57 protein-coding genes, 1 pseudogene and 1 riboswitch (2 of these 59 cut by a window edge) are annotated in these 55,916 nt (G+C 61.5%); of the genes and pseudogenes, 47 read left to right on the forward strand and 11 right to left on the reverse strand.

The features are described from left to right. The 14 genes and pseudogenes from AAAX77_RS03220 to rplX all read left to right on the forward strand — a co-directional run. Window positions 1–563, forward strand: partial view of a hypothetical protein gene (locus AAAX77_RS03220; protein WP_117647577.1) — the 3' portion only. The gene continues 49 nt to the left of window position 1, outside the view; only the last 563 of its 612 coding nucleotides appear in the window; the start codon falls outside the window, past its left edge; its stop codon occupies window positions 561–563. Between the two features lie 501 nt (window positions 564–1,064). Beyond that, the gene (locus tag AAAX77_RS03225) at window positions 1,065–1,862 is read left to right on the forward strand and encodes a sulfite exporter TauE/SafE family protein (RefSeq protein ID WP_117647575.1); all 798 of its coding nucleotides are present in this window, start codon (window positions 1,065–1,067) and stop codon (window positions 1,860–1,862) included. 599 nt (window positions 1,863–2,461) lie between these two features. Next, complete coding sequence (gene rplC, locus AAAX77_RS03230) at window positions 2,462–3,082, forward strand: 50S ribosomal protein L3 (protein WP_035137484.1); 621 nt, start codon at window positions 2,462–2,464, stop codon at window positions 3,080–3,082. Window positions 3,083–3,128: 46 nt separating this feature from the next. Continuing rightward, complete coding sequence (rplD, locus tag AAAX77_RS03235) at window positions 3,129–3,755, forward strand: 50S ribosomal protein L4 (protein ID WP_006235032.1); 627 nt, start codon at window positions 3,129–3,131, stop codon at window positions 3,753–3,755. Next, entirely contained in the window at window positions 3,756–4,043 is a 288-nt protein-coding gene (gene rplW, locus AAAX77_RS03240; RefSeq protein WP_022094197.1) for a 50S ribosomal protein L23, read from the forward strand. Between the two features lie 179 nt (window positions 4,044–4,222). Further along, on the forward strand, window positions 4,223–5,053 hold the full coding sequence (gene rplB, locus AAAX77_RS03245; RefSeq protein ID WP_022094198.1) for a 50S ribosomal protein L2: 831 nt from the start codon (window positions 4,223–4,225) through the stop codon (window positions 5,051–5,053). 32 nt (window positions 5,054–5,085) lie between these two features. Continuing rightward, on the forward strand, window positions 5,086–5,346 hold the full coding sequence (gene rpsS / locus AAAX77_RS03250; RefSeq protein WP_006235035.1) for a 30S ribosomal protein S19: 261 nt from the start codon (window positions 5,086–5,088) through the stop codon (window positions 5,344–5,346). 14 nt (window positions 5,347–5,360) lie between these two features. After that, window positions 5,361–5,732 carry a 50S ribosomal protein L22 gene (gene rplV / locus AAAX77_RS03255; protein ID WP_006235036.1) on the forward strand — a complete coding sequence of 124 codons (372 nt, stop codon included), beginning with the start codon at window positions 5,361–5,363 and terminating at the stop codon, window positions 5,730–5,732. Window positions 5,733–5,738: 6 nt separating this feature from the next. Beyond that, on the forward strand, window positions 5,739–6,449 hold the full coding sequence (gene rpsC / locus AAAX77_RS03260) for a 30S ribosomal protein S3 (protein ID WP_006235037.1): 711 nt from the start codon (window positions 5,739–5,741) through the stop codon (window positions 6,447–6,449). Continuing rightward, window positions 6,449–6,844 (forward strand): annotated as a pseudogene (gene rplP, locus AAAX77_RS03265) (50S ribosomal protein L16); the annotation flags it as partial. The gene rpsC and the pseudogene rplP, both read left to right, overlap by 1 nt. A gap of 107 nt (window positions 6,845–6,951) precedes the next feature. Next, window positions 6,952–7,167 (forward strand): 50S ribosomal protein L29, encoded by a 216-nt coding sequence (rpmC, locus tag AAAX77_RS03270; RefSeq protein ID WP_006235039.1) that lies wholly within the window; start codon window positions 6,952–6,954, stop codon window positions 7,165–7,167. 16 nt (window positions 7,168–7,183) lie between these two features. Further along, a complete protein-coding gene (rpsQ, locus tag AAAX77_RS03275; protein ID WP_006235040.1) occupies window positions 7,184–7,444 on the forward strand; it encodes a 30S ribosomal protein S17 in 261 nt (86 codons plus the stop codon). 118 nt (window positions 7,445–7,562) lie between these two features. Then, entirely contained in the window at window positions 7,563–7,931 is a 369-nt protein-coding gene (rplN, locus tag AAAX77_RS03280; RefSeq protein ID WP_006235041.1) for a 50S ribosomal protein L14, read from the forward strand. Between the two features lie 13 nt (window positions 7,932–7,944). Continuing rightward, window positions 7,945–8,250 (forward strand): 50S ribosomal protein L24, encoded by a 306-nt coding sequence (gene rplX / locus AAAX77_RS03285; protein ID WP_006235043.1) that lies wholly within the window; start codon window positions 7,945–7,947, stop codon window positions 8,248–8,250. 625 nt (window positions 8,251–8,875) lie between these two features. Here the strand turns inward: rplX and AAAX77_RS03290 are convergent. Next, window positions 8,876–9,121 (reverse strand): IS3 family transposase, encoded by a 246-nt coding sequence (locus AAAX77_RS03290; RefSeq protein WP_226812402.1) that lies wholly within the window; start codon window positions 9,119–9,121, stop codon window positions 8,876–8,878. After that, window positions 9,003–9,521, reverse strand: coding sequence for an IS3 family transposase (locus tag AAAX77_RS03295; RefSeq protein WP_349104767.1), 519 nt, complete (start codon window positions 9,519–9,521; stop codon window positions 9,003–9,005). The genes AAAX77_RS03290 and AAAX77_RS03295 overlap by 119 nt, the downstream gene beginning before the upstream one ends. On the opposite strand from AAAX77_RS03295, the gene AAAX77_RS03300 reads away from it, so the two are divergent. From AAAX77_RS03300 to AAAX77_RS03335, 8 genes are all read left to right on the forward strand, one after another. Continuing rightward, entirely contained in the window at window positions 9,451–9,795 is a 345-nt protein-coding gene (locus tag AAAX77_RS03300) for a 5'-methylthioadenosine/S-adenosylhomocysteine nucleosidase (RefSeq protein ID WP_226812404.1), read from the forward strand. The genes AAAX77_RS03295 and AAAX77_RS03300 overlap by 71 nt on opposite strands. A 226-nt stretch (window positions 9,796–10,021) precedes the next feature. Then, window positions 10,022–12,763 carry a PRD domain-containing protein gene (locus tag AAAX77_RS03305; protein WP_349104769.1) on the forward strand — a complete coding sequence of 914 codons (2,742 nt, stop codon included), beginning with the start codon at window positions 10,022–10,024 and terminating at the stop codon, window positions 12,761–12,763. Window positions 12,764–12,884: 121 nt separating this feature from the next. Then, window positions 12,885–13,358, forward strand: coding sequence for a PTS sugar transporter subunit IIB (locus tag AAAX77_RS03310; RefSeq protein WP_152067440.1), 474 nt, complete (start codon window positions 12,885–12,887; stop codon window positions 13,356–13,358). Between the two features lie 9 nt (window positions 13,359–13,367). Further along, a complete protein-coding gene (locus AAAX77_RS03315) occupies window positions 13,368–14,153 on the forward strand; it encodes a PTS sugar transporter subunit IIC (RefSeq protein WP_152067441.1) in 786 nt (261 codons plus the stop codon). Window positions 14,154–14,155: 2 nt separating this feature from the next. Then, window positions 14,156–14,986, forward strand: coding sequence for a PTS system mannose/fructose/sorbose family transporter subunit IID (locus AAAX77_RS03320; RefSeq protein WP_260698762.1), 831 nt, complete (start codon window positions 14,156–14,158; stop codon window positions 14,984–14,986). Between the two features lie 26 nt (window positions 14,987–15,012). Then, window positions 15,013–15,411, forward strand: a complete 399-nt coding sequence (locus AAAX77_RS03325; RefSeq protein ID WP_055287011.1) for a PTS fructose transporter subunit IIA — start codon at window positions 15,013–15,015, stop codon at window positions 15,409–15,411. 12 nt (window positions 15,412–15,423) lie between these two features. Next, a complete protein-coding gene (locus AAAX77_RS03330; protein ID WP_172676343.1) occupies window positions 15,424–16,548 on the forward strand; it encodes a glycoside hydrolase family 172 protein in 1,125 nt (374 codons plus the stop codon). 79 nt (window positions 16,549–16,627) lie between these two features. Next, entirely contained in the window at window positions 16,628–17,512 is an 885-nt protein-coding gene (locus AAAX77_RS03335) for an ROK family protein (protein ID WP_271748763.1), read from the forward strand. Window positions 17,513–17,628: 116 nt separating this feature from the next. On the opposite strand, the gene AAAX77_RS03340 is transcribed toward AAAX77_RS03335, so the two are convergent. Continuing rightward, a complete protein-coding gene (locus AAAX77_RS03340) occupies window positions 17,629–17,865 on the reverse strand; it encodes a hypothetical protein (protein ID WP_349104771.1) in 237 nt (78 codons plus the stop codon). Between the two features lie 637 nt (window positions 17,866–18,502). Here AAAX77_RS03340 and AAAX77_RS03345 point away from each other — a divergent pair. Both AAAX77_RS03345 and AAAX77_RS03350 read left to right on the forward strand, forming a co-directional pair. Then, complete coding sequence (locus AAAX77_RS03345; RefSeq protein WP_349104772.1) at window positions 18,503–19,582, forward strand: Gfo/Idh/MocA family oxidoreductase; 1,080 nt, start codon at window positions 18,503–18,505, stop codon at window positions 19,580–19,582. A 3-nt stretch (window positions 19,583–19,585) separates the two neighbouring features. Beyond that, window positions 19,586–20,332 carry a DeoR/GlpR family DNA-binding transcription regulator gene (locus AAAX77_RS03350; protein WP_349104773.1) on the forward strand — a complete coding sequence of 249 codons (747 nt, stop codon included), beginning with the start codon at window positions 19,586–19,588 and terminating at the stop codon, window positions 20,330–20,332. A 342-nt stretch (window positions 20,333–20,674) separates the two neighbouring features. Here AAAX77_RS03350 and AAAX77_RS03355 read toward each other — a convergent pair whose 3' ends face one another. Together AAAX77_RS03355 and AAAX77_RS03360 are read right to left on the reverse strand one after the other, a co-directional pair. Beyond that, complete coding sequence (locus AAAX77_RS03355; protein WP_349104775.1) at window positions 20,675–21,334, reverse strand: RluA family pseudouridine synthase; 660 nt, start codon at window positions 21,332–21,334, stop codon at window positions 20,675–20,677. Window positions 21,335–21,349: 15 nt separating this feature from the next. After that, window positions 21,350–23,842, reverse strand: a complete 2,493-nt coding sequence (locus tag AAAX77_RS03360) for a U32 family peptidase (protein ID WP_349104776.1) — start codon at window positions 23,840–23,842, stop codon at window positions 21,350–21,352. Between the two features lie 300 nt (window positions 23,843–24,142). On the opposite strand from AAAX77_RS03360, the gene AAAX77_RS03365 reads away from it, so the two are divergent. Then, window positions 24,143–24,520 (forward strand): Rid family detoxifying hydrolase, encoded by a 378-nt coding sequence (locus AAAX77_RS03365; protein ID WP_349104778.1) that lies wholly within the window; start codon window positions 24,143–24,145, stop codon window positions 24,518–24,520. Window positions 24,521–24,632: 112 nt separating this feature from the next. Here AAAX77_RS03365 and AAAX77_RS03370 read toward each other — a convergent pair whose 3' ends face one another. Next, entirely contained in the window at window positions 24,633–25,289 is a 657-nt protein-coding gene (locus tag AAAX77_RS03370) for a PAS domain-containing protein (protein ID WP_233506175.1), read from the reverse strand. A gap of 352 nt (window positions 25,290–25,641) precedes the next feature. Between AAAX77_RS03370 and AAAX77_RS03375 the strand changes: the two genes are divergently transcribed. The 5 genes from AAAX77_RS03375 (at window position 25,642) to xdh (ending at window position 35,017) form a co-directional block, all read left to right on the forward strand. Further along, entirely contained in the window at window positions 25,642–27,036 is a 1,395-nt protein-coding gene (locus AAAX77_RS03375; protein ID WP_055285183.1) for a solute carrier family 23 protein, read from the forward strand. Window positions 27,037–27,231: 195 nt separating this feature from the next. Beyond that, the gene (ssnA, locus tag AAAX77_RS03380) at window positions 27,232–28,587 is read left to right on the forward strand and encodes a putative aminohydrolase SsnA (protein WP_195239335.1); all 1,356 of its coding nucleotides are present in this window, start codon (window positions 27,232–27,234) and stop codon (window positions 28,585–28,587) included. Window positions 28,588–28,736: 149 nt separating this feature from the next. Further along, window positions 28,737–31,736 carry a putative selenate reductase subunit YgfK gene (ygfK, locus tag AAAX77_RS03385; RefSeq protein WP_349104780.1) on the forward strand — a complete coding sequence of 1,000 codons (3,000 nt, stop codon included), beginning with the start codon at window positions 28,737–28,739 and terminating at the stop codon, window positions 31,734–31,736. Between the two features lie 11 nt (window positions 31,737–31,747). Further along, complete coding sequence (locus AAAX77_RS03390; RefSeq protein ID WP_349104782.1) at window positions 31,748–32,227, forward strand: 4Fe-4S binding protein; 480 nt, start codon at window positions 31,748–31,750, stop codon at window positions 32,225–32,227. 12 nt (window positions 32,228–32,239) lie between these two features. Continuing rightward, entirely contained in the window at window positions 32,240–35,017 is a 2,778-nt protein-coding gene (xdh, locus tag AAAX77_RS03395; RefSeq protein ID WP_349104783.1) for a selenium-dependent xanthine dehydrogenase, read from the forward strand. Window positions 35,018–35,563: 546 nt separating this feature from the next. On the opposite strand, the gene AAAX77_RS03400 is transcribed toward xdh, so the two are convergent. After that, window positions 35,564–36,562 carry a hypothetical protein gene (locus tag AAAX77_RS03400; protein ID WP_349104785.1) on the reverse strand — a complete coding sequence of 333 codons (999 nt, stop codon included), beginning with the start codon at window positions 36,560–36,562 and terminating at the stop codon, window positions 35,564–35,566. A 652-nt stretch (window positions 36,563–37,214) separates the two neighbouring features. Between AAAX77_RS03400 and AAAX77_RS03405 the strand changes: the two genes are divergently transcribed. Further along, complete coding sequence (locus AAAX77_RS03405; protein ID WP_346979508.1) at window positions 37,215–38,594, forward strand: ATP-binding protein; 1,380 nt, start codon at window positions 37,215–37,217, stop codon at window positions 38,592–38,594. 943 nt (window positions 38,595–39,537) lie between these two features. Next, complete coding sequence (locus AAAX77_RS03410) at window positions 39,538–40,272, forward strand: 3'-5' exonuclease (RefSeq protein WP_349104787.1); 735 nt, start codon at window positions 39,538–39,540, stop codon at window positions 40,270–40,272. A gap of 110 nt (window positions 40,273–40,382) precedes the next feature. Here AAAX77_RS03410 and AAAX77_RS03415 read toward each other — a convergent pair whose 3' ends face one another. From AAAX77_RS03415 to AAAX77_RS03425, 3 genes are all read right to left on the reverse strand, one after another. After that, complete coding sequence (locus AAAX77_RS03415; RefSeq protein WP_349104788.1) at window positions 40,383–40,805, reverse strand: hypothetical protein; 423 nt, start codon at window positions 40,803–40,805, stop codon at window positions 40,383–40,385. A gap of 8 nt (window positions 40,806–40,813) precedes the next feature. Next, window positions 40,814–40,904, reverse strand: a riboswitch (SAM riboswitch). 281 nt (window positions 40,905–41,185) lie between these two features. Next, the gene (locus AAAX77_RS03420; protein ID WP_349104789.1) at window positions 41,186–42,172 is read right to left on the reverse strand and encodes a hypothetical protein; all 987 of its coding nucleotides are present in this window, start codon (window positions 42,170–42,172) and stop codon (window positions 41,186–41,188) included. A gap of 123 nt (window positions 42,173–42,295) precedes the next feature. Further along, window positions 42,296–42,949 (reverse strand): helix-turn-helix transcriptional regulator, encoded by a 654-nt coding sequence (locus AAAX77_RS03425; RefSeq protein WP_022094290.1) that lies wholly within the window; start codon window positions 42,947–42,949, stop codon window positions 42,296–42,298. Between the two features lie 277 nt (window positions 42,950–43,226). On the opposite strand from AAAX77_RS03425, the gene dpaL reads away from it, so the two are divergent. The 5 genes from dpaL to hydA all read left to right on the forward strand — a co-directional run bounded on the left by dpaL (window position 43,227) and on the right by hydA (window position 49,446). After that, window positions 43,227–44,441, forward strand: coding sequence for a diaminopropionate ammonia-lyase (gene dpaL, locus AAAX77_RS03430; RefSeq protein ID WP_217750831.1), 1,215 nt, complete (start codon window positions 43,227–43,229; stop codon window positions 44,439–44,441). Window positions 44,442–44,515: 74 nt separating this feature from the next. Beyond that, window positions 44,516–45,901 carry a YgeY family selenium metabolism-linked hydrolase gene (locus AAAX77_RS03435; RefSeq protein WP_349104791.1) on the forward strand — a complete coding sequence of 462 codons (1,386 nt, stop codon included), beginning with the start codon at window positions 44,516–44,518 and terminating at the stop codon, window positions 45,899–45,901. A 200-nt stretch (window positions 45,902–46,101) separates the two neighbouring features. Next, window positions 46,102–47,304, forward strand: coding sequence for a knotted carbamoyltransferase YgeW (gene ygeW, locus AAAX77_RS03440; protein WP_055252229.1), 1,203 nt, complete (start codon window positions 46,102–46,104; stop codon window positions 47,302–47,304). Between the two features lie 151 nt (window positions 47,305–47,455). Further along, window positions 47,456–48,070, forward strand: a complete 615-nt coding sequence (locus tag AAAX77_RS03445; protein WP_349104792.1) for a nucleotidyltransferase family protein — start codon at window positions 47,456–47,458, stop codon at window positions 48,068–48,070. 8 nt (window positions 48,071–48,078) lie between these two features. Then, window positions 48,079–49,446: a dihydropyrimidinase gene (gene hydA / locus AAAX77_RS03450; protein ID WP_349104794.1), complete on the forward strand. Its 1,368-nt coding sequence runs from the start codon at window positions 48,079–48,081 to the stop codon at window positions 49,444–49,446. 109 nt (window positions 49,447–49,555) lie between these two features. Here the strand turns inward: hydA and yqeC are convergent, their stop codons facing one another. Beyond that, the gene (gene yqeC, locus AAAX77_RS03455; RefSeq protein WP_349104795.1) at window positions 49,556–50,290 is read right to left on the reverse strand and encodes a selenium cofactor biosynthesis protein YqeC; all 735 of its coding nucleotides are present in this window, start codon (window positions 50,288–50,290) and stop codon (window positions 49,556–49,558) included. 102 nt (window positions 50,291–50,392) lie between these two features. On the opposite strand from yqeC, the gene yqeB reads away from it, so the two are divergent. From yqeB to rplO, 10 genes are all read left to right on the forward strand, one after another. Then, a complete protein-coding gene (gene yqeB / locus AAAX77_RS03460) occupies window positions 50,393–51,187 on the forward strand; it encodes a selenium-dependent molybdenum cofactor biosynthesis protein YqeB (RefSeq protein WP_035137452.1) in 795 nt (264 codons plus the stop codon). A gap of 9 nt (window positions 51,188–51,196) precedes the next feature. After that, window positions 51,197–52,240, forward strand: coding sequence for an XdhC family protein (locus AAAX77_RS03465; protein WP_349104797.1), 1,044 nt, complete (start codon window positions 51,197–51,199; stop codon window positions 52,238–52,240). 311 nt (window positions 52,241–52,551) lie between these two features. Further along, on the forward strand, window positions 52,552–53,109 hold the full coding sequence (rplE, locus tag AAAX77_RS03470) for a 50S ribosomal protein L5 (protein ID WP_006235260.1): 558 nt from the start codon (window positions 52,552–52,554) through the stop codon (window positions 53,107–53,109). A gap of 79 nt (window positions 53,110–53,188) precedes the next feature. Further along, window positions 53,189–53,374, forward strand: coding sequence for a type Z 30S ribosomal protein S14 (locus AAAX77_RS03475; protein ID WP_022094280.1), 186 nt, complete (start codon window positions 53,189–53,191; stop codon window positions 53,372–53,374). Between the two features lie 119 nt (window positions 53,375–53,493). Beyond that, window positions 53,494–53,892: a 30S ribosomal protein S8 gene (rpsH, locus tag AAAX77_RS03480; protein ID WP_006235262.1), complete on the forward strand. Its 399-nt coding sequence runs from the start codon at window positions 53,494–53,496 to the stop codon at window positions 53,890–53,892. Window positions 53,893–53,925: 33 nt separating this feature from the next. Beyond that, entirely contained in the window at window positions 53,926–54,462 is a 537-nt protein-coding gene (gene rplF / locus AAAX77_RS03485; protein ID WP_006235263.1) for a 50S ribosomal protein L6, read from the forward strand. 75 nt (window positions 54,463–54,537) lie between these two features. Further along, a complete protein-coding gene (gene rplR, locus AAAX77_RS03490) occupies window positions 54,538–54,906 on the forward strand; it encodes a 50S ribosomal protein L18 (RefSeq protein WP_006235264.1) in 369 nt (122 codons plus the stop codon). A 14-nt stretch (window positions 54,907–54,920) separates the two neighbouring features. Further along, complete coding sequence (gene rpsE / locus AAAX77_RS03495) at window positions 54,921–55,445, forward strand: 30S ribosomal protein S5 (protein WP_006235265.1); 525 nt, start codon at window positions 54,921–54,923, stop codon at window positions 55,443–55,445. A gap of 2 nt (window positions 55,446–55,447) precedes the next feature. Beyond that, window positions 55,448–55,630: a 50S ribosomal protein L30 gene (gene rpmD / locus AAAX77_RS03500; RefSeq protein ID WP_006235266.1), complete on the forward strand. Its 183-nt coding sequence runs from the start codon at window positions 55,448–55,450 to the stop codon at window positions 55,628–55,630. Window positions 55,631–55,633: 3 nt separating this feature from the next. Next, window positions 55,634–55,916 carry the 5' portion of a 50S ribosomal protein L15 gene (gene rplO / locus AAAX77_RS03505; protein WP_006235267.1) on the forward strand. 167 nt of this gene lie beyond the right edge of the window, so 283 of the gene's 450 nt are visible here — the first part of the coding sequence; the start codon lies at window positions 55,634–55,636; its stop codon lies off the right edge, out of view.

A 55,916-nucleotide genomic window follows, 5' to 3' on the forward strand; every position in this document is an offset into this window, starting at 1 on the left:
TCACCATTTACATGGAGGTCCAAAAGCGCACAACCTTCGCCAAGCTCGAGGCGTACTTGCGCGAGGGCGACCTCAACAACTACCTCAAGGTCCTGAACCGCCCGCTCACTAGCGTGCTGTACCCCAAGTACAACGTGCTTTTCATGCGCTTGAACGCAGCTCTTGCCATGGATGACGTCGAGGCATCCGAGCGCATCATCCGCGAGATGGGTTCGCTCAAGATGAGCGAGGAGCAGACACTCGCGCTGGCGGCAAAGGCGTTCTCCTTCTACGTGGAGATCGGGGATGAGCCCCACGCACGCGAGGTGCTCTCCTACCTCGAGGAGCACGGTGATCGCGAGGCTGCGCGTGCCGACCGTCGCACCTATGACGTCTTCCTCAAGGGCTCGTATGCCTATATCGACGAGATGGAGCGCGCGTTGTCGGAGGCGGCTGGCATGGAAGAGGCCCTGCTCTGCCAGATGCTCTCGGTTCAGTACGAGAACAAGGGTGACGAGGGGCGCGCCGCGTCCTATTGCGAGCGCGCTGAGCGGACGCTCGCAGCAGCCATGCCTGACAAGTAGGGAAGAGTCTAGGCGCTTCATATGCTAGCAATCGTATTCGCCATTGCGTTTTTCGCCTCTACCATCAGTGCCATCTGCGGTGTCGGCGGGGCATCATCATTAAGCCCGTGATGGACGCCGTGGGTGTCGCCGACGTGGCGACCATCAACTTCCTGTCCGGATGCACCGCGAGGACAACATCGGGCACTTCGCCATGAGCGTTTCCACCGCGCTGCTGCTCGACGTCGTCTACGCGTGCATCTTCAACCAGGATTACTTCGCTAACTACTAGCGGCGTGTCGAGACGGTGCGCGGGCCATTGATGGACTCGGCAGGCAGATTGGCGGGGACGCCTAGCCCTTGGCGCAACGGTGCTCCGCATGAGCGGCGTAAATAGGGACATATCGCGCAGCAGCGTTCGAGATATGTAAAAGTCCACAACCATACGCTGCGGTTTTGAATGATACGAACGCTTGCAATTCGTTGCATAGGGTGTTGCTCGATCGATAGGAGCTTGTTCGGATGGGTCCTCAATACATCTTGGTCTTCGCGGTATGCTTCCTGGCGTCGCTTCTGGGGCCGCTCTGTGGCATCGGCGGCGGCGTGATCATCAAGCCCGTGGTCGACGCGATGAACGTCATGAGCGTGAGCACGGTGAGCTTCCTCTCGAGCATGTCGGTGCTCATCATGTCGCTCTCCACGCTCGCGCAGAACGCGGCGAGCGGGCAGTCTGATATCGACGCGCGGGCGATGTCGCCCATCGCCGTCAGCTCCGCGGTGGGCGGCGTGATCGGCAAGATGTTGTTCAACCGGCTGGGGTCCGTGTTCCCCGACGCCGAGCTCGTCGGCGCGGTCCAGGCCGCCGTGCTCATCGTGCTCGCCGTCCTCGTGCTGGCCTACACGCTCAACAAGGCGCGCATCAAGGGCCTCAAGCTCGAGAATGCGTGGGCGCAGGCGCTCATAGGGTTCTGCGCCGGGGCGTGCTGGTCCTTCCTCGGCATCGGCGGCGGCCCCTTCAACCTGGCCATCCTCGTCTTCTTCTTCGCCATGGAGAGCAAGCCCGCCGCGCAGGCGTCGCTGTTCATCATCGCGTTCTCGCAGACGGCGAGCCTCATCTACACGCTGGCCACGGGCAGCGTGCCCGCGTTCCTCCCCGTGGTCCTGCTGGGCATGGCGGCGATGGCGGTGCTTGGGTCGGTCGTGGGGCGCCGCCTGCTGCGCCGGATGGACTCGGCGGCGGTCGATAAGCTCTACGTGTTCGCCCTCGTGCTCATCATCGTGATCTGCACGTACAATTTCATCCGGTTCTCGGTGCTCTAGTTCTTCGCCCCGAAACGGGATGCCGCGATAATGGAGCTGGAGCGCGGGCCTTCCTCTTCTGCCTTGAGGAGGTCGCCGTGTCCCGCTCGTCTCATGAGCGCCGATGGTGTTGAAGTCCTCTTGGCAATAAGTCGCGGCAGCGTCAGCCGCCAATTCAAAAAAGCCACAGGCGGAAGGCAAACCGCTTCAAAGCAAATTCACCCTCCAACAAATAGTGGATCCCCAACAAAGTCTTTAGCCTGAGCGAGCAGAGTTAAGCAGGCGTCAACGTGTCGTCTCCCAAGCCCGGCAGAGCAGCAACCTTAATATATTTCGCCGCCGCTCTGCCGGCCCCAGGCGACTCCGCGCACTTTACCTGCGTAAACAATGTGAGTGAAATATGAATCTCGATGGATACGCCCGCAGCCGTGTATACTAGACAGCTGTGTGTAACCAGGGGAGTATTCTGGCTGGACAAAACGCCTGCTTAATAGGGTTGTCAGGTAGTTCGGACGCAATACAAGGCTGGAGAGCACGTCGTGTAAGTAGTGGTCCTCTAGGGGCGTACGCTCGGTGGTGTACGCATTGTCCCAAGACCACGCGAGAGTTGGGATCATATCTTGATCAGCATGATTCTCGGCCGCAAGATTGGCATGACCCAGGTTTGGGACGAGGACGACAACGTCGTTCCCGTCACGGTCATCCAGGCTGGCCCCTGCGCTGTCTCGCAGGTTAAAACTCAGGCAACCGACGGCTATGACGCCGTCCAGATCGGTTTCGGCGACATCAAGGCCAAGAACGTGAACAAGCCCATGGCTGGTCACTTCGCCAAGGCTGGCGTCGAGCCTGTCCGCTTCCTTCGTGAGGTCCGCGTCGAGAACGGCGAGGAGCACAAGGTCGGCGAGGTCGTCACCGTCGCTGATTTCGCTGATGTCGAGAAGGTCGACGTCATCGGTACCTCCAAGGGTAAGGGCTTCCAGGGTCGCATCAAGCGCTGGGGTCAGCGCCGCGGTCCTATGACGCATGGTTCTCACTTCCAGCGTCACCCCGGTTCTATCGGTCAGTGCGCCTATCCTGCGCGCGTCCTCAAGGGCGTCAAGATGGCCGGTCACATGGGTAACGAGCGCGTTACCGTCAAGAACCTTTCCGTTGTCCGCATCGATGCCGAGCAGAACCTCATCTTGGTCAAGGGCGCTGTCCCGGGTGCCAAGAATGGTCTCGTCGCCATCCGTATGGCCTAAGGGCCCAGCCCATTTAGCCCAGCGTCATACCAAGGAGAACACTTAAATGGCAAAGTTTGAAGTAAAGAACAGCGAGGGCAAGAAGGTCGCCGAGGCCGAGCTCGCCGCTGAGGTGTACGGCATCGAGCCGAACATCCACGTTATGCACCACATCGTCAAGTGCCAGATGGCCTCTTGGCGTCAGGGCACCCAGTCTGCTAAGGGTCGCTCTGAGGTTTCCGGTGGCGGCAAGAAGCCTTGGCGTCAGAAGGGCACCGGCCGTGCCCGCCAGGGTTCCATCCGTGCTGCCCAGTGGCGTCACGGTGGCGTTGTCTTCGCCCCCAAGCCCCGTTCCTACGCTAAGCGTATGAACAACAAGGAGGTCAAGCTGGCTATGCGCTCCGCGCTGTCCGCCAAGCTGGCCGATGGCGAGCTCGTGCTCGTCGACGACTACGGCTTCGAGAAGCCTTCCACCAAGGCTGCCGTCGCCATGCTCAAGGCCCTCGGTCTTGAGGGCAAGCGTCTGACCATCATCGTTCGCGATGAGGACGTCAACGCCTACCTGTCGTTCCGCAACATTCCCAAGACGTTCATCATCACCGCTGACGAGGCCAACACCTACGATCTCGTCAACAACAACGCCGTGCTGATGCCCGCCGACATCGCCGCTCACTTCGGGGAGGTGCTTGCATAAATGACCGCCCACGAGATCATCATCCGTCCGATCGTGTCCGAGCGTTCCTTCTCCGGCATGGAGCTGAACAAGTACACGTTCGAGGTCGCCAAGGATGCTAACAAGTATCAGATCAAGGACGCTGTCGAGGAGATCTTCGGCGTCAAGGTCGTTCGCGTGAACACCCTGACGGTCAAGCCCAAGACCAAGCGCGTGCGCTATGTCGCCGGCAAGACCCGTTCTTGGAAGAAGGCCATCGTCACGCTGGCCGAGGGCGACACCATCGAGGTCTTTGGCAACCAGGCCTAAGACTCGCTGCTGTTGAGTGAGCTCATGCCTCCCAAATAGGGGAGGCGAGAGCTCAAGGTTTTGGGCGTATTAAATGGACACGCCCGGAACCGTGTATACGTCCGGTGTCATCGCACCCGAGGCAGAACCTCGAATCCCTGTCTGCGATGGCTAACGGATTCCTATTGAAAGGGATTGTAATGGCTGTAAAGCACCTTAAGCCGACCTCCGCTGGTAGGCGTTGGCAGACGATCTCCGACTTCTCCGAGATCACCTGCACCAAGCCCGAGAAGTCTCTTCTCGAGCCCCTGCCCAAGAAGGCCGGTCGTAACAACAACGGCCGCATCACCACCCGCCACCAGGGCGGCGGCGTGAAGCGTCGTTACCGCGTGATCGACTTCAAGCGCAACAAGGACGGCGTGCCCGCCAAGGTTGCCACGATCGAGTACGATCCGAACCGTTCCGCTCGCATCGCTCTGCTGCACTACGCTGACGGTGAGAAGCGCTACATCCTGGCCCCCAAGGGCCTCGAGGTCGGTCAGACCATCATGTCCGGTTCTGACGCCGACATCAAGCCGGGCAACGCTCTGCCCCTCGCCGACATCCCCGTCGGTACGCTCATCCACGCCGTCGAGTTCCAGCCGGGCAAGGGAGCTGCTATCGCCCGTTCCGCCGGTAACTCCTGCCAGCTGATGGGTAAGGAGGGCAAGTACGCTATCGTCCGTATGCCTTCCTCCGAGATGCGCCGCATCCTCGTTACCTGCCGCGCCACCGTCGGTGAGGTCGGCAACGCCGATCACTCCAACATCGTCATCGGCAAGGCCGGCCGTAAGCGTCACATGAACGTGCGCCCGACCGTCCGCGGTACCGTCATGAACCCTGTCGACCACCCGCACGGCGGTGGCGAGGGCAAGAACCACACCTCTGGTCGTCCCTCTGTTACCCCCTGGGGTAAGCCGACGAAGGGCCTTCGTACGCGCAAGAAGAAGAAGGTCTCGAACCAGCACATCATTCGTCGCCGTAAGAAGTAATTTCGGATACCGAGTTTTAGGAGAAAGCACTTATGAGCAGAAGTCTCAAAAAGGGCCCGTTCGTGGAGACTCGCCTTCTCTCGCGTATCACCGCGATGAACGAGGCTGGCAAGAAGGACGTCGTGAAGACCTGGTCCCGCGCGTCCACCATCTTCCCCGAGATGGTTGGTCACACCATCGCCGTCCACGACGGCCGCAAGCATGTGCCCGTGTATGTTACCGAGTCCATGGTTGGTCACAAGCTCGGCGAGTTCGCGCCGACTCGTACGTTCCGTGGCCACAAGGCCAAATAGGGGGTTAACCGTAAATGGCAACTAAGTCTATTGAAACTGAGGCCACCGAGGTTCGCGCCGTCGCTAAGTACGTGCGTGTTTCCCCCAGCAAGGCCCGCCTGGTGGTCGATCTGATCCGCCGCAAGCCTGTCGCTCAGGCCTTCGACATCCTCCACTTCTGCGACCGCGCCGTCGCCGTGGATGTCGAGAAGGTTCTCCGTTCCGCCGTTGCGAACGCCGAGAACAACAACGGTCTGCGTGCCGACAACCTGGTTGTCGCCGCTGCCTATGTTGACGAGGGTCCGACGCTTAAGCGCATCCGTCCCCGCGCCAAGGGTTCCGCTTCTCGCATTCTGAAGCGTACTTCCCACATCACCGTCGTCGTTGCTCCTCGAAAGGAGGCGTAAAGCTGTATGGGTCAGAAAGTCTACCCCACCGGCTTCCGTCTTGGCATCACCGAGAACTGGCGCTCCCGCTGGTTCGCAGAGAAGGATTACGCTAAGACCCTCGGTAACGATCTCGAGATCCGCAAGTACCTCGAGAAGCGTCTTTCCCGCGCAGCTGTCTCCCGCGTCGAGATCGAGCGCGCTGGCGACAAGGTGAAGGTCATCATCCTCACCGCTCGCCCCGGCGTTGTCATCGGTAAGAAGGGTGCCGAGATCGATACCCTCCGCACCGAGCTCGAGAAGGTCGCTGGCGTCTCCAAGGGTCAACTCTCCGTCGACGTTGTCGAGATCAAGCGCCCCGAGCTCGACGCCAACCTCGTTGCTCAGTCTATCGCCGAGCAGCTCGAGGGCCGCGTTGCCTTCCGTCGCGCTATGCGCAAGGCTGTCCAGTCCGCCCGCAAGGCCGGCGCTAAGGGCATCCGTATCCAGTGCTCCGGTCGTCTCGGCGGTGCTGAGATGGGCCGTCGTGAGTGGTACCGCGAGGGTCGCGTGCCTCTGCACACCCTCCGTGCCAAGATCGACTACGGCACGGCTGTCGCCAGCACCACCATGGGCGCTTGCGGCGTGAAGGTCTGGATCTACCTGGGCGAGAAGCTCCCGGGCCAGCCTGTTCCCAACCCTGCACTCGAGGGCTCTTCCCGTCCTCGTCGTCGTAACTCCGAGAGGAGGGGTCAGTAGTGCTTGCCCCTAAGCGTATTCTTCACCGCAAGGTGCAGCGTGGCTCCATGAAGGGCCAGGCCAAGGGTAATACCGAGCTGCATTTCGGCGAGTTTGGTATCCAGGCTCTCGAGGCCCATTGGATCACCAACCGTCAGATCGAGGCCGCTCGTATTGCCATGACCCGCTACATGAAGCGTGGCGGTCGTGTCTACATCACGATCTTCCCCGATAAGCCCATCACCAAGAAGCCTGCTGAGACTCGCATGGGTTCTGGTAAGGGTAACCCCGAGGAGTGGGTGGCCGTCGTCAAGCCCGGCCGCATCATGTTCGAGGTCAAGGGCGTGCCCGAGGAGGTCGCTCGCGAGGCTCTGCGTCTTGCACAGCACAAGCTTCCCATCAAGACCAAGATTGTTGCTGCCAAGAACGCTGAGCAGCGCATCGAGAAGGAGATGGCTGAGGAGGCCGCTCTCGAGGCCAAGTGGGCTGCTGAGGACGCCGCCGCCGCCAAGGAGGAGAACTAATGAAGCCCGCAGAGATTCGTGAGCTCTCGGACGCTCAGCTCGTTGAGAAGCTGAAGGAAATGCGCGCCGAGCTCTTTAACCTTCGTTTCCAGATGGCCACCAGCCAGCTGGACAACACCGCTCGCGTCAACACCGTGAAGAAGGACATCGCTCGCGTCCTCACGGAGCAGCGCGCCCGCGAGATCGCAGCGGAGAAGTCCGCTGTCGCCGAGTAGGACCTAAGGAGAGAACATGACTGATTCGCGTAACTCGCGTAAGGTCCGTACGGGTGTCGTTACCTCCGTCTCCGGTGCCAAGACCATTGTTGTCACCATCACCGAGCGCAAGCGTCACCCCAAGTACGGCAAGATGATGACCAGCTCCAAGAAGCTGCACGCTCACGACGAGGAGTGCACGGCTGGCGTGGGCGACACCGTCCGCGTTATGGAGACCCGTCCTATGTCCAAGATGAAGCGTTGGCGCCTCATCGAGGTCGTCGAGCGCGCTAAATAAGCAGTCGCTCTTACGACTTGTACGTTTCCGAAGATGTGCGTATGCCTGGTTTGCATACCACAGGCCGCCTAAAGGCTGCGCACCTCTCTTCGGTTCTTAGTTCGGAGGAACATCTACCATGATTCAGATGCAAACCATGCTGAACGTCGCCGACAACTCCGGCGCTCGCAAGATTCGCTGCATCAAGGTGCTTGGCGGTTCCAAGCGTCGTTATGCAGGCATCGGCGATGTGTTCATCGGTGCTGTCCAGGAGGCTACCCCTGGCGCCAACGTCAAGAAGAAGGACGTTGTCCGTTGCGTCGTCGTTCGCACCGTTAAGGAGATCCGCCGCAAGGATGGCTCCTACATTCGCTTTGATGAGAACGCCTGCGTTGTCATCAACAACGATGGTTCGCCCGTCGGCACCCGTATCTTCGGGCCCGTCGCTCGCGAGCTTCGTGACAAGAAGTACATGAAGATCGTCTCGCTCGCTCCCGAGACCCTGTAGTTAGGGGAGATATATGTATATCAAGAAGGGCGATAAGGTCCAGGTTCTCTCTGGTAAGGATCGCGGCAAGCAGGGCGTTGTCCTGCGTGCTCTCCCCGCCGAGAACAAGGTCGTTGTCGAGGGCGTTTCGGTCGTCAAGAAGGCCGTCAAGCCCAACGCTGCCAACCAGCAGGGCGGCATCGTTTCGCAGGAGGCTCCCATCGACGCCTCCAACGTCAATCTCGTTTGCCCCGAGTGCGGTAAGGTTACCCGCGTCGGTCACGAGAAGGACGGCAAGAACAAGCTGCGCGTCTGCAAGAAGTGCGGCCACAAGTTCTAAGCTGCCCGCAACATCAAGTTGCTAGCAAAGGCCCGGATGCCCCCACGGCACCCGGGCTTTTTTCTATCGCTACTCGATGGCTTCGGTTCTGCCGTCCCGTCATTCCGGTTGCATCCAGTTTTCGGTGCCGTCTCGAATCGAGTGCCGCCAGGTGACACCCTGTCGCGTTTCGTCGGCTTCGGTGACAAAAGTCGGGACAACTCCAAAAACTATTTTCGAACTCAGGGCTTTGAGTTTTTGTTTTAGTCCCAAAGGGCGCGGCGGGATGCCTTTGAAGGCTCGATAGCGCCGAAACGCCCGTTTTGAAACTCAAATGCCTTTTCGCGTGCAAGACGCCAGCTGCAATAGGAAGTGAATCAACGCAGGTGGCTTTCAAACAGTTTGCAAAACTGCAGGTCGCAGGTCATCATTGCCAGTAGGAGAAATGAGTAGTCTCAGGTGGCTTGCTCATGAGTTGACTAACGGGATTTGAGATTACGCTGACGTCCGGAAACGCTTCGAGCACGGCGTTAAGTTTTTGGGGTTTGGGCGCAGCCCCTGCACCCGCGAGCGCGGGCCTTAAGCCCGCCGAGAGAGTGACGCGTCGAAAACGAAAGGGAAAGAGAGAAGGGGCCGTTCCTATCATTCAGGTTGCGACCGAAGAAGACAAGGAGACCCCCTGAGCCTGAATGATGCCCCACAGACCGCGTCCGACCGAGCTCAAGCCGAGCTTTTCCTGACGTCCGCCTTCGCGGAGATGATGGCTGGATTGGCTATGGATTGGCAACACCAATTTGGACGATTCCGGGAGGGACGGTCCCGCCTCCCTGAACTCGACCGGCGACATGTAGCCCAGTGTCGAGTGGATCCTGAAGTTGTTGTACCAGTGCACGTAATCCGAGAGCTTGGCTCGGAGCTCGCGCGCCCCTCCTCGGTCCTGCGGAGTGGCCGACGATCTCCCCGTTGCAGAGGTCGACGAGCAGGCAGACGTAGTTCCACGATGGCCCGACGCGCACGCAGGCCAGGTCGCTGCATATTTGGGTGCGCGGCGCCCTGCCGCCGAAGCCGCGCGCGACGACGTTCGGCACGTCGGCCTCGTTGACCGCCCCGGGGTGCACCTTGAACCTCTTCCTGCCGTATGTGCCGGCCAGGCCGTTCTCCCTCATGATGCGGCAGACGCGGCGCCGGCTGACGGTAACGCCCGACCTCCTGGGCGACGCCTTGATCTTGCGCGATCCGTTCCGGCCCTTGCTGGCGGCATGCGCCGCCGCGGCCGCCGTCGCCCCCGACATTAAGGTCCTCGAGGGCCGCGTCGTCTCCGGCGACCAGTTCGTCTCGCCCGCGGAACAGAAGGAGCGCATCCTCGCGACCTTCGGCGACCTGTGCTGCGAGATGGAGGGCTGCACCATCGCGCAGGCCGCCTATCTCAACGGCGTGCCCCTCGTCGTCGTGCGCGCCATCAGCGACAAGCCCTGCGCCGAGGGCCAGGTCGTCGACTACAACACCTTCGAGAAGAAGGCCGCCTGCGACTGCGCCCGCATCGCCGCGCGCATGGTTAAGCTTTAGGCCCTGCGCGCCGGGGCCCTTCTTTATGTTGGGACCCCGGCGCGCAGGGCCCTTTCCAAAGCGAAGTGTCGAGCCGAAGTGTTGAGCGTCGGCCCTGAATGTTCAATGGCCGTTGTTTTCTGCCCCTCAAGTGGTGGACTTCTCCTCGGGGCTGTTGATTCCCCCACGCGCCCCCTTCCGTTCTCTGTGCTCCCCTTATACTCCTTGTACGAGGAGGTAAGAAGTCATGGACAAGACCGCACAGGACAGCTTGGCAAAGAAGCCCGTCGACATGAGGGACAGGATTCTCGAGCATCTCGAGGCCCTCACCTCTGCCGTCTCGCTCGACGACCTTGCCCGTCTGTCCACCTCCGACATCGCCGAGACGCTCATCATCTCCAGGAGTCTGGCGAGCCAGTACCTCAACGACCTTGTTCGCGCCGGCCTTGTGGTTAAGGTGGCGGGCAGGCCTGTCCGTTATTTTCATCGCCGCGCGTTCCAGAAGCGTTTTCAGGTAAAGCTCTCTGCAAGCGAGTACGCCTCGCTCGCCGACCTCATCCAGGCGACGGGAATCGCCGATCACCGCGACTTCGCGCGTGCCGTGGGCTTCGACCTTAGCCTCAGCTCCGTTGTCGAGCAGTGCAAGGCTGCGGTTCAGTACCCTCCGTTCGGCCTGCCCATCCTCTTGAGCGGCGGCGTGGGTGTCGGCAAGTCTTTCCTTTCTCGCCTTGTGTACGAGTACGGCAAGAACCAGGGCTTGCTGTCCCGCGACTCCTCCTATGTGCGCATCGACTGCGCCGGGGTCCCGGACGCCGCCTCGTTCAACGGGCTTCTTGACGAGTCGATCGCGAAATCGCGCGGGGGTGTGGTCTTTGTCAACGGCATCGAGGCACTCTCTCCCTCTGCGATGGAGCACTGCCTTGCGACGGCCCTCGGGCTCGATGCCTCCCAGGATGCGCCGCGCGCTCGCCTCGTTCTTTCGACGACGCTTTCCGCCGATGACCCGAAGGTTTCCTCGGCCTACAGCAAAATGCCCATCTGTGCCCGCGTCCCCTCACTCAAGGAGCGGACCCCCGAGGAGCGCGAGGATCTCATCTTGAGCTTCCTGCGCAGCGAGGGGTGCCGAATCGGTTCTGATGTGAAGATCAGCCGCGGCGCATACCGTTGCCTCGTGAACGCGGACTTTTCCGATAACATCGCCGGCTTGCGCGCCTGCGTGACGAACTGCTGCGCCAAAGCGTTCCTCAATCGCGAGGGCGACTACGTCGTCGTTCGCCCGTATCTTCTTCCCAGCGGGCTCCTCTCCTCCGCGCAGATCGATCAACAGCCCGACGATGGCGTTCTGATCGACGCGTCCCTGGATGCCGCCGAGAGCACAGGGCCGGTCGAGCAGGCGCTCGATGCCCTGTGCTCTCTCGATGAGCGATTCTGCGCCGGGGAGCTCTCTGTCTCCGAGCTTGTCTCGCAAGCTGTCTCCGCTGTGCGCGGCGTTGAGGATCACTTGATCTTCGGCCACGGCGTCGCCTCATCGAGGTCGCGCGCCTTCGAGCGCGTCGTGGGCGCGGTCCTTGCCGACGCAGGCTCTTCTTATGGCATCGAGCTTTCGAGGAAGGTCACTTTTCTACTGGCCCAGGAGATTTGCCTGCAGTTGTGGCCGGGCATCGGCCTGGCTAAGCGAAAGTCTGCCTGTGCGGAGCAAATTTCCCATCTCCTCGGTGCCGTGACCTCCGAATTGCCGTTTGCCTCGAGCGTCTCCGATCAGGTCGCCGCAGACATGGAAGGGGCGCTCGGAATCTCGCTCGATCACTTCACGAAGACGCTTCTGACGCTGTGCGTCGCATCGGAGTCTCGCGACGCGAAGGCCCTTCGGACGCTCTGCGTCATCTTGTCACACGGCTACTCGACGGCGACGAGCATCGCCGACGCGGCGAACCGTATGCTCGGCGTGCATGTGTACGAGGCGGTCGACATGCCCTACGACCAGCAGCTGAAGGACATCGTCGGTCCGCTCCAGCGCCTCGTCGACCGCCATTCCTACTGCACCGGGGTCGTGTTTCTTGTTGACATGGGCTCTTTGGAGGAGGCCTATAAGGCCCTCGAGAACGTTACCGACTCCACCATCGGGGTGGTGAACAACGTCTCCACCGGGCTCGCGCTCGAGATCGGGTCCGGGCTGCTCGGCGGCAAGTCCATCGCCGAGGTTCTTGGCGATGCGACCGCCGTGTGCGTGACGCACTGCAAGGTAATCGAGCGCGTCAACCGTGAGGACGCCATCGTCTTCTGCTCCGAGTCCGGGGTCGACGCGGCCGAGAGGATACGTCAGCTCGTCTCGCAGAGCCTCCCGCGCACCATAGGCGCGCGCCTGCTCACGAGGCCCTTCAAGCAGCTTGCCGCGAACGGGTCGAACGACGCCGTTTTCTCCGAGCACCGCGTCTGCGCCGTCATCGGCACGGGAGACCCCAGGATTGCCTCCGTTCCCTTCGTCGCCCTCGAAGACATTATGTCGACGGCGTCCGCCTCGAAGGTCGATGCCGTGTTCGGCAGGTGGCTCGACGTCTCCGAGCTCGCTTCTTTCCACGAGAAGCTGCTTTCGAATATGACGCTGCAGAACGTTATCCGCTCCATCACCATCCTCGACCCGGAGCGGCTGTTCCACGAGATCGAGAGCGCCGTGCACGAGCTTCAGCGCAGAACGGGCGAGAAGATCAGCAGCAACGCCATCATCGGGCTGTACGTTCACCTCTGTTGCCTCGTCGAGCGCCTCGTCACCCGCAACCCCATCGAGACCTACGTCGGCCAGGATCGCTTCGAGGAAGAGCACACCGACTTCATCGAGTCCTTCAGGCAGAGTTTCTCGAGCATCTCGACGCGCTATCGCGTGGAGGTTCCTGTAAGCGAGATCGCCTACGTCTTCGACTACATCAGCGTGAGCGCCGCCCCGGCGCGAGAGGAGCGTCTCGGCTCCTCGAGCCTCCTGTTCGACGAGTGACCCCCCGCGCCGTCACGAGCTGACCGCGCGTCTTCAATAATCCGATAACCCCTCGCCCGGCGCGAATCCGGATAGCGCCAAGGCAGTGCTGAATGAAAAACTTGATTTGATAGGAGCAAACATGAGTGTTGTTATGGCACGAATCGACAATCGCCTGCTTCACGGCATCATCGTGACGCAGTGGGCCCCGGTGTCGGGCGCAACCCGAGTCATGGTCATCGACGACAAGGTCGCCGGCGACGAGGTCCTGAAGTCCACCATGAGGATGGCGCGCCCCGCGGGCATGGCCGTCTCGATCATCTCCGAGGAGACCGCGCTCAAGAACTTCGCGGCGGGTAAGTACGACCGCGAGAAGGTCTTTGTCATCGCCAAGGAACCCGAGACGATGCTTCACCTGGTCGAGTCGGGCATCGAGCTCCCGTCGCTGATCGTCGGCGGCTCTCTTGTCAAGGAGGGCGGCGTCCAGCTCACCCAGCGCGCCTATGCCTCCGCCGAGAACGTCCAAAGCTACAAGGCGCTCATCGCCCACGGCGTCAAGGTGACGGCACAGTTCGTGCCCGCCGACAAGCCCGTCTCCGTCGCCGACCTCATCTAAGGAGGGATCATGGTCAACTTCACTATCCTGCAGGTCGTCCTTTTGACCCTGCTTGCCTTCATCAAGCACGTGGACTACTACGGCATCCCGATGATCTTCGTCAACTATGCCGTCTTCTGGGGCCTTATCACCGGCGTCGTCATGGGCGACTGGCAGACCGGCCTCGTCATCGGCGGCACCATCCAGCTCATGCAGCTCGGCGTCGCGGGCTTCGGCGGCTCGTCGATTCCCGACTACGGCACGATGGCCATCATCGCCACCGCCTACGGCGTGACCCTGGGCTCCGACACGGGCCTCGCCATCGGCCTGCCGGTCGGCATGCTCGGCATCCAGCTCGACGTCGTCGTCAAGATCCTCAACGGCTTTGTCGTCGAGAAGTCCCAGAAGTTCTGCAACGAGGGTAAGTTCAATCAGATGAACGCCATCCTGTGGGTCTGCCCCGCGCTCTTCGGCCTGTGCGCCGCCCTGCCCGTCTTTGTCTCCGTGACGCTCGGCCAGCCCGCCGTCAACTGGCTCCTCGAGGTCATGCCCCAGTGGTTCCTCTCCGGCCTCACCCTCGCCGGCAAGATGCTCCCGGCCATCGGTATCGCCATGCTGCTCCGCTACATGCCAACCGCCAAGTACTTCCAGTACCTGCTCGCCGGTTTCTTCCTCTCGGCCTTCCTGAACGTGCCCATCATCGGTGCCGCCATCGTCGGCGTTGCCCTCGCGATCGCGTTCTATCAGCGTGCCGAGAAGGACGCCGAGCTCACCGCCCACGCTTCCGCAGACGCCTTCATCGGAGAGGATGAGTAACCATGGAAAACGAGAACATCACCGCCGCCGAGGGCAAGCCCTCCGGCTATAAGGTCACCAAGAAGGACCTGCGCAACGCGAACTGGCGCTGGCTCATGAGCGTGTGCACCTTCAACTACCAGACCCAGCAGGGCGCCTCGGTCGCCTACGCCCTCTCGCCGATCCTGAGGAAGATCTACACGAACGACGAGGACTATAAGCAAGCGCTCAACAACCACTTCCGCTACTACAACACCCAGCCTTGGCTCGCCGCCATCATCCTCGGCGCCTGCGTGGCCATGGAGGAGCGTGACGGCCTCGCGGCGGCGGACGCCGTCCAAGACCTGAAGATCGGCACCATGGGACCGCTCGCCGGCGTCGGCGACTCCCTGCTCATGACCATGATCCCGACCATCATGGGCTCCATCGCCGCCTACATGGCCATCGAGGGCAACCCCGTGGGAGCCGGCATCTGGTTCGCGCTCATCCTGGCCATCTTCTGGGTCCGCATGCACGCCCTCGAGTTCGGCTACAAGCAGGGTGTGAAGCTCGTCACCGACTTCAGCGAGAAGCTTCCCAACCTCACTGCCGCCGCCTCCGTGCTCGGCCTCACCGTGGTCGGCTGCCTCATCGCCTCGGTCATCGGCGTCACCTGCCCGATTAGCTTCAGCTTCGGCGACGTCTCGATGGAGATTCAGCCGCTGCTCGACAAGATCCTGCCTGCCATGATCCCCGCCGCCATCACGGGAAGCGCGTATTACCTTCTTACCAAGAAGAACGCGAGCATGACGGCCCTCATCCTCGTGGTGATCGTCCTCGCGATGGTCGCCTCCGCCGCTGGCATCCTCGCCTAGCTTCGACCCAAGAGATTGGTGAATCAATGAGAAAGATAGTTGTGGCGAGCCATTCCCTTCTCGCCCAGGGCTTCAAGGACACCCTCGAGTTCCTTACGGGTAAGAGCGACGCCGTCAACGCCGTGTGCGCCTACGTGAACGACAACGGCGAGGGGCTTGACGCGGCGGTCGAGGCGGCTCTTTCGGGCACTGACGAGGTCGTCGTCCTCACCGACGCGCTCGGCGGCAGCGTGAACCAGCGCTTCTCCCGCTTCGCCTCCGACCGGATCCACGTGATCGCGGGTGTCAACCTCCCGCTCGCCATGACGGTCGCGCTCGCGCGCCCCGACGAGAAACTCGATTTCGACGCCCTCGTCGACGAGGCGCGCCAGCAGATCGTCTACGTGAACGGTGCCAGTTCCGCCGAGTGCGAAGACGACGAATAGAGGAGGTCGACGATGAGAGAGTTCCTTAAAGACGTGTGGATGCACGGCGGTGAGGAAAGCCGCGCCATCACCCCCGAGAACATCACGGGCGAGAAGGGCCGTGCCGCCATGTCGGCCAGCCACCTCGGCGTCGGCCGCAAGGGCTCGTGCTGCGTGCCCCTTGAGTCCGGCGAGACCATCACGCTCGCGGACATCGAGGGCCCCGGCATCATCCGCCACATCTGGATGACCGTCCCCGACAAGACCGCCGCCGGCAGCTTCGTCATGCGCGACCTCGTGCTGCGCTTCTACTGGGACGACGAGGAGACCCCCTCGGTCGAGTGCCCTGTCGGCGACTTCTTCTGCAACGGCTTCGGTGAGCGCGCCATCGTCAACTCGATGCCCATCTGCGTGAACCCGACGGGCGGCATGAACTGCTACTTCGAGATGCCCTTCAGGAAGCACGCCAAGGTCACGCTTACGAGCGAGCACCCCGGGTTCATTAAGTACATCTTCTACACGTTCAACTACGCGCTCACCGACGTGCCGGACGACGCCATGTACTTCCACGCCCGTTTTAACCGCGAGCGCAGCACCCGCAGGGGCGTCGACTACACCGTGCTCGACGGCGTGCGCGGTAAGGGCTACTACGTCGGCACCTACATGGCCCTGTGCGCCCTGGAGCGCTATTGGTGGGGCGAGGGCGAGATGAAGTTCTTCCTCGACGGCGACGAGGAGTTCCCCACGGTCACCTCGACGGGAGCCGAGGACTACTTCGGCGGTGCCTGGGCCTTCCTCGACAGGCCGCCCCACGCACTGCCCGAGGCGCAGTGCTTCAACACGCTGTTCGCCGGCTACCCGTACCGCTCGACGCGCGACGCCACGCGCGACCGCTTCAGCGCGGGCAAGCCGAACCCGAACCCGATGCTCGCGACCAACGACGACGCGCTGCCCAGGCACGGCCTCTACAGGTGGCACCTTCCCGACCCGATCTCGTTCAAGGAGGACCTGCGCGTGACGTTCCAGGACCTCGGCAACGACGACATCAAGCTCTACGAGCGCGAGGACGACATCTCCACCGTCGCCTACTGGTACCAAAGCGAGCCGCACGCCGTGCTCGCCCCGTTTGCCGCAAGGCAGGACCGCGTGCCCAGGTAGGGTCGCCTCGAAACAAGCCAACGTTATGGGCGTCCGCGGTTGACCATGACTGCGGGCGTCCCTTTGTAAGGAGGATCACGTGAGCGAAAAGCAAATGAGGCTCGGCGCCCTCGAGGCCGGCGGGACCAAGATGGTCTGTGCCGTGGTGTCCGGCGACGGCGAGGTCCTCGACCGTATGGAGACCCCGACGCTTGCGCCCGCCGAGACCGTCCCGCAGATGATCGAGTGGTTCGCCGCCCGCGATGTGGACGCGTTGGGCATCGGCGCCTTCGGCCCGACCTGCGTCGACCCCGCCGACGAGCGCTACGGCTCCATCCTCCAAACGCCCAAGCTCGCGTGGCGAGGCTATGGTCTTCGCGCCGCGTTCGCCGACGCCCTCGGGATTCCGGTGGCCTACGATACGGACGTGAACGTTGCCTGCCTCGGCGAAGTGGTCTTCGGCTGCTGCAAGGGGCTCAAGGACGCCGTCTACGTGACCATCGGCACCGGCGTGGGCGCGGGCGTCATGTGCGCGGGCAGGCTCCTTCACGGCATGCTGCACCCCGAGGCCGGTCACATGCTGGTAAGGACCCGTCCCACCGAGGAAGGACGCTGCGTCTGCCCGAGCCACGCGAGCTGCCTCGAGGGCCTCGCCTCCGGCCCCGCCATCGCCGCGCGCTGGGGAAAGCCCGCGGCCGAGCTCGCGGACAACGATGAGGTGTGGATGCTCGAGGGGGATTATCTGGGGCAGATGTGTGCGAACCTCGTGCTCATGTACTCGCCTCGCCGCATCGTCCTCGGCGGTGGCGTGATGCACCAGGAGCAGCTCTACGGCATCGTCCGCAAGAAGACCCTCGAATATCTGGGTGGCTACATCCAGACCGCCGAGCTTAAGGACATGGAGAGCTACATCTGCGCCCCGGGCTGCGGCGGCGACCAAGGAATCCTCGGCGCGGCCGAGCTGGCAAGAAGGGCGCTCGCGTAACTTGCGCTCTCTCCGCCATACAACACGGTAAGAAAAGACGAGCGCTTCTTGCCAATTGGGCGGCAAGAAGCGCTCGTCTTTTGCATTTGTTTTTGGGGCAGGACGCCCCGCCTCCGCTAGAGTCCCTGGACCGCCACACCCACGAGGTTTGGACCGGTGTGGACAAGAAGCGCGGGGCTGATGTCGGAGCGGACGACCTCCACCGCGTTGGCCACGCGCTCGCGCAGGGCCTGCTCCATGCGGCCGTAGAGGTCGGCGTAGGCCGAGGTGCAGCTCACGGCAAAGCGCACCTTGGGGTGCTTCTCGGCGATGGCGGCGACGAGCTTGACCTCGGTGCGATGCGGTACTTGCATAGCCATTTCGTGTGCGCGAGGCTGTCGGCTTTCTGGGCCACAGCAATCACATTCCCCCTAGCATGATGACCTGAACAATCCTCATGCTAGGGGGAAGGTTTTGTCGCGTAGCGGAAATTGGCCTCCACCCGCTGAGCGGGTGGCTTTCTATGCCGCGCGTGCCGTGCGGCACGGACTAAAGTCCATGAATAAAAACGAGGAAGGCCACGTCCGGCCTCCCTCGCAAAGGGTCTCTGATTACTCCCACTCATTGGGGACAGGCTTACATGAGTGATTGCACTCATTGGGGACAGACTTAAATGAGTGCTCTTGAAATGCCGGCGCCTGGGGACGTTCCTTTTCTGTCGGCAGTTTGGGACGGTCCTTAGAGCTGCAGCGCGCCATGAGTGACGTGGTGAAGCGGATCATCCTGTCTTTGAAGTTCTAAGTAGAATTCCCCGTCTCTGAGCAATGATTAGTGCGCATTTGTGCGTATTTGCGTGCGCAGGATTGCGTGACCATGCGTGTATATGCGCCGTCTGCGGTTGTATTTTGACCGTTTGGCGGTTATATACGCAGAAGTACGCACATACACGCGTATTTGTGCGAATATATAGCTGTCAGAATTGAAAGACTTTTCACGACGCAGGAGGTATTCATGGCAGATTCCAAGCAGGCTCCACTCGACGCCGCGGCAGCCGCCAAAGCAGCATTTGCTTCGGTCCAGGACAAGCCGTTCCCTAACGACATCTTTACGGCTCCCGAGCTCCGTTGGGCTGTGATCGGTTGCGGCGTTATTGCCAACCAGATGGCTCAGTCCCTTGCCCTGGCCGGCCGCAAGCTTACGGGCGTTGCCAACCGCACGCTCACCAAGGCTCAGACTTTTGCCGACCAGTACGGCGTCGAGAAGGTCTATGACACGGTTGAGGATCTCTACGCCGATCCTGACATCGACGCCGTCTACATCACCACCCCGCACAACACCCATATCACCTATCTGCGCGCCGCCCTGGCGGCCGGCAAGCACGTTCTCTGCGAGAAGGCCATCACGCTCAACTCCGCCGAGCTCGATGAGGCCCGCGCCATTGCCGCCGAACGCAACGTGGTCCTTATGGACGCTACCACGGTGCTCCACATGCCCTTGTATCAAGAGCTGCGCCGCCGCATGGATGCCGGCGAGTTTGGCCGCATGAACCTCGCTCAGCTCAACTTTGGTAGCTACAAGGAGTACGGCGACCTGACCAACCGATTCTACAATCGCAACCTCGCCGGCGGTGCAATGCTCGATATTGGCGTATACGCCCTGTCCGTCATGCGCCTGTTTATGGCGAGCCAGCCCGTCGAGGTCGTGTCTCTGGGTAACACCTGCGAGACCGGCGTGGACGTTGCAGGCGGCATCGTCTGCCGCAATGCCGAGCAGCAGCTGGGCGTCGTGAGCCTTACGCTCCACTCCAAGCAGCCAAAGCGCTCGGTTATCAGCTTTGACAATTGCTATGTCGAGGTCAACGAGTATCCGCGCGCCGATCACGCGACGATCGTGTGGACCGCGGACGGTCATCGCGAGGAGGTCGCCGCGGGCACCGAGGCTTATGCCCTGTGCTACGAGATGGCTGACCTCGAGCAGGCCGTCGCCGGCGACGATTCCAAGCGTGAGCTTCTGGATTATGCTTCTGATGTGATGGAGCTCATGACCAAGCTCCGCGCCGATTGGGGAGTCGTCTACCCCGAGGAGGAGTAAGCGATGCTTGCGGAAGATAGGCTCAATACGATCGTGTCGATGGTGCAGCAGGCTGGCTCGGTAACGGTGCCCGAGCTTGCCGATGCCCTGGGCGTGACGGCCTCTACCATTCGACGCGACCTACAGACGCTCGACCGAGCGCACCGCATCGCCAAGGTGCACGGTGGCGCGACAAGTCTTGAGCGCGCGCACGTGACGCGCGACCTAACGATCAGTGAGCGCAGTGATCTCCATAACGACGACAAGGAGCGTATCTGCGCCCGCGCCGCGGCGCTCGTGGAGCCCGAGAGCTTTGTGTACATCGATTCGGGTTCGACAACGCTCAGACTCATCGAGCATCTTCCGCATCTCGAATCGGTCACCTATGTGACTGATTCCGTGCTCCATGCTCAGCATCTCGCTGTGCGCGGCATGCGCACCGTGGTGCTGGGCGGCGAGCTTAAACCCGAGACCGAGGCGCTCGTTGGCCCCGATGCTCTGGCAACCCTAGACCGCTACAACTTTAACTGCGGCTTTTGGGGTTCTAACGGCGTTGCCGCCGAGCAGGGCTTTACGACGCCCGATATCGAGGAAGCGCAGGTCAAGCGTATCTCGATGCGCCATACAGCCAAACGCTTCGTAATCTCGGACGCCAGTAAGTTTGGCATGGTGGCTCCCGTAAAATTCGCGGACTTCCGCGACGCAACGATTATTACCGCGGGCGAGGTGCCAGCCAAGTACCAGTCGATGGACAACGTCATCACTGTCTAACAGCGAGACAAGGCCAAAACCACCACGAAGGTGCCTGTCCCCATTGTGGTGGTTAGTAACGAAAACCGAGTAGTTTTCTCAATAGAAAAGCGGCAACGTCCATCACGGGCGTTGCCGCTTTCGTTGTCTGCCGGTTTGTCTAAGTCTGTAACAACTGGACCGTTAAAAGTGGGCTAGGTGTTACAGATTGAGATTTTCCCTTAAGGGGGATTTGAATGTCTCGATCTGTAACAGATAGACCGGAAAATGGGTTCTAACTGTTACAGATCGAGACATTTTGGGACCGCGGTTGAACCATTGCGGCAAAACCACCACAAAGGTGCCTGTCCCCATTGTGGTGGTTTAGGGCTCCCAGGGGCAGGGGGCTTCGATGTGGATGTGCTCGCCGGTTACGGGATGCGTGAAGGACACGCTGTGGGCATGGAGCATCAGGCCGCAGGGGCGCGGCGTTCCGTACAGGTCGTCGCCAACCAGGGGATGATGCTCGCTTGCCAGGTGCACACGGATTTGGTGCTTGCGGCCGGTGAGCAACTCGACATCGATATACGAGCGCGCGGGCAGGCCACGACGGCTCTTAAGACGTTTGAGCACCTTCACGCGAGTTTGAGACGGCTTGCCGCTGGCGCCGACGCGCATCTTTCGGCTGTCGTGACGGTCGCGGGCGATGGGCTTGTCGATGAGCTTCTCGTTCCAGTCGATCTTGCCCTCGACCAGCGCCAGATAGTGCTTTTCGAAGGCGTGGTCGATGACCATTTGGTCAAAGGCGGGCTGCGTCTGTTTGTCGAGCGAAAACAACACCACGCCGGTGGTGTTGCGGTCCAGGCGGTTGAGCGGCTGCATGTCGGTCGCGGCAAAGCCGTCACCCATCGCCAGCAGCAGGTCGCTGGCGTAGTCGGTGAGCGTGCGCTCGCCGGTGCCGTCGCCGTGGACGATCATGCCGGCGGGCTTGTCGATGGCCATGAGCCAGGCGTCGCAGTAAAGGACTTGAGGTTCTTCGTTCACGTGTAAGCCTTTCGGTTAGCTAATTCCCACAAACATGCAGCCCGAGGTGGCGCCGCGCAGGCGGGCGGCGGGCTTGCGGCCGGCCTGTGCTGCTTCGACGGCACGACGGACGCGGGCGACGGCACGGCCCACCTCATCTGTCTCGAGCAGCGTTCCGTCTACCATGAGACGACGCACGCCGGCATCGAGCAGCTGAGGAACCTGCGGCGTGAGGTCGATGGGGTAGGCGTCGTACAGGCGAGAGCGGCCATGGATGTCGGTGCGTACGGGCATGACCTTGCCGTCGATATTCTTGAGTGACAGCTTGCGGGCGTGCAGGCGGCAGTTAGCGCAATCGTGGATGCAGCCATTGGCCACCTGCAGGATGCAGTGCTCACTCGTCATAACGCGCGGGCGGCCGAACACAGTGATGCCCAGGGCTGCGGGCGCGGCGGTGCCAAGCGAGACGATCTCGTCGAGCGTGATCTCGGGCGAGAGCCAAAACGCACCGGCTCCGCGCTCGGCAAGTGCCTCCATGCAGGGCGTGTTATGCACCGGCAGGCAAGAGCGAATCTCGGCCGTGGCGCCGGCATGAGCGGCTACGGCGAGCTCGGAGATATTGCCGACGGCGACGGTGGCTCCGGCATTGATCCAAGGATCGACGCGCTCGTGGTCGACGGCGCGGCAGACCTCGTCGAGTACGGGCACGATACCCTGCTCAAATGCATCGGCAGGGGAGAGTCCGACAGCCTCGAGCGCGTCGGTGGTCATATAGATGCGCGTTGCACCCTCCGCGCGGGCTGCCTCGGCGGCCTCGAGCGAGGTGACGGTGGCGCAGATCTGCGGCTCGTCGCGGTAGTGCTTGGGCATGGGGCGCGTACATTTGTCGAGCACCGGCAACTCGAGCGTTTTTGCGCGCTCCTCGTACGGTGCCAGAATGGCCTCTTCCAGCGCCTTACAAGCGGCGGCGCGCACCTTGTGCACGGCGGAGAAGCCCATGCCGCAGCCCTCATCGAGCGCCACATCAAAGCTCGCGGCCTCAAAGGGAGAGGAGCCCATGCGCCCGACGTGCTCAACCAGATCGGATGCCTCGACGGCGCGGGTCTTGGCGGCCTCGACGGTGAAGCCCGTGGCGGTGGCGGTGAGCGCGGGGTTGTCACAGCAGGTGAGTGTGACAGTAAACGGCTCGCCCAGGCGCGCCACGACGGACACGTCAACAGCTCGGCGGCGCAGCACATCGCGCTTGAGCGCGGCGCCGGCGGCGTCAATGGCGCTCTGGCTTCGAATCACGCGCACGCGGCAGCCCTCGGGCATGCTACGGGGCACGCGGCACTCAATGATGTCACCGGCGGCGGCATCATCGGCGGCAATGGTGGTCAGGAACTGGTCAAACTCGTTATCGTGGCGAAGCTCCAGCAGGTCGCCTTTGCCCACGGGCTCAAACAGCTCAATGCGGGCGATGGCGGCGCGGCGACGGCGGTCGTCGGACTTGAGGCCGCGCACATCGCGGTTGGCCGGGCGGCTGCCCAGCACCGTGCCCACGATCTGGCCGCGGTTGTTGGAACGCTCATAGCTCATCATCTCGTCGCCCGAGGTGCCGTCCTGATAGGCGTGCGTAAAGTCGCGGTTGAAGCAGCGCTTGAGCTGGCGCTGGCGGGCGGCTTCCTCGTCCTTGGCAACGGCGGCTCCGGATAGCATGTCGTCAATTTCGTGACGATACACATCAACGATGGAGTACACGTAATCGGGTGCCTTCATGCGGCCCTCGAGCTTGAGCGATGCGGCGCCGGCGTCATACAGACGGCGAACAAGCTGTGAGGTGTTGGTGTCACGCGGGCACAGCGCGCGCTCGCGACCGGCAGGGGAGAGCGCGCGACCGTTCTCGTCGATCAACTCGTAGGGCAGGCGGCAGGGCTGGGCGCACATGCCGCGGTTGGCCGATCGTCCCGCCATGGCAAAGCTCGACAGCAGGCACAGGCCCGAGTAGCAAAAGCAGATGGCGCCATGGCTGAAGACCTCAAGGTCCACATCGGGCGCGGCGTCGTGAATGGCGGCGATTTCGTCGATGGAGAGCTCGCGCGAGAGAGTCACGCGGTCGGCGCCCTGCTCACGGCACCAAAGGGTTCCGCGGTCGTCGTGGATGTTCGCCTGGGTCGAGATATGTGTCTCGATGCCGGGCATGGTGCGCTTGGCCTCAAAGAACAGACCCCAGTCCTGGATAATGAAGGCATCGGCGCCCAGCGTGGAGCAGCGATGAATGAGCTGCAGTGCATCGCCCATCTCGGACTGCTTGATGACGATGTTGACCGTGACGTAGACGCGCGACCCGGCTAGATGCGCGGCGCGGCAGGCTTGCTCAAAGGCCTCGTCGGTAAAGTTGGTTGCCTTGCGGCGGGCGTTGAAGCTGCCCATGCCGCAGTAGATGGCGTCTGCCCCGGCGGCGAGCGCGGCGGCAAAGGGCTCCGGGCCTCCGGCGGGGGCCAAAAGCTCGGGCCTGCGGTTAGTGGTTCGGCTGGCGGTTGCGGTCATATCCTGCCTTTCAAAATGCTCAGATATTCAAAAGTATAGTGGCGTCGCTGCGGTGGGCGACGCCCGCAGCCTAAGCAGGACAAAGTCTTCAGCAGCTTGGACTGGCTGCTCCACATGAGAACCGTTCAGCGGTTCGGGGAAACCGTTGGGCGATAAAATATTCTCGCAAGCTGATAATATTCTTGCATCAAACAGAAACCTTGAGTACTATCCCAATCAAGCGCGGTGTTCAGACCGAACTGTGCCTCCCGGTGTGAACACCGCGCTCACGCTCTCTCAATTGATCGTAAGGAGAAAAACATGAGCAAGACCGTCGTGTCTTCCGATAACGCACCCGCAGCCATCGGCCCGTATTCCCCCGGTATCCAGGCCGGCAACATGGTGTTCCTGTCCGGCCAGCTGGGCATCGATCCCGCGACCGGCAAGATGCCCGAGGGCGTCGAGGCCCAGGCCAAGCAGTCCCTCGCCAACGTCGAGGCCCTGCTGACCGCTGCCGGCGCTACCTTTGCCGATGTCGTCAAGACCACGGTCTACCTGGCCGGCATCGCCGACTTCGCCGCCGTGAACGAGATCTACGCCTCCAAGTTTGAGGCCCCGTTCCCCGCGCGCAGCGCCTTCCAGGTTGCCGCCCTTCCGGCTGGCGGTCTGGTCGAGATCGAGGTCGTCGCCGCTCTCTAAGGCGTTGGCCACAACTAAACATGACATGCAAAAAGACCCTGCAGCGCGTGCGAGCTGCAGGGTCTTTTATCAAGTGACGGATCGCTTGTGGGGCCGCACTCCATTTTGCTCGTTAGCCTTCCTTGCGGACTTTTTGCAGGTAGCGGTAGACGCTGGGCTCAGAGATGCCCAGCGCGGCGGCGGCGCAGGCCACGGCGCCCTTGAGCATGAACACCCCGTTACCGTTGAGGTGGCGAATGACGTCCACGCGGTCGCTCTGACCAAGCGACGCTACATCCAGCCCGCGCGCGCTCAGCAACTCGGCAATGCTGCGGTCGATGAGCTCCTGTGTGGACTCCGAAAGGCTTTCTACCTCGATAGGGGCGGGCTCCGTGCGCGTCGGCGCCGCGTCGAAGCACGCCATGAGCTGCTGCGCCATGGCGTTGATGGAGCGCACGGTCGAGAGGTCGGTGTTGACGCAGAGCATACCGACAATCTCATCATTCTCGCGGATAAAGTACGTCGCTGACTCCAACGTCTTGCCGCCGGCACCGCGCCCCTCGTAGCCCGTAATAAACGGCAGGTCGCGATACTTGGCGTCGTGCATGATCTTGAGTGCCAGATCGGTGGCGGGACCGCCGACCTTGCGGCCGCTCACGATGCCGTTGCGAATATCGACGATGGCGTGGTCGGGATCCGAGAAATCGTGCAGCACGATTTCGCTGTTTTTGCCGAGTATCTGCTCCAGAAAATCGACCATCGGCAAAAAGCGACGTACGGTCTCGTTCACGGGCAACTCCTTTGGGTGAAATCGGAAATGTTCATAACAATTTTTTCTCATGGTAACACGCTGTCCATCATCTCGTATATCCGCAGGTACATTGCGTAATGCAGACGAACGGTAGGAATTTAGCGGTAAACGGTTGACCAAAAGAAATGTTAGATGTTATTTTGACCAGACACTTTCCTGACCTGCGGAAATGCGTAATTTCAGCTGAAGAATAGTCTGATAACAAAAAATTATTATTGAGAATGAGAATCATCTTTAATACGATATGCAATGAAGGCACAACCTCAACCCCGCACTGCGTCACAATAGAGCGTCAGATGCGAAAACAACTACTTCGAGGATTGGTGGTCAAATGACCCAGGAGACGGTTACGAACGGCACTGAAGCCCTGTTCACTCGCGAAGGCATGCCTCCCGTTAAGGAAATGATCCCGTGTGCCCTTCAGCACGTACTGGCATCGTTTGCCGGCATCATTACCCCGGCGGTCATCATGGCCGGCGTCTACGGCTTTAATAGCCAGCAGAGTACCGACATCATCCAGGTCGCGCTCATTCTTTCGGCGATCGACACGGCCCTTCAGGCCTTCGCTCCCTTCCGTCGCATCGGCGGCGGCCTGCCCATCGTCATGGGCGTTTCGTTCGCGTTCCTGCCGGCCCTGCAGGCCATGGGTGCCTCGGGCTTTAGCTTTGGTGCGCTGCTGGGTGGCGAGATCGTCGGCGGCGCCGTCGCGGTCCTCTTTGGTCTGGCCTACAGCAAGATCAAGTGGCTGTTCCCGCCCGTCGTGACCGGTACGGTCATCTTCTCCATCGGCGTTTCGCTGTATCCCACGGCCGTCAAGTATATGGCCGGCGGTATGGGTACGCCGCTGTGGGGCACCCCGCAGGCCTGGTGCGTCGCTCTTATCACCTTCGCCGTGGTCTTTGCGCTCGCCAACTTTGGCAAGGGCACGCTCAAGCTGGGATCCGTGTTCTTTGGCATGATCGTCGGCATGATCGTCTCCATCCCCTTTGGCATGATCGACTTCTCCAGCGTCGCCACCGCTCAGGTCTTCGCTCTTCCCAAGCTCATGCCCTACGCGCTCGAGTTTGATCCCGAGGTCTGCATTACCCTCGCCGTCGTGTTCCCCATGGTTGCCATCCAGGTTATCGGTGACGTCTCCGCCGCCTGCCTGGGCTCCATCGACCGTATGCCCACCGAGCGCGAGCTCTCCGGCGCTATCGTGTCCCAGGGCCTCACCTCTATGGTCGGCGGTCTGCTGGGCGGTCTTCCCACCAGCGCCCTTGGCCAGAACGTGGGCATCATCTGCTCCAACAAGGTCGTCAACAAGTGGGTCTTTGTGATCATTGCGGCCGTCTTTGCCATCGCCGGTCTGTTCCCGCAGCTCTCTGCCGTCCTTTCCGCTATCCCGCAGCCCGTCATCGGCGGCGCGACCGTCGGCGTCTTTGGCACCATCACCATGAACGGCGTGCGCATGTTCACCCGCGAGGGCCTCACGCAGCGCACTACCACCATCGTCGGCACCTCCGTCGTCTTTGGCCTGGGTATCTGGATGGCCAGCGGTTGCCTTGCCGGCGAGGGTATGCCCGCCTGGGTGTCCACCGTCATCGGCTCCAATGCCGTAACCCCCACCGCCATCATGGCCATTGTCCTTAACCTGATCCTTCCGCAGACGCCGGTCGTGGCTCAGCACATCGATGCTGCCAAGGACGCTGCCGTGGATCTGGTCTTGCCCGAGAGCAAGAAGTAACCAATTCGGTGCTATTCGTCGGCGGACGCATCGCCTCGTCTGCCGACGCCATGCGGCGCCAAGCCGCACTTCAAAGGGTTTGTCCCTTTGGTGAAGCGTTGACGGGAGAGGGCCCGTTTCCGGTGTAGGCCGGCGCTTCGCACTCCGCCATGTCAGAGGTGTCAAACCCCGCCTCTGATGTTGAAGGGAGCATCCATGCTTCTGGTCGCTAACGGTTCCGTCTTTACCCGCAACGCTCAGACCCCGTTCATTCCAAACGGTGCGGTCGCCATTGACGGAGATACGATCGTCGAAGTGGGCCCCGAGCGCGAGCTCAAGGCCAAGTACCCGGATGCCGAGTACGTCGATGCCCAGGGCAACCTCATCATGCCCGGACTCATCAACTGCCACACCCACATCTACTCGGGTCTGGCCCGCGGCCTTGCCATTAAGGGCTGCAACCCCACCAACTTCCTGGAGAATCTTGAGCAGCAGTGGTGGAAGATCGACGACAACCTGACGCTCGACGGCACCAAGGCCAGCGCCTATGCCACGATTTTGGACTCCATCCGTGATGGCGTCACCACGATCTTCGATCACCATGCGAGCTTCTGCGAGATCCCGGGAAGCCTCTTTACCATTAAGGATGCAGCTCAGGAGCTGGGCATGCGTTCGTGCCTGTGCTACGAGGTCTCCGATCGCCGCGGCCAGGAAAAGTGCGACCAGGCCATTGCCGAGAACGCCGAATTTGCCCAGTGGGCCGCCAAGGAGCGTCGCGATAACGACAACCACATGATCGCCGCCATGTTTGGCGGACATGCTACCTTTACGCTTTCGGACGAGACCATGGATAAGATGGCCGAGGCCAACAACGGCCTGACCGGCTTCCACATCCATGTGTGCGAGGGCATGAACGACGTGTGGGATTCCCGCCTCAACCGCGGTGGTATCAGCCCCGTCGAGCGCCTGCTGCAGCACAACCTGCTGGGTCCCGACACCATGCTCGGCCACTGCATCCACGTGACGCCTGCCGAGATGGATATCGTCAAGGAGTCCGGCACCTGGCTGGTCAACAACCCCGAATCCAATATGGGCAACGCCGTGGGCTGCGCCCCCGTGCTCGAGTTCTTCCGCCGCGGCATCCCCGTGTGCATGGGCACCGACGCCTACACCCACGATATGCTCGAGAGCCTTAAGGTCTTCCTGATTATTCAGCGCCACAACGCCGCCATGCCCAACGTGGGCTGGTGCGAGGCCATGACGATGCTGTTCGAGAACAACGCCAAGATGGCGAGCAAGTACTTCGATCGCAAGCTCGGTGTGCTCGAGGCCGGCGCTGCCGCCGACGTCATCGTCATGGACTACAAGCCCTTTACGCCGCTGAGCGAGGAGAATATCGACGGCCACATGCTCTTTGGCATGATGGGCAAAAACTGCCGCACCACCATCATCAACGGCCGCGTCCTGTACAAGGATCGCGAGTTCGTTGGCATTGATGAGGACAAGATCAACGCGTGGACCATGGCCGAGTCCAAGAAGCTCTGGAGCACGCTCAACGATCGCACCTACTAATTCACAAGTAGATTCGCGCGCGTCGGATGTTTCGCCACATCCGGCGCGCGCATAGGCGGCCTCCGCGGGGTCGCCGGCGCTGTGCTAGCGCTACACCGTATTTGCGCCCGCCGCGCGGTCTCGCCGGGCGTTACAGAGAGGAACTCATTATGAGCGACATCATGAGGCCGATCCCGTTTTCGCAGCTGATGAACTGGATCATCGAGGAGCACAAGACTCAGGGCGCCGTCTTTGGCGTGCGCAAGATGGTCACGACCAACCAGGAGGGCGCGCTTCCCATTTTTGACGAGCGCATCGAGACTCCGTTTGGCCCGGCCGCCGGTCCCAACACGCAGTTGGTCCAGAACATCGTGGCATCCTACGTGGCCGGTTCCCGCTTCTTTGAGCTCAAGACCGTTCAGGTTATGGACGGCGAGGAGCTCTCCAAGTGTGTCAACAAGCCCTGCATCGTGGCGCAGGACGAGTGCTACAACTGCGAGTGGTCGACCGAGCTCGAGGTTCCGCAGGCTTTTGCCGAGTACGTGAAGGCATGGTTTGCCTGCCACCTGATCGCTCGCGAGTACGGCCTAGGTAGCCCGGACGGCTTTGTCTTCAACATGTCCGTGGGCTATGACCTCGAGGGCATCAAGAGCCCCAAGGTCGACGCCTACATCGAGGGCATGAAGGACGCCAGCGGCTCTGACGTCTGGAACGAGTGCCGTGCCTGGGCGCTCGCCAACCTGGACAAGTTTGAGCATGTCGACGCCGCGTTTGTCGAGTCCATCCCGGCACGCGTTTCCAACTCCATCACCGAGTCCACCCTGCATGGCTGCCCGCCGGCGGAGATCGAGCGCATCGCGACCTATCTGATTACCGAGAAGGGTCTCAACACCTACATCAAGTGCAACCCCACGCTGCTGGGCTATGAGTTTGCCCGCCAGCGCCTCAACGAGCTGGGCTTTGACTACATCGTCTTCGATGACACGCACTTCCGCGAGGACCTGCAGTGGGCCGATGCCGTGCCTATGTTCGAGCGCCTGATTGCCCTGTGCGCCGAGCGCGGCCTGGAGTTTGGCGTCAAGCTGACCAACACGTTCCCCGTAGACGTGACGAGGAACGAGCTGCCCTCCACCGAGATGTACATGTCCGGCCGTTCGCTGTTCTCGCTGACCATCGAGGCTGCCCGCCGCATTACCGAGCAGTTTGATGGCAAACTGCGCATAAGCTACTCCGGCGGTGCCACGGTCTACAACATCCGCGCCCTGTACGATGCCGGCATTTGGCCCGTCACCCTGGCGACCGACGTGCTCAAGCCTGGTGGCTACGAGCGCTTTAGCCAGATGGCCGGCGAGTTTACCGACCTGGATGGCAAGCCGTTCGCGGGCGTCTCGCTCGAGGCTGTGACTGCGATCCAGACCGACTCACTCACCAACCCGCTCTACAAGAAGCCGCTGCGTCCGCTGCCCGACCGCAAGGTCGCCGGCAAGAGCCCGCTTTCCGATTGCTTTACCACGCCGTGCCGCACGAGCTGCCCCATCCAGCAGGATATTCCCGCCTATCTGGCGGCTGTTGACGAGGGCCGCTACGAGGACGCGCTCAACATCATCATCGAGCGCAACGCTCTGCCGTTCATTACCGGCACCATCTGCCCGCATCCCTGCGGCCGTGCCTGCGAGCGTGCGTTCTACGAGCCCGAGGGCGCCCAGATTCGCGCCAGCAAGCTCAAGGCCGCCCGCGAGGCCATGACCGCCGTGCTGCCCAAGCTGCGCGCCCAGGCCATCGCAAACGACGGCGAGCGCAACGTTGCCGTTATCGGCGGCGGCCCGGCCGGCCTGGCGACGGCGTTCTTCCTGACGCGTGCCGGCGTGCCCGTCACCATCTTTGAGGCCCGCGATTCGCTCGGTGGCGTGGTCCGTCACGTGATTCCCGAGTTCCGCATTGCGAGCGACGATATCTCCCACGATGCCGAGCTCTGCCTAGCCTTTGGCGCCAAGGTGCAGCTCAACGCTCGCGTGGATTCCATCGACGAGCTCAAGGCTCAAGGCTTTACCGACGTGGTCGTGGCCACCGGTGCCTGGATGCCCGGCTCTGCGGGCTTGGGCGAGGGCGCCGAGCTCGACGTGCTGGAGTTCCTCGAGGCCGCCAAGAAGGGCGAGAAGCTCGAGCTGGGCGAGGACGTCGTGGTCATTGGCGCCGGCAACACCGCCATGGACGCGGCCCGCGTGGCCAAGCGCCTGGCTGGTGTGAAGAATGTGCGCCTGGTCTACCGCCGCACCAAGAAGCAGATGCCCGCTGACGAGGAAGAGCTTGATCTTGCTCTTGCCGATGGTGTTGAGTTCTGCGAGCTGCTGGCCCCCAAGGCGCTTAACGGCGCCGTGCTGACCTGCGACGTCATGGAGCTTGGCGAGCCGGATGCAAGCGGCCGTCGCAGCCCCGTCGCCACGGGCGAGACCGTCGAGCTTTCCGCCACCACGGTGATCTGCGCCGTGGGCGAGGGCATCGATGCCAGCCTGTACGATGCCGCGGGTGTCGAGCACGACCGTCGCGGCCGCCTTGCCGCCACCTCCACTGGCGTCGAGGGCGTCTGGGCTGCGGGCGACTGCCGCCGCGGTCCTGCCACCGTGGTCGAGGCTATCGCCGATGCCGCCGAGGTCGCCCGTGCCATCGCCGGTGTGGACTTTAACAAGTACGCCGACTGCAACGAGCAGGCCGGCCGCGAGGACACCTGCTACGAGCGCAAGGGGTCGCTGTGCCGCGACAAGCGCAACTGCACCAAGACCCGCTGCCTGGGCTGCGGCTCGGTGTGCGAGGTCTGCTGCGACGTGTGCCCCAACCGCGCCAACGTGGCAATTAAGGTGCCGGGCTTGGCCAAGCATCAGGTCGTCCATGTCGACGGCATGTGCAACGAGTGCGGCAACTGCGCCGTGTTCTGCCCTTACCAGGAGGGTCGTCCCTACAAGGACAAGCTCACCCTGTTCTGGAGCGAGGAGGACATGGAGAACTCCGAGAACGAGGGCTTCCTGGCCGTGGACGAGGACCACTTTAAGGTTCGCGTCGCCGGCACGGTCCGCACCGTCTCGGTCGATGCCGTCAACACCGGTCTTCCCGAGGCCGTCCGCCTGACCATCAGGGCTGTGCGCGACAACTATTCGTACCTTCTTAAGAAATAGGCGAGTTTCTTATGGCCAAATCCATTCAACATAACGTGGCCTACGTTGCCTGTGGAAGCGGCTGTGCTTCCACAGGCGGCGACGCCCGCTGCAGCGAAGGCTGCATTGGCTGTGGTGCCTGTGTCACGGCCTGCCCCCACGGTGCCATTGCACTGGTCGACGGCGTCGCCCGCGTGGATCGTTCCAAGTGCACGGGCTGTGGCCTGTGCGGCATGGCGTGCCCGCAGCGCGTGATTGCCTTCGTTCCCGGCTACCAGAACATCCTGGTGCGCTGCAACAACACCGATAAGGGCGCCATTGCCCGCAAGATCTGCGACACGAGCTGCATCGGTTGCGGCATGTGCGCTAAAAAGTGCCCCGCCGGCGCTATCCGCATCGAGGACAACTGCGCCCATATCGACGGCGTGGACTGCCTGTCGTGCGGCATGTGCGCCGTCGTCTGCCCGCATGGCGCCATCCACGACCGCACCGGCATCGCCGCCGGCGTGTAGAAGGGAATCACCATGGCACAGGAATTCACTTTTACCGTTAACGGCGTTGAGCGCACGACGACCCAAAACAAACCGCTGCTGCGCTACCTGCGCGACGACCTGCATATCCATTCCGCCAAGGACGGCTGCTCCGAGGGCGCCTGTGGTACCTGCACCATTCACGTGGACGGTGCCGCCGTCAAGGCGTGCGTGCTGACCACCGCCCTTGCCGCCGGCCGCAACATCGTGACCGTCGAGGGCCTGCCCGAGGACGTGCGCGAGGCCTTTGTGTACGCCTTTGGCGCCGTGGGCGCCGTGCAGTGCGGCTTTTGCATCCCCGGCATGGTCATGGCGGGTGCAGCGCTCATCGCCGAGGACCCCGAGCCCACCGAGGAGCAGATCAAGTACGCCATTCGCGGTAACGTCTGCCGCTGCACCGGCTACAAAAAGATTATCGAGGGTATCTCGCTGGCCGCTGCGGTGCTCCGCGGCGAAAAGCAGATCGACGAGGACCTGGAGCGCGGCGATGACTACGGCGTGGGCAAGCGCGCCTTCCGTATTGACGTGCGCAAGAAGGTGCTCGGTGAGGGCAAGTACCCCGACGATATCGACGAGCTCGATCAGCCGGGCCTGACCTATGCCAGCGCCGTGCGCTCCAAGTATCCGCGCGCCCGTGTGCTCTCCATCGATACCTCCAAGGCCGAGGTCCTGCCCGGTGTGGTGGGCATCCTGCGCGCCGAGGACGTGCCGGTCAACCAGGTCGGCCACCTTATCCAGGACTGGGACGTCATGATCGCCCAGGGCGATATCACCCGCTGCGTGGGCGATGCCATTGTGCTGGTGGTCGCCGAGGACGAGGCGACGCTCGAGAAGGCCAAGAAGCTCGTAAAGATTGACTACGAGCCGCTGGAGCCCGTGCGCAACATTGTCGAGGCCAGGGCCGCCGACGCCCCGCGCCTGCATGACAGCTTCTTTGCCTTCGGCAACACGGTGGAGCTCAAGGACAACGTGTGCCAGAGCCGCCACGTGACGCGCGGCGACGCCGCCAAGGCGCTTGCGGAGAGCGCGTTCACCGTAACACAGCGCTTTACCACGCCCTTTACCGAGCATGCCTTCTTGGAGCCCGAGTGCGCCGTTGCCTTCCCGTACAAGAACGGCGTCAAGGTGCAGTCGACCGACCAGGGTGCCTACGACACGCGCAAAGAGTGCGCCCACATGTTTGGCTGGGATAGCGAGCCCGAGCGCGTGGTCGTCGAGACCATGCTCGTGGGCGGCGGCTTTGGCGGTAAGGAGGACGTGTCCATCCAGCATCTGGCCGCGCTCGCCGCATATAAGTTTCAGCGTCCTGTGAAGTGCAAGCTCACGCGTGCCGAGTCGCTCGCTTTCCATCCCAAGCGCCATGCCATGGACGGTACCTTTACGCTGGGCTGCGACGCCAAGGGCAACTTTACCGGTCTGGACTGCGAGATCAACTTTGACACCGGCGCCTACGCGTCGCTGTGTGGCCCGGTGCTCGAGCGCGCCTGCACACATGCCGTCGGCCCCTACAAGTACCAGAACACCGATATTCGCGGTTATGGCTACTACACCAACAACCCGCCCGCCGGCGCGTACCGCGGCTTTGGCGTTTGCCAGTCCGAGTTTGCGCTCGAGAGCCTGATCGACCTGCTGGCAGAGAAGGTCGGCCTGGATCCGTGGGAGATTCGCTACCGTAACGCCATCGAGCCGGGCGAGGTTTTGCCCAACGGCCAGATTGCCGATTGCTCCACGGCACTGAAGGAGACGCTGCTCGAGGTCAAGGATGCCTACTACGCGCATCCCGGACACGCCGGTATCGCCTGCGCCATGAAGAACGCTGGCGTGGGCGTTGGCCTGCCCGATGCCGGCCGCTGCAAGATTCGCATCGAGAACGGCGTGGCCGTGGTCTATGCCGCCACGTCCGACATCGGCCAGGGCTGCAACACCGTCTTTTTGCAGGACGTTGCCGAGGCATGCGGCCTGTCGCTTCGCTGCATCGCCAACGGCGAGTGCTCCACCGAGAACGCTCCCGACTCCGGTACCACGTCTGGCTCGCGTCAGACGGTCGTGACTGGCGAGGCCGTGCGCGGCGCCGCTTTCCTGCTGCGCGATGCCATGCTTGACATCGAGGCCGGCAAGCCTGCACCCGATACTCCCGTGAGCGCGCATGGTGACGGCGTCAAGATCGAGTACGACGACGGTCGCGCCTATCAGCTGCGCACGCAGGAGCTCATCGCCGGCCAGGGTATGCATCCTCAGGATCCCGCGGCCGCCATCAAGGCGCTCGAGGGATGCGAGTTTGGCTACGTGTACCTGGAGCCGACCGACAAACTGGGTGCGGATGTTCCCAACCCCAAGAGTCACATCTGCTACGGTTTTGCTACGCATGTAGTCATTCTGGATGATGACGGTCGCGTGAACGAGGTCTATGCCGCGCACGATTCCGGCAAGGTGGTCAACCCCATCTCGATCCAAGGTCAGATCGAAGGCGGCGTGCTCATGGGTATGGGCTATGCGCTTACCGAGGACTGGCCGCTCAAGGACTGCGTACCCCAGGCAAGGTACGGTACGCTCGGGTTGTTCCGTGCGCCCGAGATTCCGGATATCCACGCCATTTACGTGGAGAAGGACGAGCTGTTGCCCGTGGCATACGGCGGCAAGGGCATTGGAGAGATCGCAACGATTCCCACGGCGCCCGCCGTACAGAACGCCTATCGCGCATTTGACGGCAAGCTGCGTCCCGATCTGCCCATGGTGGATACGCCCTACAGCCGCGCCCGTCGCCGCGGGTAGGGTAGGGTGCGGACGGCATTGCTGACGGGCTGTTCGCGCTCAACACCAACTGCATATGCTGCGCCTTTGGCCCCAGCTCCATCGCGAGCCGGGGCCTTTTGTTTGGAGCGCCTCCGCATACGGAAACTGCGTCCCAGAATTGGCGTTCAGAATGGGATGCGCTTTCCGGTAGAGCATCTGGCGGAAACTGTGTTCCGGATTCGACGCTCAGAATGGGATTCGTTTTCCGGATCGGTCCTCAACCGGAGCTGTGTCCCGGAATCATGCCTCAGAATGGGATGCGTTTTCCGCTGGCCGGTCGTTTGGAAAGTGCATCCCAGTTTGAGCGTTTATTCCGGGATGCGGTTTCCGCTGAAGGACTCAACCGGAAAGCACGACCCGTTCCGAGGCCTGATTCCGGGACACGCTTTCCGCTAGGCCCGCCATCCGGAAAGTGCATCCCGTTTTGAGCGTCCAGCCTGGGACGCGCTTTCCGTTGGCGTGGCCGTTGGGAAAACGCGGCCCAGATAGGGGGATGCGATTCGGCGATGCGTGGCCTAGCAGCTCCTACAGCTCAATATCGTTGAGCCATGTCGGTAGCGCGGTCTGCCGGATGCCTGCCGTCTGCAGCTTTTTGGCGAGCACTCCTGCCGAGCGGACCTCGTTTATGGTAAAGCGCAGCAGAGGATGACCGTAGAGCGATAGGTGCGCCTCGCGCTGTCGTTCGGCAACGAGCGCCTCGGCGGTGGTGCGCCCGGCTAACATGGCCTGGTCGGTATATTTGACGAACCCGTCGAGTTCTCCCAACGTGAGCTCCCGCGCCTGGCGCTCCCAGGCAAAGTCCGTTCGCATAGTCTCGGTCGAATCGAAGGGGTCCGTCAGCTCGTATTGCAGTTGGTCGGGTGCGAAGCCGGTCTCGATCATGACGGCGCGGGCGACTGATTCTCCACCGCTCTCGGCGCGGGCGTCGGCATACCGAAGTGTCGTGAGGGCGGTGCGGATGGCCCGGTCGTTGCGAGTGCTCGCTCGTTGCTCGACGGCCGCCATCAGCTGCTCTTGCGTTAGACCAAGCTTTGAGATCGCCGAATCGGCAATGGGCATGCCGTCGGCAAAACCAGTTTGCAGCAGGCAATCCGTCACCGTTTGAATGGGCGGCGTTACCGATATGCCGGCTCTGTGTATTGCTCCGGCCGGCTCAATCTGATGCCGCTGGATTCGGACGCCTGGGCGAGCCGACGGCTTTGTCGAGCTGCAGACATGCACAACGTTCAGGTGTCGCCACGAGACCTCGAGCCCCAGCAGGCAAGCTGCCGAAAACGAGCAGAACGTCCAATCGGGGTGGATGATCGCAAGGGCGCGAATAATCTCGCAATGACGCTGCGCCCGGTTGAGCTCATCCCAGCGCATTTTGCGCGCAAACAACCCCGACATGGGCGAGACAACCGTGCCGCCGGTGCGCCGAAGGAGCGCTTTTCGGATCGCCGTGCTCGGGGGAATCAGACAGCGCCCCTCTTGTTCGGCTTGAGTGAGCAGCTGGTCGATGAGTTGGTCATTGTAATGGGTCATGAGCTACCGCCTCCTTTTGGGTAGCAAAAACGTATCAGCTGGAACTTGCCACTCAGCTGACCAAAAGCTGACCAAAATCTAACCATGCAGATAGATGGCCTGTTTTCGGCGACATTTTTACATCCGAATCGGTGGGCGGTAATCGGCGACCTTGAACGGTAGCGAGTTATGAAGACTGGGTAAGTTTCGAGACGTGTACTTTTTGAAAAAGAGCATTCTATCTGCTGTTTTGTGTTTCTGGATCGCATATTTGAAGGCATGTGATAAGGGCTGCAGGTCGTCGTCTGTGTCGGCGGAAACTATGTCCCGGAATTGACGTTCGGAATGGGACGCGCTTTCCGGAACGCCCCTCAACCGGAAACTGCGTCCCAGATTTCGGCCTCGGAGTGGGATGCCGTTTCCGGATCGGGCCTCAAGCGGAAACTGCGTCCCGGAATCGAGCCTCGGGGTGGGACACGCTTTCCGGATGGCATGTTTGGCGGAAACTACGGCCCAGTTTTTGGCTCCAGAACGGGATACATTTTCCGGAACGGTCCACGTGCGGTGGTGTACCGCCCCTTTTACGTGCGCCGCTTGTCGAATTACGTTATAGCTAGCTATATTATAGGAAGGTATAATATAGCTAGCTATAACGTAAAGGAAGGATGGACCTATGTTTATCGGAAGAACAGTGGAAATGTCCGAGCTCAATCGACTGTATGGCACGGGCTCCTTTGAGATGCCTGTGATTTACGGCCGTCGTCGTGTGGGCAAAACGCGTCTTATCACAGAATTCATCCAAGACAAGAAGGCTATTTACTTTCAAGCTCGTCGTACCAATGCAGAGGCAAACCTGCACGGCTTTAGCCAGGCGATACTTGCGGGTTCGGTTGGTGCTGCAGGCGTGTCGTTTCGTAGTTTTGACGAGGCGTTCGATGCATTGGCCACCATGGCTCGCACGGAACGTTTGATTGTCGTGATTGACGAGTATCCCTATCTCGCCCAATCGAATCCCGAGATCAGTTCGTTGCTGCAAGACAAGATTGATCACTTGTACAAAGAGACTAGGCTCATGCTGATTCTATGCGGCTCGTCTCTTTCGTTTATGGAGGAACAGGTGTTGGGCTACGAGAGCCCACTATACGGTAGGCGTACGGCCCAGTTTAAGATCATGCCGCTCGATTTTACGACGACCCTCGGCCTGTGGCAGAGCATGAGTCGCGAAGACGCTGCAGTTTGCTATGGTATGACGGGCGGCATTCCTGCATATATCGAGAGAGTCGATCCTGCCGCATCGCTCAAGGACAACATCAAACGTCTTTTTCTTACTTCTACGGGCTATCTCTTTGAGGAGCCGAGTAACCTGCTAATGCAAGAGTGCCGCAATCCCGAGCAATATGATGCGATCGTGCAAGCAATTGCTCAGGGGCGCTCGAAGATCTCGGAGATTGCGAGCTCTACGGGAATCCCTGCGAGCAACGTAAAGAGCTATGTGGATAAGCTGGCGTCGCTTGGGATTGTCGAGCGCGAGCTGCCCCTAAACGAGACGAGCAATAAGCGAGCCGTGTATCTGCTGAGCGACCAGATGTTTAGGTTCTGGTACAAGTTTGTTCCGCAGAACATTGGGCTGATTCAAAACGATATGGCCGAGATGGCGTATAAGCGCATTGAGCCGCACGTATCGGATTACATGGGTACGGTCTTTGAGCTTATATGCAGACAATACGTGTACGAACTCGCGCGCGCGGGCCAGCTCGATGTGGTTCCGGCGAGCGTCGGGCGCTGGTGGGGGACGGACAATCGCACGCATACGCAGGAAGAAATCGACTTGATTGTTGACGATGGCGAGGGCGCTGCGCTGTTTGCGGAGTGCAAATGGCGCAATGAACCGGCGGGCGAAGACGTGCTGCAAAAGCTCGTGCACCGAAGCGAGCTCTTTAGACGGCAACGAAAAAGCTATGCACTTTTCTCAAAAAGCGGCTTTACGCAGGGATGTCGGGATGCCGCGGAGAGTAGGGGAGACGTCAAGCTGATCTCGTTTGCCGAGATGTGAGGGCGGGATAACGCTGCTCGGGGGTAAAGCCTGTCCTCGAATGGCTGGAACGGGGCCCTCTGTTGTCGTACTGGCTGCCAGCGGAAATTGCATCCCGGAATGAGCGCTCAGACTGGGACGCACTTTCCGGATCGGTCCTCAAGAGGAAGATGCGTCCCGGATTCTGGCTCCAGAGTGGGATGCCGTTTCCGGTTGAGGTCTCTGGCGGAAGCTGTATTCCGGAATCGAGCTTCAGAGTGGGACGTGCTTTCCCGTCAGGAGCTCAAGTGGAAACTGCGTCCCGGATTCAAGCCTCGGAATGGGACGTGCTTTCCGGATGGGCTTCAAGCGGAAACTGTGTCCCAGAATCGACATGGCTTCAAGTGGAAAGCGCGTCTTAGAATACCGCGCCGGCGTTTTTGGCGGTTGTGGTTGGAAAGGGAAGCATTGCCTGCACACACGACGACGGCGTGGCGGTGATCCCCATGGCGGCACTTGGGGCGTAGTGGTTTTGCGGGCGTGCCGTGCTTCCTTTACCGAAAATCCATTTGGTAAACCAGATGCTCGCGGATAGAATAAAGTCGACGGCAGCCCAAGTGGTGAAGAGCTGGGCAGCGCCGTTGCTTGGTCAAGAGGTCAGCGCCTTAATGGCAGTGACTTGTTATGCTTCGAATGCTGCTTGAGTGCCTCGGAAAGTTCGATAAGCGCCGTGAAGAGCGAGACCAAAGCAACCAAGAGCTCTGTGAGCTCTGATGGGCCCGGGATGACCGCTGATTCAAGTCACCGGGCCTAAACTTTTTCATGCATTTGAGTAGAGCGGGCGACTCTCTTGGGGCGGTCTACATGGCGTGTGCCTGGCGCGCGTGGCATTGCGTCCCGCCTTCATGTCCGCACGGGCGCCTATCCTTACGGCAATGTAGCTGCCTGTGAAACAGGCGGCAGCTGACGGAGAAAGGCCCTCGCCGTGCCAAACAAAAAGACGCCGTGTATCTCGGCTATCGATACGACGAACTTTGCGCGCCAGATCGTGCTGGACTTTGAGTTTGCGCCGGTGCCAAGGCAGCGCCAGCGCCGCGGGTTGCGCAACGAGATTATCGAGGTCGGCGCGGTTAAGCTCGATAACCGCGGCAACGTTATGGGCGAGTTCTCGCAGTTTGTGCAGACAGAATTTACCGAAGGCGTTGCGTTTCCCGTCCGCGAGCTTACGGGGATATCGGCCGTGGACACCGCGATGGCTGATCCGCTCTATGTGGTGATCAAAAGACTCAGCGATTGGATCGGTCGCTACTCCGCCCAGATAGTTTGCTGGAGCGGGGCGGATCATCGACAGCTTATGACCGAGTGCCAGGCAAAGCACATGGACCTTTCCGCATTTCCTACGGACTGGGCCGACCTGCAGGCGTTTTACACTTCGATCATGGACGTGGGCAGCCACGGGTGCATCTCTTTGAGTGACGCGGCAACGTGGTTTGGCATCGAGTTCGACGAGTCGACGGGTCACGCCCACAGCGCCTTAGCCGATGCGCGCGTGACCGCCAAGCTGCTCAAGCAGGTGATGGATGGGGGCTACCGCGTGAGCCCGCACGTCCAGGAAGTCCGCCAGCGGTGGGGGGTGGGCGAGCGAGCCCAGACGCGCCTTTCCAGCAAGTGCCCCGAGCTGGGCGACCTGCTGCTGAGGCTGAAGGCGGAGGGGAGGTAGGCCTTTTGAGAACGCCATTCGGTTTGGCATGGCAGGGCTGTAAGCGCGACTTCGCACTGCTGTTTGAATCGAAGCGTCAACCAGTATGACGAGCTGTCTGGTCTGTCTGCCTACACCATCGCAATCCCGCGGGCCGCACTCAACAGCTCGTACTCCCTTTCGCTCCACTGCCGCAGCTCGGCCGCGCGTACGGCGTCGCGGCACAGATCCAGGAATACCTCGGCGCCCTCGCAGAAGCACTCGCGGGCAAAGATGCCCGACCCGCCCGCAACGCACGCGCCATCGGCAAACCGCTCCCAGCTAGACGGCTCACGCGAATCGTCTCCGGACAGTTTGATCTGCAACACATGCGGGTCGCCGGCAACGCAGAACTCTTTCTCGAGCTTTTGCACCGTGAAGCGCATCTGGTGGGAGAGGCTGCTCTTGACCATGGCCGAGGCGTAGCCGTTCTGCTTGTCCAGAAGATGCATTCGTTTTGGCTTGGCTGCCAGGTTGTGGAAGTTGCGCTCGCTGCGCACAGAGAAATTGTCCATACGGACTCCTTTCATCGATGTTGGCAGGGCCACCGTGCCTTTTGGCCGGTTGGCGTCGGGATCGTGGAGCCAACTCTCTACCCCGACTCTGGATAAAACGTGCCCGCTCCTTGCGGGCAAGAGGAAGTCTATCAACGTGTACGGACTCAACGTGTACGGACGGAAATCAAGCGCCGCCTGCGAAATGACGCGTGAACGGCGTTGGTTTCCCAAGTGATTATTCGGCTTTCGTCCGGAAAAGTGCCGAAATCAGCCGTGTAAAAGTACGGAAAAGTGTCGAAATAGGCACCTTAAAACTTCGGAAAAGTGTAGATGGATGACAAAACAGCACTTAGAAGCTGGTGCTGAATGCGAGATCCTGCGGCTGCCTTCAGCTCTCGCTATTCGTCGTCCCCGTCGTTGGGGTCGCCCTTGAGGGTGTTGATGTCCAGGTACTGGTTATCGTCCTCTTTTTGCTGGGTCTCCGACTCCGCTTGGGTGGGGCCGCGGAACAGCTGGAATCCTTCAAACGCAATGACACCGAGCAGGGCAATGATAATGGCGATAAAGGCAACCTTGACTGCTTGCGGAAATTCCGAGAAACGCAGCGCCTTTTCCTCGGCGTAATAATCGGCGAAGCGCTCTTCGCCCGTGCTTTTGGTATACGCCGGCGCGGACGCGGCCTCCGGGTCATATTCCGGTGCGGGCGTGGCAGCGTACGGATCGTTGAGATAATCGCTCGATGCGGTGCCATAATCCTCGGTCTCGATGCGATCGCTGTCTGCATAGCCATCGGAATAATCGGAATATGCCGCACCGCCCTCATAGCCCGCGGCGCTCGTGTTGGCGGCAAAAAGCGGGTTAACTGGAACGTCGAGCGCCGGCATGCCGGTAGAGGTCTCATCCAGATCGGCTGCAGCCCAGGAATCGTAGGCAACCTGATGGACAACGGGCTCATCGAGCCTTGCGACCGGAGGCTTGCGTGCCGCAGGAACAGGCAACTGCTGGGCGCTGTACATAACAGTGCTGTCGGCCGATTTGCCCTGCGTCGCTGCAGCGAGAAATGCCGCCGTCTCGGACGGGTCGCTTGCGGGGCGGGGAGCGGGCGTGGGCGCCGAAGTGGGTGCGGGCGTAGGCGCGGGCGCCGAAACAGGCGACTGCGCAGGAGTCGGCGCAGATGCGGGCTTAGGCGCAAGCGCGGGATTGGGGTTTGACGGGCGAGCCCCGCCGCCCATGAGTTCGTCGGCGGTCCACGGGCGATCATCCATCACGTCGTCAAGGCTCAGCGAAAACAGGTCGTCTTCACCCTCATCGAACATGCGGTGCACATGTCCACCAATTGCCGGATTCAATCCGCGACCGGTGCATGATGCCTTGCTCAACGCCATTCTGTCCCATCCTTTCGAAATACTAATGACATCGATTATATGGAACTTCCCAAGCGGCTCGGTCTTGGATTCGTGCTTTCCAGAACTCGCGCCCAAAAGGGGAGGGGCAATCCAGGCGAGTGCCTACTTGTCGCCGGCCGCCGCCTTGGCCTCATTGAGGTAGCTATAGAAGCTGTACTTGGAGATGCCAAAGAACTCGCAGGCGCGCTCGCTCGACTTGGAAATGAGGAAGGCACCGCGACGGTCGAGGTAGCCAATGGCACGAATGCGCTCGTCTTTGGTCATGAGTGCCGCGGGCTTGCCCACAAACTGCTCGCACTCGTGCAGCAGGTCCTCGAGCAGGTCGCCGATGTTCTTGGTAATGGGCTCGGGCTCGGTATAGCCCGTGCCGCCGGTGCCGGTAAAGGCGTCGAGCGAACGCTCAAAAGCCTTCATAAGCGTAATGTCAAAGTTGATGCCCAAAATGCCGACGGGCTTGCCCTCGTCGTTGCGGATAAAGATGGTCGAGGACTTGAGCAGCTTGCCATCGGTGGTTTTGGTGAGGTATGGCTCGCGGTCGTGCACGTCGGTGGTGCCCTCGTGCATGGACTCAAACACAATATGGCTGGGGCCGTCACCCAGTTTGCGCCCGCTGACGTGGCCGTTTTCGATCACTACGATGGAGTGGTCCACGTCCTCGGTCTCCAGATCGTGGACGACGACTTCGCAGTTGGGGCCAAATTGGAGCGCCAGACCGTGTGCGAGGCGCTTGTAAAACTCAATCTGTGCGGGGGTCATGGGTGCCTTCCTAAAAATTAGTTTGGGCACACTTTGCCATAAACCACACTTGACCGCAAACAAATCCATCAACAAGGCAATTCATGACCGTTCGGCGGCGAAAAAGTACCGATTACGGCAACAAACAATTCGTTAGGCATGCCAATCAAAAAGTGTGATAGAACATTACTAACAAACTTTTTGTTTGGCATCCACATAAAAGTTCAGCCGTGTGAATGGGATCGGGCTGAAACGCGTATGCGGGGGCCGGCAAGAGAGGACTTAAGGAGTTCACCGTATGGCCGATAAGATCCAGTGGGCGGGCAACACGATGCCCAAGAGCGATGACAAGCACTTGGGAATCATGAGTCTCGACCACGTGAAGAAGGCCCGTGCCTTCCACCAGTCGTTCCCCCAGTACACCGTCACTCCGCTTGCCCGCCTGGACGGCCAGGCCGCGCGCCTGGGCCTGTCCAACCTGTGCGTTAAGGACGAGAGCTATCGCTTTGGCCTCAACGCCTTTAAGGTCCTGGGCGGCTCGTTTGCCATGGCCAACTACATTGCCGACGAGACCGGCAAGGACGTTGCCGACTGCACCTTCGATTACCTGACCTCCGATCAGCTGGCCGAGGACTTTGGCCAGGCCACCTTCTTTACCGCCACCGACGGCAACCATGGCCGCGGCGTGGCATGGGCTGCCAACAAGCTGGGCCAGAAGGCTGTCGTGCACATGCCCAAGGGTTCCACCAAGCCCCGCTTCGATAACATCGCCGCCGAGGGCGCCACGGTGACCATCGAAGAGGTCAACTACGACGAGTGCGTGCGCATGGCCGCCGCCGAGGCCGATGCCTGCGAGCGCGGTGTCATCGTTCAGGACACCGCCTGGGAGGGCTACGAGAAGATTCCGTCCTGGATCATGGAGGGTTACGGCACCATGGCTTCCGAGGCTGCCGAGCAGCTGCGCGAGATGGCCATCAACCGCCCGACCCACGTGTTTGTCCAGGCTGGCGTGGGTTCGCTCGCCGGTGCCGTGGTGGGTTACTTCACCAACCTGTATCCCGATAACCCGCCCACCTTTGTCGTGGTCGAGTGCGCGCCTGCCGCCTGTCTGTACAAGGGCGCTGCCGCCGGCGACGGCGACCCGCGCATCGTGGACGGCGACATGCCTTCCATCATGGCCGGTCTGTGCTGCGGCGAGCCCAACATTCTGGGCTGGGATATCCTGCGCAACCACGCCACCGCCTTCGTGTCCTGCCCCGACTGGGTCACCGCTCGCGGCATGCGCACCCTGGGCGCTCCCGAGAAGGGCGACCCGCGCGTCATTTCCGGCGAGTCCGGCGCTGTGACCACCGGCCTGGTCGAGACCCTCATGCTCGATCCCGAGTACGCCGAGCTCAAGGAGCTCATCGGCCTGGACAAGACGAGCTCCGTGCTCTGCTTCTCCACCGAGGGCGATACGGATCCCGACCAGTATCGCCGCATTGTTTGGGAAGGCGAATATCCCACTTGCTAATCGTTGGGGCGGAGTAAATAGGTATCGCTCCGCCACCTCACAGGTAGATTCCTTCGTTTGAAAGGTTATGAACAATGGCTAAAGAACTCGATTTCGACGCTATCAAGACTGCTGCTGAGTCTCATCGTGCTGATATGACTCGCTTCCTGCGCGCTATGATCTCCCACCCCTCTGAGTCCTGCGAGGAGGGTGAGGTTGTTGCCTGCATCAAGGCCGAGATGGAGAGCCTTGGCTATGACGAGGTCAAGGTCGACGGCCTGGGCAACGTCATGGGCTTTATGGGCGAGGGCGACAAGATCATCGCCATCGACTCCCACATCGACACCGTCGGCATCGGCAACATCGAGAACTGGGACGCCGATCCCTATGAGGGCTACGAGACCGACGAGATCATCTACGGCCGCGGCGGCTCTGACCAGGAGGGCGGCATGGCTTCCGCTACCTACGCTGCCAAGATGATGAAGGACATGGGCCTCATCCCCGAGGGCTATAAGATCATGGTCGTCGGCACCGTCCAGGAAGAGGACTGCGACGGCATGTGCTGGCAGTACATCTACAACAAGGACGGCATTAAGCCCGAGTTCGTCATTTCCACCGAGCCTACCGACGGCGGCATCTATCGCGGTCACCGCGGCCGCATGGAGATCCGCGTCGACGTTCACGGCACCTCCTGCCACGGCTCCGCTCCCGACCGCGGCGACAACGCCATCTACAAGATGGCCGACATCATCGCCGACGTCCGCGCCCTCAACAACAACGGCTGCGACGAGTCGACCGACATCAAGGGCCTCGTCAAGATGCTCGACCCCAAGTACAACCCCGAGCACTTCGAGGATGCCCGCTTCCTGGGCCGCGGCACCTGCACCGTCAGCCAGATCTTCTACACCAGCCCCAGCCGCTGCGCCGTGGCCGATTCCTGCGCCATCTCCATCGACCGTCGCATGACCGCCGGCGAGACCTGGGAGTCCTGCCTGGACGAGATCCGCAACCTGCCGGCCGCCAAGAAGTACGGCGACGACGTGAAGGTCTCCATGTACATGTACGACCGTCCGTCCTGGACCGGCGAGGTCTACGAGACCGAGGCTTACTTCCCCACGTGGATCAACAAGGAGACCGCTCCGCACGTCAAGGCTCTCGTCGACGCCCACAAGGCCATGTTTGGTGACGAGCGCATCGGCTGCGAGCCCAGCATGGACAAGCGCACCGGTCGCCCGCTGTGCGACAAGTGGACCTTCTCCACGAACTGCGTTTCCATCCAGGGCCGCTACGGCATCCCCTGCGTGGGCTTTGGCCCGGGTGCCGAGTCTCAGGCTCACGCTCCCAACGAGGTCACCTACAAGGACGACCTGGTCACCGCTGCCGCCATGTACGTGGCTGCCCTGAACCTCTACGATCCGAGCCAGGCCGATGGCGACGCCACCGTGTTCCGCGCCGGTCTGACCAACAACAAGATCGATTAGTCCCATTCCTCGATTTTGTTGAGCCGGGGGCCGCTCGTGTCCCCGGCACCCCCTGTTGACTTGGGGCCCGCGGTCGTTATCTCCCATGCTTCCTCAACGGTGGCGGGTCCTCATCATGGTGCTCTGCATGTTCTGCCACACGCGCATGCCGGAGCGCATCAACTCATTGCGATCGTTTCATCTTTAGAAAGGACATTTCCATGGACGCTAAGTTTACCGAGCTCGTCGAGCAGCTGAACGGTCTCGACTTTAAGGGTATGTACGGCAGCGACTTCCTGCACACCTGGGACAAGACCACCGATGAGCTCAAGGCTCTCTACATCGTCGCCGACGCCCTGCGCGAGCTGCGTGAGAACAACGTTTCGTCCAAGATCTTCGACTCGGGCCTGGCCGTCTCCCTGTTCCGCGACAACTCCACCCGTACGCGCTTCTCTTTCTCTAAGGCCGCCAACCTGCTCGGTCTTGAGCTGCAGGACCTGGACGAGAAGAAGTCCCAGATCGCCCACGGCGAGACCGTCCGCGAGACCGCTACCATGATCTCCTTCATGGCCGACGTCATCGGCATCCGCGACGACATGTACATCGGTAAGGGCGACGCCTACATGGCCGAGGTCTCCGAGTCCGTGCAGCAGGCCTACGAGGACGGCGTTCTGGATCACCGTCCCACGCTCATCTCCCTGCAGTCCGATTCCGATCACCCCACGCAGTCCTCTGCCGACATGCTCTACCTCATCAACGAGTTTGGCGGTCTTGAGAACCTCAAGGGCAAGAAGGTCGCCGTTACCTGGGCCTATTCGCCCTCTTACGGCAAGCCGCTGTCCTGCCCGCAGTCGCTGATTAGCCTGCTGCCCCGTTTTGGCATGGACGTCACCCTGGCCCACCCCGAGGGCTACGACCTCATGCCCGAGGTCGTCGAGCGCGCCAAGGGCTATGCCGCCGAGTCCGGCACCACCTTTAAGCAGGTCAACACCATGGCCGAGGCCTTCGAGGGCGCCGACATCGTGATCCCCAAGAGCTGGGCTCCGTTTGCCGCCATGGAGAAGCGCACCAACCTGTACGCCGAGGGCGACGACGCCGGCATTGCTGCGCTCGAGAAGGAGCTGCTCGCTCAGAACGCTACACATCAGGACTGGTGCTCCACGACCGAGCTCATGGAGAAGACCGCCAACGGCCAGGACACCATCTTTATGCACCCGCTGCCCGCCGACATCTCCGGTGTCTCCTGTGAGCACGGCGAGGTCAACGCCGACGTCTTCGACATGCACCGCGTGGGCATGTACAAGGAGGCCAGCTACAAGCCGTACGCCATCGCAGCCATGATGTTCCTGCAGAAGGTTGCCGATCCCGCCGCTACCCTCAAGGCCCTCGACGAGCGCAACACCGCCCGTTGGTTCCAGGCCTAAAGCCGGGTTGAGGTAAGCCATGTAAAGGGGGCGCTCTGCCAACCGGCGGGGTGCCCCTTTTTTTACATCGCGGGCGTGCGGGATAAGCGCTTTCGATGTGGATGCCCGCGGCGCGAGTTATGGGTACGATGGTTTCAGGGGAGGTATCACCATGAGACTTGGATGCGTCATTATGGCTTCGGGCGAGGGCAAGCGGTTTGGCTCTAACAAGATGCTTGCCGATATCTATGGCGAGCCGCTGATTGCCCGGACCATCGATTCGGTTCCCTGGGGCTTTGACGTCGTGGTTTCGACGCGTTGGCCCGAGGTCGCCCAGATTTGTGAGGACAAGCATTGCCCGTGCGTGCTGCACGATGGGGAGCTGCGCAGCGAAAGCGTCCGTGCGGGCCTTTCGTGGGGAGTCGAACACAACTGGAAAGGTTGCCTCTTTTTGCCGGGCGACCAGCCGCTCGTGAGTTCGGATTCTTTTGAGGCCATGGTTCGCGCGTTTGACGAGCGTGGCCGCAAACATCCGGTGCGCTTGGCGTGCAACGGTGAGCCTTCGAGCCCGGTGCTCTTTCCGGCGGAACTGTTCGATGCACTTATGTGTCTTGAGGGCAAGGACGGCGGGGGCTCGATTCTCAAAGGCCGCGTCGACGTTGCGCTGGTCGAAGCGCGCGCCTATGAGCTGTGGGATGTCGATACCGCCAAGGGACAGCGACGCATAGCGGAGCATATCGCGGCCTGCTCATATTTTGATCGCGTGGCCAAGTGTAAGAATCGATAAGGAGCAACATGATCATCATCAAAAACGGCGCGCTCGTGACGCCACAGGGGCTTCGCCGCGCCGATCTTGCCATGGAGGGCGACAAGATTGTGCGGATTGCCGCGGCGATTGAGCCGGCCGAGGGCGATACCGTCGAGGATGCCGCGGGCTGCTGGGTGTTCCCCGGCTTTATCGACGGCCACACGCACATGCAGTGCTGGACCGGCATGGATTGGACAGCCGATAGCTTTGAGACCGGCACGCGCGCGGCTGCCTGCGGTGGCACCACGACCATCGTGGACTACGCCACGGCCGACCGCGGCGTGACCATGCCCGATGCCCTTGCCGAGTGGCACCACCGCGCCGACGGCACCTGCACGGCAAACTACGCTTTTCATATGGCACTCGCCGAGTGGAATGAGCGCAACCGCGCCGATCTCGCGGCTATGCGCGAGGCGGGCGTTTCGTCGTTTAAGACCTACTTTGCCTACGACCACCTGCGCTTGGACGATGCCGAGACACTCGAGGTGCTGGAGGAGCTCAAGCACCTGGGCGGTATCCTGTGCGTGCATTGCGAGAACGGCACGCTGGTGAATGAACTTCAGAAGCGCGTGTACGAGCAGGGGATTCATGGACCCGAGGGGCATGCGCTCAGCCGTCCGGACGTGTGTGAGGCCGAGGCCGTGAGCCGCCTGCTGTATCTGGCGCACTTGGCCGGGGACGCTCCGGTCAACGTGGTGCACCTTTCGACCAAGCTGGGGCTCGAGGCCATTCGCGCTGCCAAAGCGCGCGGGCAGAAGAACATCTATGTCGAGACATGCCCCCAGTATCTGATGCTCGACGACACCTGCTATCTGGAGCAGGGCGAGGACGGCTTTGCGGGCGCCAAGTACGTGATGAGCCCGCCGCTGCGCCATGCCGGTGACCGTGCCGCGTTGCGCGAGGCGCTTGTGGCTGGCGAGATCGATACTATTGCAACCGACCACTGCAGCTTTAACCTGCACGGGCAAAAGGACCGCGGGCGCGACGATTTCCGCGCGATTCCCAACGGCGGGCCCGGCGTGGAGCATCGTCCCGTCGCGATCGCCACGAGCTTTGAGGGGCAACTGGGCCCCGAGGACCTCTGCCGCCTGATGAGCGAGAACCCGGCGCGCGTGTTTGGCATGTACCCGCGCAAGGGCTGTCTTGCCGAGGGTGCCGATGCCGACGTGTGTGTGTGGGATCCTTGCGCGCGTTGGACGATCAGCGCCGCGACACAGCACCAGGCCGTGGACTACACGCCGCTCGAGGGCTTTGAGGCACATGGCCGCGCCAAGGCCGTGTTTGTGAACGGCGTGCTGGCGGCACGCGACGGCGAGCCCACCGGAGCCCAGCCCGGCCGCTACGTCCCCCGCTAGCAGCAAAGATGCCGTGTCCCCTCCTCAGTTGCGGTGAAATACGGACTGTTTGCGGCCGTCGTGCGGCCAAACAGTCCGTATTTCACCGCAACTGAGGAGATGGGGCCGGCTACTTGAGGCTGGTGGCGATGAGGGGGCGGTCGAGGGCTGCCTCGAAGCGGTCGGCCATCGTGGGGTCGGCAAGCGTGTCGACTTGGTTGAGCATGATGCGGGCATTGTTGAGGTTCAGCATCTGCAGCTCGGCATTGAGCACCATGGCGACGCGCTCTGGGGTGGCAGTGTCGGTGGGCTCGCAGCCGCAACGCTCGCAAAAGAGCTCGGGGCGGTGGACGGCTTCGTTGATGGGCTTGCTGAGCCCCGAGGCGCCGACGATCCAGACGATGTTGGCCGTGCCAGAGGGAATCACCGGCTCCCAGGCGGCGTGGGCCTTGAGCGGGAGCCGCTTGCTGCCGTCCGCCTCGGCCAGGACGTAGTCAAAGCGCTGTGCCAGCTCGCCGAGCGGCTCGGCGGGGGAGGAGAGCTTGCCTGTCTCCGGGTCCAGAACACCCGCTTGGCAGATGCTTCCGCGCGCAGGGCCCGCGCAGGCCTCGCAGGTGCAGCCGGGAGCATGTGAGGCGCCCGGCTTCCAAGGCGCGGCGTCCAGGCGACGATTCGACCCGTCCCATGGCACGCCGGCAACGGGAAGCATATGCGTGGTGGTGCAGAGGAGCACGCGGCCGCCAGCGCGCATGAGCTCAAGACCCAGCGTTTTGAGCAACGTCGACTTGCCGCCGCTGCCGATAATCGCGGTAATGCCCGGCTCGATCCTGAGCGCCGAGGCAAGATTGCCGCTAACCGTTTCCATCTGTTCACCGCCGTATAATACTGTGATAATAAATAATCATCAGAGTAGCGGTCGAACCGCTTTTGCTCTGCTCAAACCGTAGCACAGGGAGGTGCCCCGGGAATGCTCGTTTATGTTCGCGGCGCCGGCGATATCGCCACGGGTGTCGCCGCTCGCTTGGTGCGCGCCGGCGTGTCGGTCGTTATGGCCGATATCGCGGTTCCCACGTGCATCCGCCGCACAATCAGTTTTTGCGAGGCTATTCGCCTGGGCGAGGTCCAGGTCGAGGGCATTCGCGCTCGCTTGGCGCAGACGCCGGCAGAGGCGCTCGAGATTACCCAAGCGGGGGATGTTGCCGTCGTGGTGGACCCTCAGGCCAAGATGCTCGATGAGCTTAAACCCGCGGCTGTGGTCGACGCGATTCTGGCCAAGCGCAACCTGGGCACCACGCGCGACATGGCGCCTACCGTCATCGCCGTGGGGCCGGGCTTTACCGCGCCGGTCGATTGCGACGCCGTGGTCGAGACCATGCGCGGGCATTTTTTGGGCCGTGTCATTACCCAGGGCTCGCCCCAGCCCAACACGGGCGTGCCGGGCGTGATCGCCGGCTATGGCAAGGAGCGCGTTATCCACAGCCCCGCCGCCGGCGTGTTTCGGTCCGACCGCGCAATCGGCGACATCGTGAGCGCCGGAGACGTGATTGGCTACGCGGACGATACGCCCATGTGCACACAGATCGATGGCTGCCTGCGCGGGCTTTTGGCGAACGGCGTGCAGGTGACTGAGGGCTTTAAATGCGCCGATGTCGATCCGCGCGGCGATGCCAGCTATATCAACTACATTTCGGACAAGGCGACGTCGGTCGGCGGCGGCGTGCTCGAGGCACTCGCTATGCTCACCGATATCTTTAGAGGATAGAAGGCGGCAATGGAAAAGCTCGATGTTGTGAATGCGGCGCTTGCCGCCCTGCGTGCTGGCGAGACGTGCGAGCTGGCGGTCGTGGCCGGCACGGCGGGGTCGTCACCGCGCGGTGTGGGCGCATGGATGGCCGTCTTTGCCGATGGCAGCCAGGCGGGCACTATCGGCGGCGGCAAGATTGAGCTCTTTGCGCTGGATGAGGCGCGCGAACTCCTGAGCGCGGGACAGTCGCGTCTGGTCCGCTACACCATGGGCGGCGAGAACTCCGATACCGGCATGATCTGCGGCGGAGCCATTTGCCTGTGCTATCTGCATCTGGATGCGACCCAGGCACCGTTGTTCCAGGAAATTGCCGACGTCTTGGTCTATCGGCGCATCGGCGACTTCGTCATCGACTTTGAGCCGTTTATCGCGAGCGCGCTCGAGGGCGATGTGGCCGAGTACCATGGCGAGGCATCGCGCCATACCATTGCGGGCTGTCCCGGGCTTTCGCTGGTGGAGGAGGGGAGTAAGGTCACCTACACCAACGCGGCCTCTGAGATTCCCGCGGCGCACATCGAGACGCTCTGCCCCGAGGGCCTGACCTACATCTTTGGCTGCGGCCACGTGGGCGCCGCGACGGCGCGGGTGCTCACGGCGGCGGGCTTTGCCGTCGTGACGTGCGACGACCGTCCCGGCACGCTGACCCCCGATTGGGTGCCCGGTGTCTACGACCGTCGTCTGGTCGACTACAAGAACCTGAGCAAGCAGTGCCCCATCGGCCCGCGCGACTTGGTGGTCGTGGCCACGGCGGGTCACAAGTCCGATATCGACGTGGTGATTCAGGCCATGCACGCCAAGCCTGCCTACCTGGGCTGTCTGGGTTCGCGCCGCAAGACGGCCTTTGTGCGTGCCCGCCTGGAGCAGGAAGGCTTTACACAGGACCAGATCGACGAGCTGCACCTTCCGATCGGCGTTGCCATCGAGGCCGAGGACCCCGAGGAGATCGCCATCTCCATCGCCGCCGAGATGATCCACCTGCGCCGCACCAAACTCGTCCCCCGCAAGCGCTAATCGCATCCCCACCAATAAGTTGCGGTGAAATACGGACTGTTTAAGCCTGTTAGGCCGCCAAACAGTCCCTATTTCACCGCAACTGCTTTTTGGGACCCATTTGTGCGGGGGAGTTGTGGAGTTGTGCAGGCAGACGAGGTTTTTCTGGAAATACGCACCCAATACGCGTATAGTACCGATTGTTTTGTCGGCTCCTGCTGCGTCGAGTCCAAACCGCAAAATGCCATGAGCGGCGCGGATGCAGCCAGGAGGCACGAGGACAACCCATCGTGGCCACGCCCCGTGCTTAAAACCCCAAGAAGGAGTGAACAATGGCAGAAGAGAAGTATGTGCCGCGTCTGAAGACCAAGTACAACAACGAGGTCAAGCAGCAGCTTCAGGACAAGTTCCAGTACGAGAACGTCATGATGATCCCCAAGTTTGAGAAGATCGTCGTGAACATGGGTGTCGGCGAGGCCGCTACCGATTCCAAGGCCATCGACGGTGCCGTGCGCGACCTGCGCGCCATCACCGGCCAGCAGCCGATGATCACCCGTGCCCGCAAGTCCATCGCTACCTTCCGCCTGCGCGCTGGTATGCCGATCGGCTGCAAGGTTACCCTGCGTGGCGACCGTATGTGGGAGTTCTTCGATCGTCTGACCTCCGTCGCGATCCCCCGTATCCGCGACTTCCGCGGCATCTCCGCCAAGAGCTTCGACGGCCGTGGTAACTTCTCCATGGGCGTCACCGAGCAGCTCATCTTCCCCGAGATCGACTTCGACTCCGTCGATCACCAGCGTGGTATGGACATCACCTTCGTGACCACCGCCAATACCGATGAGGAGGCCAAGGCCCTTCTGGACGCCTTCGGTTTCCCGTTCAAGAAATAGGTTCACCTGCCCTGTAAGCGCCGTTCCCACAAGGGGGCGGCGCTTGGGGCGAACAATACTCTATGTGAGGAGGATATAAGTGGCTAAGACATCGATGATCGTCAAGTGCAATCGCAAGCAGAAGTTCTCTACTCGTGAGTACACGCGCTGCCAGCGCTGCGGCCGTCCGCACTCTGTGTACCGCAAGTTCGGCCTGTGCCGTGTCTGCTTCCGCGAGCTTGCACTCAAGGGCGAGCTTCCCGGCGTTAAGAAGGCCAGCTGGTAAGTCACTACCAGCGTTTCAAGCATCAGTTTGGAACAGGGAAAACGCGCTAAAAAGGCTTTGCCGTTAAGGGCGGCGAAGAACCAAGAGCACGTGTTCATCAAGAACGAAGGAGAATCTGTATGAACCTTACAGACCCGATCGCAGATATGCTTACGCGCATCCGTAACGCTAACTCTGTGAACAAGGCCACGGTCTCCATGCCGAGCAGCAAGAAGCTCGTCGAGATCGCTCGTGTTCTGCACGAGGAGGGCTACATCGAGGGCTACGATGTCGAGGACACCGTTCCCCAGAAGACTCTGCACATCACGCTTAAGTATGGTCCCAAGAAGGCTAAGGTCATCAACGGCATCCGCCGCATTTCCAAGCCGGGCCTGCGTAAGTACACCGGCGTTGCCGACATGCCCCGCGTCCGCGGTGGCCTTGGTACCGCCATTATTTCCACCAGCCATGGCGTCATGACCGACCGCGATGCTCGCAAGCACAACGTCGGCGGCGAGATCATCGCTTACGTCTGGTAATTCGCTCGGTAGGTAGAAGGAAAGGAGATCACCGTGTCTCGTATCGGTAATAAGCCTGTCCAGATTCCCGCCGGAGTCGAAGTGGCAGTCAACGGCAACAACGTTGTCGTCAAGGGCCCCAAGGGCCAGCTCGAGCTCGATGTCTTTGAGAAGCTCGCTATCAACGTCGAGGACAACGTCCTCACCGTTTCCCGTCCCGACGACGAGCGTGAGACCCGTGCCCGCCACGGCCTCACCCGCGCCCTCATCCACAACATGGTTGTTGGCGTTTCCGAGGGCTTCGAGAAGAAGCTCGAGCTCGCCGGCGTCGGTTACCGCGTGCAGCAGAAGGGTAAGAACCTCGAGTTCTCCCTGGGCTTCTCGCACCCCGTGATCGTCGAGGCTCCCGAGGGCATCACCTTCGAGGTTCCCGACAACACCCACGTGAACGTCAAGGGTATCAACAAGCAGCAGGTCGGTCAGATCGCCGCTGAGATCCGCGGCCATCGTCCTCCCGAGCCTTACAAGGGCAAGGGTATCCACTACGTTGGCGAGCACATCCGCCGCAAGCTGGGTAAGGCCGCCAAGTAGTCATAACCGACTCACTCGCATAAGACCAGCACCCCGTCAGGTGCTGGCAAGATCAACCTTTTTAGGAGTTTACGTATGAACAAGCATAAGGCGAAGCTGGAAGGCCTCAAGCGTCGTCAGCGTCGTGTTCGCGGCAAGGTCTCGGGTACCTCCGAGCGTCCGCGTCTTCGCGTGACCCGTACTAACGCCAACATCTATGCCCAGATCATCGACGACAGCAAGGGCTCCAGCCTGACGCTCGTCTCTGCCTCGACCCTCGAGGCCGAGTTCAAGGGCACCCACACCTCGAACAAGGAGGCTGCGGAGAAGGTCGGTCAGCTCGTTGGCAAGCGCGCCATCGAGGCCGGCATCACCAAGGTCGCCTTCGATCGCGGTGGCCGTATCTACCATGGCCGCGTCAAGGCCCTCGCCGACGGTGCTCGTGCCGCCGGTCTCGAGTTCTAGGAGGTATGTAGCACATGGCTCGTAATCAGAAGCAGCAGCGCGAGGCCTCCGAGTTCGAGGAGCGCGTCGTTTACATCAACCGCGTGTCGAAGACCGTCAAGGGTGGTCGTCGCATGAGCCTCGTCGCTCTCGTCGTCGTTGGCGACGGCAAGGGCAACGTCGGCGTTGGCATGGGCAAGTCCGCTGAGGTGCCCATGGCCATCTCCAAGGCATCTCTCGATGCCAAGAAGAACATGTTCCACGTGCCGGTGACCGAGCAGGGCACCATCCCGCACGAGGTTCTCGGCCACTTTGGTGCCGGCCGCATCATCATTAAGCCCGCTGTCGAGGGTACCGGCGTTATCGCCGGCGGCGCTGTGCGTCCCCTCTTTGAGCTTGCTGGCATCAAGAACGTCCTGTCCAAGTCCCTCGGTACCGACAACGGCCTCAACATCATCAAGGCTGCCGTCGAGGGCCTCAAGGAGCTCTCCAGCCCTGAGGACGTCGCGGCTCGCCGTGGCCTGACGGTCTCCGAGATGTTCGTCGGTAAGGAGAACTAAGCATGGCTGACACCATCAAGATCAAGCAGGTCCGCAGCACCAACGGTTGCAAGCAGGACCAGGTCCGTACTGTCCGTGCCCTCGGTCTCCACAGGATCCGCGAGGTTCGCGAGATTGCTGACAACGAGTCCGTCCGCGGCATGATCTTCAAGGTCAAGCACCTTGTCGAGATTGTAGAGGAGTAGCAAATGCAGCTTCACGATCTTACTCCCGCGCCCGGTTCCACCAAGAACCGCAAGCGCGTCGGCCGTGGCAATTCTTCGGGTCACGGCACCACTTCTGGCCGCGGCCAGAAGGGCCAGGGTTCCCGCTCTGGTGGCACCAAGGGTGCCGGCTTCGAGGGTGGCCAGACTCCGCTGGCTATGCGCCTGCCCAAGCTTCCGGGCTTCCGCAACCCCCGTCGTATCGAGTACACCGCTGTTAACGTTGAGCGTCTCGAGCGTAAGTTCGAGGACGGCGCTGTGATCGACG

It is taken from the genome of Collinsella sp. CLA-ER-H6, from assembly GCF_040092305.1.
Lineage (GTDB): Bacteria > Actinomycetota > Coriobacteriia > Coriobacteriales > Coriobacteriaceae > Collinsella.

Excerpts from the sequence above, each read along its gene's own strand:
- rpmD (WP_006235266.1), top strand. The coding sequence starts at position 55,448 with ATGGCTGACACCATCAAGATCAAGCAGGTCCGCAGCACCAACGGTTGC.
- AAAX77_RS03445 (WP_349104792.1), top strand. The coding sequence starts at position 47,456 with ATGAGACTTGGATGCGTCATTATGGCTTCGGGCGAGGGCAAGCGGTTT.
- rplX (WP_006235043.1), top strand. The coding sequence starts at position 7,945 with ATGTATATCAAGAAGGGCGATAAGGTCCAGGTTCTCTCTGGTAAGGAT.
- rpsQ (WP_006235040.1), top strand. The coding sequence starts at position 7,184 with ATGACTGATTCGCGTAACTCGCGTAAGGTCCGTACGGGTGTCGTTACC.
- yqeC (WP_349104795.1), bottom strand. The coding sequence starts at position 50,290 with ATGGAAACGGTTAGCGGCAATCTTGCCTCGGCGCTCAGGATCGAGCCG.
- AAAX77_RS03305 (WP_349104769.1), top strand. The coding sequence starts at position 10,022 with ATGGACAAGACCGCACAGGACAGCTTGGCAAAGAAGCCCGTCGACATG.
- rplB (WP_022094198.1), top strand. The coding sequence starts at position 4,223 with ATGGCTGTAAAGCACCTTAAGCCGACCTCCGCTGGTAGGCGTTGGCAG.
- AAAX77_RS03310 (WP_152067440.1), top strand. The coding sequence starts at position 12,885 with ATGAGTGTTGTTATGGCACGAATCGACAATCGCCTGCTTCACGGCATC.
- AAAX77_RS03350 (WP_349104773.1), top strand. The coding sequence starts at position 19,586 with ATGCTTGCGGAAGATAGGCTCAATACGATCGTGTCGATGGTGCAGCAG.
- AAAX77_RS03315 (WP_152067441.1), top strand. The coding sequence starts at position 13,368 with ATGGTCAACTTCACTATCCTGCAGGTCGTCCTTTTGACCCTGCTTGCC.
- AAAX77_RS03320 (WP_260698762.1), top strand. The coding sequence starts at position 14,156 with ATGGAAAACGAGAACATCACCGCCGCCGAGGGCAAGCCCTCCGGCTAT.
- AAAX77_RS03415 (WP_349104788.1), bottom strand. The coding sequence starts at position 40,805 with ATGGACAATTTCTCTGTGCGCAGCGAGCGCAACTTCCACAACCTGGCA.
- AAAX77_RS03340 (WP_349104771.1), bottom strand. The coding sequence starts at position 17,865 with ATGCAAGTACCGCATCGCACCGAGGTCAAGCTCGTCGCCGCCATCGCC.
- ssnA (WP_195239335.1), top strand. The coding sequence starts at position 27,232 with ATGCTTCTGGTCGCTAACGGTTCCGTCTTTACCCGCAACGCTCAGACC.
- AAAX77_RS03295 (WP_349104767.1), bottom strand. The coding sequence starts at position 9,521 with ATGTCGGGGGCGACGGCGGCCGCGGCGGCGCATGCCGCCAGCAAGGGC.
- rplD (WP_006235032.1), top strand. The coding sequence starts at position 3,129 with ATGGCAAAGTTTGAAGTAAAGAACAGCGAGGGCAAGAAGGTCGCCGAG.
- rplW (WP_022094197.1), top strand. The coding sequence starts at position 3,756 with ATGACCGCCCACGAGATCATCATCCGTCCGATCGTGTCCGAGCGTTCC.
- rpsH (WP_006235262.1), top strand. The coding sequence starts at position 53,494 with ATGAACCTTACAGACCCGATCGCAGATATGCTTACGCGCATCCGTAAC.
- AAAX77_RS03360 (WP_349104776.1), bottom strand. The coding sequence starts at position 23,842 with ATGACCGCAACCGCCAGCCGAACCACTAACCGCAGGCCCGAGCTTTTG.
- AAAX77_RS03425 (WP_022094290.1), bottom strand. The coding sequence starts at position 42,949 with ATGACCCCCGCACAGATTGAGTTTTACAAGCGCCTCGCACACGGTCTG.
- rpsS (WP_006235035.1), top strand. The coding sequence starts at position 5,086 with ATGAGCAGAAGTCTCAAAAAGGGCCCGTTCGTGGAGACTCGCCTTCTC.
- AAAX77_RS03375 (WP_055285183.1), top strand. The coding sequence starts at position 25,642 with ATGACCCAGGAGACGGTTACGAACGGCACTGAAGCCCTGTTCACTCGC.
- AAAX77_RS03420 (WP_349104789.1), bottom strand. The coding sequence starts at position 42,172 with ATGGCGTTGAGCAAGGCATCATGCACCGGTCGCGGATTGAATCCGGCA.
- rpsC (WP_006235037.1), top strand. The coding sequence starts at position 5,739 with ATGGGTCAGAAAGTCTACCCCACCGGCTTCCGTCTTGGCATCACCGAG.
- AAAX77_RS03405 (WP_346979508.1), top strand. The coding sequence starts at position 37,215 with ATGTTTATCGGAAGAACAGTGGAAATGTCCGAGCTCAATCGACTGTAT.
- yqeB (WP_035137452.1), top strand. The coding sequence starts at position 50,393 with ATGCTCGTTTATGTTCGCGGCGCCGGCGATATCGCCACGGGTGTCGCC.
- AAAX77_RS03325 (WP_055287011.1), top strand. The coding sequence starts at position 15,013 with ATGAGAAAGATAGTTGTGGCGAGCCATTCCCTTCTCGCCCAGGGCTTC.
- ygeW (WP_055252229.1), top strand. The coding sequence starts at position 46,102 with ATGGACGCTAAGTTTACCGAGCTCGTCGAGCAGCTGAACGGTCTCGAC.
- xdh (WP_349104783.1), top strand. The coding sequence starts at position 32,240 with ATGGCACAGGAATTCACTTTTACCGTTAACGGCGTTGAGCGCACGACG.
- ygfK (WP_349104780.1), top strand. The coding sequence starts at position 28,737 with ATGAGCGACATCATGAGGCCGATCCCGTTTTCGCAGCTGATGAACTGG.
- AAAX77_RS03390 (WP_349104782.1), top strand. The coding sequence starts at position 31,748 with ATGGCCAAATCCATTCAACATAACGTGGCCTACGTTGCCTGTGGAAGC.
- AAAX77_RS03465 (WP_349104797.1), top strand. The coding sequence starts at position 51,197 with ATGGAAAAGCTCGATGTTGTGAATGCGGCGCTTGCCGCCCTGCGTGCT.
- rplE (WP_006235260.1), top strand. The coding sequence starts at position 52,552 with ATGGCAGAAGAGAAGTATGTGCCGCGTCTGAAGACCAAGTACAACAAC.
- rplN (WP_006235041.1), top strand. The coding sequence starts at position 7,563 with ATGATTCAGATGCAAACCATGCTGAACGTCGCCGACAACTCCGGCGCT.
- AAAX77_RS03400 (WP_349104785.1), bottom strand. The coding sequence starts at position 36,562 with ATGACCCATTACAATGACCAACTCATCGACCAGCTGCTCACTCAAGCC.
- rpmC (WP_006235039.1), top strand. The coding sequence starts at position 6,952 with ATGAAGCCCGCAGAGATTCGTGAGCTCTCGGACGCTCAGCTCGTTGAG.
- AAAX77_RS03345 (WP_349104772.1), top strand. The coding sequence starts at position 18,503 with ATGGCAGATTCCAAGCAGGCTCCACTCGACGCCGCGGCAGCCGCCAAA.
- hydA (WP_349104794.1), top strand. The coding sequence starts at position 48,079 with ATGATCATCATCAAAAACGGCGCGCTCGTGACGCCACAGGGGCTTCGC.
- rplR (WP_006235264.1), top strand. The coding sequence starts at position 54,538 with ATGAACAAGCATAAGGCGAAGCTGGAAGGCCTCAAGCGTCGTCAGCGT.
- AAAX77_RS03435 (WP_349104791.1), top strand. The coding sequence starts at position 44,516 with ATGGCTAAAGAACTCGATTTCGACGCTATCAAGACTGCTGCTGAGTCT.
- AAAX77_RS03225 (WP_117647575.1), top strand. The coding sequence starts at position 1,065 with ATGGGTCCTCAATACATCTTGGTCTTCGCGGTATGCTTCCTGGCGTCG.
- AAAX77_RS03365 (WP_349104778.1), top strand. The coding sequence starts at position 24,143 with ATGAGCAAGACCGTCGTGTCTTCCGATAACGCACCCGCAGCCATCGGC.
- dpaL (WP_217750831.1), top strand. The coding sequence starts at position 43,227 with ATGGCCGATAAGATCCAGTGGGCGGGCAACACGATGCCCAAGAGCGAT.
- rpsE (WP_006235265.1), top strand. The coding sequence starts at position 54,921 with ATGGCTCGTAATCAGAAGCAGCAGCGCGAGGCCTCCGAGTTCGAGGAG.
- rplV (WP_006235036.1), top strand. The coding sequence starts at position 5,361 with ATGGCAACTAAGTCTATTGAAACTGAGGCCACCGAGGTTCGCGCCGTC.
- AAAX77_RS03330 (WP_172676343.1), top strand. The coding sequence starts at position 15,424 with ATGAGAGAGTTCCTTAAAGACGTGTGGATGCACGGCGGTGAGGAAAGC.